The organism is Actinomadura violacea, assembly GCF_017573465.1.
Lineage (GTDB): Bacteria > Actinomycetota > Actinomycetes > Streptosporangiales > Streptosporangiaceae > Spirillospora > Spirillospora violacea.
Map to the genome: position 1 here is coordinate 1 of NZ_JAGEPF010000011.1, position 56634 is coordinate 56634.

At 73.7% G+C, this 56634-nt stretch carries 52 protein-coding genes (1 of these 52 only partly in view); 22 read left to right on the top strand and 30 right to left on the bottom strand.

Annotated elements, in window-relative coordinates; all coding sequences use genetic code 11:
• From sucB to lipB, 4 genes are all read left to right on the top strand, one after another.
• Positions 1-860 (top strand): 2-oxoglutarate dehydrogenase, E2 component, dihydrolipoamide succinyltransferase (gene sucB, locus J4709_RS18190; RefSeq protein WP_208242277.1); only part of this gene is annotated, 860 nt, incomplete at its 5' end.
• A 163-nt stretch (positions 861-1023) separates the two neighbouring features.
• Positions 1024-1911, top strand: coding sequence for a TIGR01777 family oxidoreductase (locus tag J4709_RS18195; protein WP_208242278.1), 888 nt, complete (start codon positions 1024-1026; stop codon positions 1909-1911).
• A gap of 121 nt (positions 1912-2032) precedes the next feature.
• Positions 2033-2770 (top strand): Type 1 glutamine amidotransferase-like domain-containing protein, encoded by a 738-nt coding sequence (locus J4709_RS18200; RefSeq protein ID WP_208242279.1) that lies wholly within the window; start codon positions 2033-2035, stop codon positions 2768-2770.
• A 49-nt stretch (positions 2771-2819) separates the two neighbouring features.
• The gene (gene lipB / locus J4709_RS18205) at positions 2820-3542 is read left to right on the top strand and encodes a lipoyl(octanoyl) transferase LipB (protein ID WP_372442117.1); all 723 of its coding nucleotides are present in this window, start codon (positions 2820-2822) and stop codon (positions 3540-3542) included.
• A gap of 41 nt (positions 3543-3583) precedes the next feature.
• On the opposite strand, the gene J4709_RS18210 is transcribed toward lipB, so the two are convergent.
• Positions 3584-4081 (bottom strand): DUF1877 family protein, encoded by a 498-nt coding sequence (locus tag J4709_RS18210; protein WP_232383702.1) that lies wholly within the window; start codon positions 4079-4081, stop codon positions 3584-3586.
• Between the two features lie 217 nt (positions 4082-4298).
• Here J4709_RS18210 and lipA point away from each other — a divergent pair, with 217 nt between their 5' ends.
• A complete protein-coding gene (gene lipA, locus J4709_RS18215; RefSeq protein WP_208242284.1) occupies positions 4299-5228 on the top strand; it encodes a lipoyl synthase in 930 nt (309 codons plus the stop codon).
• An 87-nt stretch (positions 5229-5315) separates the two neighbouring features.
• The gene (locus J4709_RS18220) at positions 5316-6011 is read left to right on the top strand and encodes a DUF4191 domain-containing protein (RefSeq protein ID WP_208242285.1); all 696 of its coding nucleotides are present in this window, start codon (positions 5316-5318) and stop codon (positions 6009-6011) included.
• 69 nt (positions 6012-6080) lie between these two features.
• Here J4709_RS18220 and J4709_RS18225 read toward each other — a convergent pair whose 3' ends face one another.
• On the bottom strand, positions 6081-6566 hold the full coding sequence (locus J4709_RS18225) for an RDD family protein (protein WP_208242287.1): 486 nt from the start codon (positions 6564-6566) through the stop codon (positions 6081-6083).
• 177 nt (positions 6567-6743) lie between these two features.
• Here J4709_RS18225 and glnA point away from each other — a divergent pair, with 177 nt between their 5' ends.
• On the top strand, positions 6744-8168 hold the full coding sequence (gene glnA / locus J4709_RS18230; protein WP_208242288.1) for a type I glutamate--ammonia ligase: 1425 nt from the start codon (positions 6744-6746) through the stop codon (positions 8166-8168).
• Between the two features lie 55 nt (positions 8169-8223).
• Here the strand turns inward: glnA and J4709_RS18235 are convergent, their stop codons facing one another.
• Positions 8224-9054 (bottom strand): NAD(P)H-binding protein, encoded by an 831-nt coding sequence (locus tag J4709_RS18235; protein ID WP_208242289.1) that lies wholly within the window; start codon positions 9052-9054, stop codon positions 8224-8226.
• Between the two features lie 85 nt (positions 9055-9139).
• On the opposite strand from J4709_RS18235, the gene J4709_RS18240 reads away from it, so the two are divergent.
• Positions 9140-9715 (top strand): TetR/AcrR family transcriptional regulator, encoded by a 576-nt coding sequence (locus J4709_RS18240; RefSeq protein ID WP_208242290.1) that lies wholly within the window; start codon positions 9140-9142, stop codon positions 9713-9715.
• A 12-nt stretch (positions 9716-9727) separates the two neighbouring features.
• Here the strand turns inward: J4709_RS18240 and J4709_RS55615 are convergent, their stop codons facing one another.
• Positions 9728-11086, bottom strand: coding sequence for a carboxypeptidase regulatory-like domain-containing protein (locus tag J4709_RS55615; protein WP_208242291.1), 1359 nt, complete (start codon positions 11084-11086; stop codon positions 9728-9730).
• A 65-nt stretch (positions 11087-11151) separates the two neighbouring features.
• Here J4709_RS55615 and J4709_RS54760 point away from each other — a divergent pair, with 65 nt between their 5' ends.
• Together J4709_RS54760 and J4709_RS18255 are read left to right on the top strand one after the other, a co-directional pair.
• Entirely contained in the window at positions 11152-13326 is a 2175-nt protein-coding gene (locus J4709_RS54760; RefSeq protein ID WP_269757344.1) for a DEAD/DEAH box helicase, read from the top strand.
• A gap of 99 nt (positions 13327-13425) precedes the next feature.
• On the top strand, positions 13426-13818 hold the full coding sequence (locus tag J4709_RS18255) for an OsmC family protein (RefSeq protein WP_208242294.1): 393 nt from the start codon (positions 13426-13428) through the stop codon (positions 13816-13818).
• Between the two features lie 23 nt (positions 13819-13841).
• Here the strand turns inward: J4709_RS18255 and J4709_RS18260 are convergent, their stop codons facing one another.
• Entirely contained in the window at positions 13842-15404 is a 1563-nt protein-coding gene (locus J4709_RS18260; RefSeq protein ID WP_208242296.1) for an alpha/beta hydrolase, read from the bottom strand.
• Between the two features lie 317 nt (positions 15405-15721).
• Between J4709_RS18260 and J4709_RS18265 the strand changes: the two genes are divergently transcribed.
• Positions 15722-16528, top strand: coding sequence for a phosphatase PAP2 family protein (locus J4709_RS18265; RefSeq protein WP_307801334.1), 807 nt, complete (start codon positions 15722-15724; stop codon positions 16526-16528).
• A gap of 73 nt (positions 16529-16601) precedes the next feature.
• Here J4709_RS18265 and J4709_RS18270 read toward each other — a convergent pair whose 3' ends face one another.
• From J4709_RS18270 to J4709_RS18290, 5 genes are all read right to left on the bottom strand, one after another.
• Positions 16602-19661 carry a bifunctional [glutamine synthetase] adenylyltransferase/[glutamine synthetase]-adenylyl-L-tyrosine phosphorylase gene (locus tag J4709_RS18270; protein WP_208242298.1) on the bottom strand — a complete coding sequence of 1020 codons (3060 nt, stop codon included), beginning with the start codon at positions 19659-19661 and terminating at the stop codon, positions 16602-16604.
• A gap of 19 nt (positions 19662-19680) precedes the next feature.
• Positions 19681-21042: a gamma-glutamylpolyamine synthetase GlnA2 gene (gene glnA2 / locus J4709_RS18275; protein ID WP_208242300.1), complete on the bottom strand. Its 1362-nt coding sequence runs from the start codon at positions 21040-21042 to the stop codon at positions 19681-19683.
• Positions 21043-21122: 80 nt separating this feature from the next.
• A complete protein-coding gene (locus tag J4709_RS18280; protein WP_208242745.1) occupies positions 21123-21953 on the bottom strand; it encodes an amino acid ABC transporter ATP-binding protein in 831 nt (276 codons plus the stop codon).
• Positions 21954-21958: 5 nt separating this feature from the next.
• Positions 21959-22792 (bottom strand): amino acid ABC transporter permease, encoded by an 834-nt coding sequence (locus J4709_RS18285; protein WP_307801336.1) that lies wholly within the window; start codon positions 22790-22792, stop codon positions 21959-21961.
• Complete coding sequence (locus J4709_RS18290) at positions 22789-23607, bottom strand: transporter substrate-binding domain-containing protein (RefSeq protein ID WP_307801337.1); 819 nt, start codon at positions 23605-23607, stop codon at positions 22789-22791. The genes J4709_RS18285 and J4709_RS18290 overlap by 4 nt, the downstream gene beginning before the upstream one ends.
• 183 nt (positions 23608-23790) lie before the next feature.
• On the opposite strand from J4709_RS18290, the gene J4709_RS18295 reads away from it, so the two are divergent.
• Complete coding sequence (locus tag J4709_RS18295) at positions 23791-24801, top strand: terpene synthase family protein (protein WP_232383703.1); 1011 nt, start codon at positions 23791-23793, stop codon at positions 24799-24801.
• Between the two features lie 168 nt (positions 24802-24969).
• Here J4709_RS18295 and J4709_RS55620 read toward each other — a convergent pair whose 3' ends face one another.
• Positions 24970-25962, bottom strand: coding sequence for an ArsR/SmtB family transcription factor (locus J4709_RS55620; RefSeq protein ID WP_208242304.1), 993 nt, complete (start codon positions 25960-25962; stop codon positions 24970-24972).
• 72 nt (positions 25963-26034) lie between these two features.
• Here J4709_RS55620 and J4709_RS18305 point away from each other — a divergent pair, with 72 nt between their 5' ends.
• Complete coding sequence (locus J4709_RS18305; RefSeq protein ID WP_307801339.1) at positions 26035-27294, top strand: MDR family MFS transporter; 1260 nt, start codon at positions 26035-26037, stop codon at positions 27292-27294.
• A gap of 36 nt (positions 27295-27330) precedes the next feature.
• Positions 27331-29115 (top strand): NAD+ synthase, encoded by a 1785-nt coding sequence (locus J4709_RS18310; RefSeq protein ID WP_208242306.1) that lies wholly within the window; start codon positions 27331-27333, stop codon positions 29113-29115.
• Positions 29116-29229: 114 nt separating this feature from the next.
• Here J4709_RS18310 and J4709_RS18315 read toward each other — a convergent pair whose 3' ends face one another.
• The 3 genes from J4709_RS18315 to J4709_RS18325 all read right to left on the bottom strand — a co-directional run bounded on the left by J4709_RS18315 (position 29230) and on the right by J4709_RS18325 (position 33712).
• The gene (locus J4709_RS18315) at positions 29230-31335 is read right to left on the bottom strand and encodes a SpoIIE family protein phosphatase (protein ID WP_208242309.1); all 2106 of its coding nucleotides are present in this window, start codon (positions 31333-31335) and stop codon (positions 29230-29232) included.
• 193 nt (positions 31336-31528) lie between these two features.
• Positions 31529-32119 (bottom strand): TetR/AcrR family transcriptional regulator, encoded by a 591-nt coding sequence (locus tag J4709_RS18320; protein WP_208242311.1) that lies wholly within the window; start codon positions 32117-32119, stop codon positions 31529-31531.
• A gap of 15 nt (positions 32120-32134) precedes the next feature.
• Positions 32135-33712 (bottom strand): MFS transporter, encoded by a 1578-nt coding sequence (locus tag J4709_RS18325; protein ID WP_307801340.1) that lies wholly within the window; start codon positions 33710-33712, stop codon positions 32135-32137.
• 226 nt (positions 33713-33938) lie between these two features.
• Between J4709_RS18325 and panB the strand changes: the two genes are divergently transcribed.
• A complete protein-coding gene (gene panB / locus J4709_RS18330) occupies positions 33939-34808 on the top strand; it encodes a 3-methyl-2-oxobutanoate hydroxymethyltransferase (protein WP_208242313.1) in 870 nt (289 codons plus the stop codon).
• 24 nt (positions 34809-34832) lie between these two features.
• Here panB and J4709_RS18335 read toward each other — a convergent pair whose 3' ends face one another.
• The 4 genes from J4709_RS18335 to npdG form a co-directional block, all read right to left on the bottom strand.
• Entirely contained in the window at positions 34833-35564 is a 732-nt protein-coding gene (locus tag J4709_RS18335) for a hypothetical protein (RefSeq protein ID WP_232383704.1), read from the bottom strand.
• 10 nt (positions 35565-35574) lie between these two features.
• The gene (locus J4709_RS18340) at positions 35575-35919 is read right to left on the bottom strand and encodes a hypothetical protein (RefSeq protein ID WP_208242315.1); all 345 of its coding nucleotides are present in this window, start codon (positions 35917-35919) and stop codon (positions 35575-35577) included.
• A 239-nt stretch (positions 35920-36158) separates the two neighbouring features.
• The gene (locus J4709_RS18345) at positions 36159-37172 is read right to left on the bottom strand and encodes an ABC transporter permease (RefSeq protein WP_208242317.1); all 1014 of its coding nucleotides are present in this window, start codon (positions 37170-37172) and stop codon (positions 36159-36161) included.
• A 194-nt stretch (positions 37173-37366) separates the two neighbouring features.
• Positions 37367-38062: an NADPH-dependent F420 reductase gene (npdG, locus tag J4709_RS18350; RefSeq protein WP_208242319.1), complete on the bottom strand. Its 696-nt coding sequence runs from the start codon at positions 38060-38062 to the stop codon at positions 37367-37369.
• 132 nt (positions 38063-38194) lie between these two features.
• Here npdG and J4709_RS18355 point away from each other — a divergent pair, with 132 nt between their 5' ends.
• Complete coding sequence (locus J4709_RS18355) at positions 38195-38761, top strand: hypothetical protein (protein ID WP_232383726.1); 567 nt, start codon at positions 38195-38197, stop codon at positions 38759-38761.
• A gap of 7 nt (positions 38762-38768) precedes the next feature.
• Here the strand turns inward: J4709_RS18355 and J4709_RS18360 are convergent, their stop codons facing one another.
• Positions 38769-38948, bottom strand: coding sequence for a hypothetical protein (locus J4709_RS18360; RefSeq protein WP_173099844.1), 180 nt, complete (start codon positions 38946-38948; stop codon positions 38769-38771).
• A 69-nt stretch (positions 38949-39017) separates the two neighbouring features.
• Here J4709_RS18360 and map point away from each other — a divergent pair, with 69 nt between their 5' ends.
• The 3 genes from map to J4709_RS55625 are packed head-to-tail and all read left to right on the top strand — an operon-like array spanning position 39018 to position 41708.
• A complete protein-coding gene (gene map, locus J4709_RS18365; protein ID WP_208242323.1) occupies positions 39018-39869 on the top strand; it encodes a type I methionyl aminopeptidase in 852 nt (283 codons plus the stop codon).
• A gap of 57 nt (positions 39870-39926) precedes the next feature.
• Positions 39927-40616: a ComEA family DNA-binding protein gene (locus J4709_RS18370; protein WP_307801342.1), complete on the top strand. Its 690-nt coding sequence runs from the start codon at positions 39927-39929 to the stop codon at positions 40614-40616.
• A 54-nt stretch (positions 40617-40670) separates the two neighbouring features.
• Positions 40671-41708: a DNA polymerase ligase N-terminal domain-containing protein gene (locus J4709_RS55625; RefSeq protein ID WP_208242325.1), complete on the top strand. Its 1038-nt coding sequence runs from the start codon at positions 40671-40673 to the stop codon at positions 41706-41708.
• Here the strand turns inward: J4709_RS55625 and J4709_RS18380 are convergent.
• On the bottom strand, positions 41692-42315 hold the full coding sequence (locus tag J4709_RS18380) for an NAD(P)-dependent oxidoreductase (RefSeq protein WP_208242327.1): 624 nt from the start codon (positions 42313-42315) through the stop codon (positions 41692-41694). The two genes, J4709_RS55625 and J4709_RS18380, sit on opposite strands and share 17 nt — an antisense overlap.
• A gap of 220 nt (positions 42316-42535) precedes the next feature.
• On the opposite strand from J4709_RS18380, the gene J4709_RS18385 reads away from it, so the two are divergent.
• Positions 42536-43252, top strand: coding sequence for a metal-dependent hydrolase (locus J4709_RS18385; RefSeq protein ID WP_208242329.1), 717 nt, complete (start codon positions 42536-42538; stop codon positions 43250-43252).
• Between the two features lie 34 nt (positions 43253-43286).
• On the opposite strand, the gene J4709_RS18390 is transcribed toward J4709_RS18385, so the two are convergent.
• From J4709_RS18390 to J4709_RS18400, 3 genes are read right to left on the bottom strand one after another with little or no spacing between them, the layout of a single operon-like run.
• Positions 43287-43826, bottom strand: coding sequence for a hypothetical protein (locus tag J4709_RS18390; protein WP_208242331.1), 540 nt, complete (start codon positions 43824-43826; stop codon positions 43287-43289).
• Positions 43823-45334 (bottom strand): sensor histidine kinase, encoded by a 1512-nt coding sequence (locus J4709_RS18395; protein ID WP_208242333.1) that lies wholly within the window; start codon positions 45332-45334, stop codon positions 43823-43825. Before J4709_RS18395 ends, J4709_RS18390 begins: the two co-directional genes overlap by 4 nt.
• Positions 45331-46002, bottom strand: a complete 672-nt coding sequence (locus tag J4709_RS18400) for a response regulator (RefSeq protein WP_208242334.1) — start codon at positions 46000-46002, stop codon at positions 45331-45333. Before J4709_RS18400 ends, J4709_RS18395 begins: the two co-directional genes overlap by 4 nt.
• A 102-nt stretch (positions 46003-46104) precedes the next feature.
• On the opposite strand from J4709_RS18400, the gene J4709_RS18405 reads away from it, so the two are divergent.
• Positions 46105-47922: a hypothetical protein gene (locus J4709_RS18405; protein WP_208242336.1), complete on the top strand. Its 1818-nt coding sequence runs from the start codon at positions 46105-46107 to the stop codon at positions 47920-47922.
• Here J4709_RS18405 and J4709_RS18410 read toward each other — a convergent pair.
• Together J4709_RS18410 and J4709_RS18415 are read right to left on the bottom strand one after the other, a co-directional pair.
• Complete coding sequence (locus J4709_RS18410; protein ID WP_208242338.1) at positions 47916-49013, bottom strand: baeRF3 domain-containing protein; 1098 nt, start codon at positions 49011-49013, stop codon at positions 47916-47918. The genes J4709_RS18405 and J4709_RS18410 overlap by 7 nt on opposite strands.
• A gap of 98 nt (positions 49014-49111) precedes the next feature.
• On the bottom strand, positions 49112-49639 hold the full coding sequence (locus J4709_RS18415; RefSeq protein ID WP_208242340.1) for a TetR/AcrR family transcriptional regulator: 528 nt from the start codon (positions 49637-49639) through the stop codon (positions 49112-49114).
• 94 nt (positions 49640-49733) lie between these two features.
• On the opposite strand from J4709_RS18415, the gene J4709_RS18420 reads away from it, so the two are divergent.
• Complete coding sequence (locus tag J4709_RS18420) at positions 49734-50624, top strand: TIGR03564 family F420-dependent LLM class oxidoreductase (RefSeq protein WP_208242342.1); 891 nt, start codon at positions 49734-49736, stop codon at positions 50622-50624.
• Between the two features lie 9 nt (positions 50625-50633).
• Here J4709_RS18420 and J4709_RS18425 read toward each other — a convergent pair whose 3' ends face one another.
• The 5 genes from J4709_RS18425 to J4709_RS18445 form a co-directional block, all read right to left on the bottom strand.
• Positions 50634-52397, bottom strand: a complete 1764-nt coding sequence (locus J4709_RS18425) for a class I adenylate-forming enzyme family protein (protein ID WP_208242344.1) — start codon at positions 52395-52397, stop codon at positions 50634-50636.
• 79 nt (positions 52398-52476) lie between these two features.
• Entirely contained in the window at positions 52477-53415 is a 939-nt protein-coding gene (locus tag J4709_RS18430) for a TIGR03621 family F420-dependent LLM class oxidoreductase (protein ID WP_208242346.1), read from the bottom strand.
• A gap of 77 nt (positions 53416-53492) precedes the next feature.
• Entirely contained in the window at positions 53493-54152 is a 660-nt protein-coding gene (locus tag J4709_RS18435) for a response regulator (RefSeq protein ID WP_208242348.1), read from the bottom strand.
• Positions 54153-54254: 102 nt separating this feature from the next.
• Positions 54255-55481, bottom strand: coding sequence for a sensor histidine kinase (locus J4709_RS18440; RefSeq protein ID WP_307801345.1), 1227 nt, complete (start codon positions 55479-55481; stop codon positions 54255-54257).
• 135 nt (positions 55482-55616) lie between these two features.
• Positions 55617-56634 carry the 3' portion of a bifunctional copper resistance protein CopD/cytochrome c oxidase assembly protein gene (locus tag J4709_RS18445; protein ID WP_208242350.1) on the bottom strand. 1049 nt of this gene lie beyond the right edge of the window, so only the last 1018 of its 2067 coding nucleotides appear in the window; its start codon lies off the right edge, out of view — the gene reads right to left on this strand; its stop codon occupies positions 55617-55619.

Sequence of the window (56634 nt, forward strand, 5' to 3'; positions counted from 1 at the left end):
TCCACCACCCTTACCCCTCTTCCCCTCCCCGACGCTTGCCGATCCCCCCGGCCCCCGCGGCCCCCGCCGCGGCGCGTCCGGCCGGCAGGCACGCGGCCCCGGCGCCCGAGGGCGCCCCCGCCGAGCAGCTCGCGCTGCGCGGACGCACCGAGAAGATGTCCAGGATCCGGCAGACCATCGCCCGCCGCATGGTGGAGTCGCTGCAGGTGTCGGCGCAGCTCACCACGGTCGTCGAGGTCGACATCACCAAGATCGCGCGACTGCGGGAGCAGGCCAAGGCCGACTTCCAGTCCCGCGAGGGCGTCAAGCTGTCGTTCCTGCCGTTCTTCGCCCTGGCCACGATCGAGGCGCTCAAGGCGCACCCGAAGGTCAACGCCGTCATCGACAGCGAGACCAACGAGGTCACCTACCACGACGTGGAGAACCTCGGCATCGCCGTCGACGTGCCCGAACGCGGCCTGATGGTCCCGGTCGTGCACAACGCCGGCCAGCTCAACCTCGGCGGCCTCGCCCAGCGCATCGCCGACCTCGCCGACCGGACCCGCACCAACAAGGTGAACCCGGACGAGCTGTCCGGCGGCACGTTCACGCTCACCAACACCGGCAGCCGCGGCGCGCTGTTCGACACCCCGATCCTCAACCAGCCGCAGGTCGGCATGCTCGGCACCGGCGCCGTCGTCAAGCGCCCCGCCGTCATCGACGACCCGGAGCTGGGCGAGGTCATCGCCGTGCGGTCCATGGTCTACCTCGCCCTGACCTACGACCACCGGCTCATCGACGGTGCCGACGCCGCGCGCTTCCTCGGCACCATCAAGCACCGCCTGGAAGAGGGCAACTTCGAGGCCGACCTCGGCCTCTAAGTCACACGGCCTCTGAGCCGCCGTCTCCACCCGGGACCCCGTCGCCCCACGCGGGCGGCGGGGTTCCGCGCGTACCGGGGAAGCCCGGGAACGGCCCGGCGGAAACACGGGACCGCGTTGAGAATCTCAGCATTCGCTGGCGCCGTCCCCGTAGGGTGGGGCCATGAGGGTGACCGTGACGGGCTCGTCGGGCCTGATCGGATCGGCGCTGGTGCGGGCGCTGCGGGAGGACGGGCACGACGTCGTGCGGCTGGTGCGCCGCGAGCCGTCGGCGCCGGACGAGGCGCGCTGGTCCCCGGCCGACGGCTGCGTGGAGGCGGCGGCGCTGGAGGGCGCCGACGCCGTCGTGCACCTGGCGGGCGCCGGCGTCGGCGACCGGCCGTGGACGAAGGCGTACAAGCGCCGGATCAGGGACAGCCGGCTCGACGGCACCCGCACGCTCGCGGAGGCGATCGCCGCGGCGGGCCACCGCCCGCCGGTGCTGGTGTGCGGGTCCGCGATCGGGTTCTACGGCGACACCGGCGACCGGGAGGCCGACGAGAAGACGCCCATGGGCACCGGGTTCCTCGCCGCGCTCGTGCGGGACTGGGAGGCGGCCGCCGCGCCCGCGCGCGAGGCGGGGGTCCGGGTCGTCCATCCGCGCACCGGGGTGGTGCTGGCGCGCGGCGGCGGGATCCTCGGCCGGACGCTGCCGCTGTTCCGGCTCGGGCTCGGCGGACGGCTCGGCGACGGGACGCAGTGGACGAGCTGGATCTCGCTCGCCGACGAGGTCGCGGCGCTGCGGTTCCTGATCGAGCACGAGCTGTCGGGGCCGGTGAACCTGACCGCGCCGGACCCGGTGACCAACGCCGCGTACACCGCGGCGCTCGGCCGGGCGCTGCACCGTCCGGCGCGGCTGGCCGTCCCGAAGGCGGTGCTGCGCGCCGCGCTGCGCGACTTCGCCGACGAGGGACCGCTGGTCAGCCAGCGGGTGCTGCCGCGGCGGCTGGAGCACGCCGGGTTCCGGTTCCGGCACCCGGACGTGGACGCCGCGCTCGCCGCCGTCCTGTAGCGCCCCGGACCCGGCCGGACGCGGGTCGGCCGTACCGAGACCAAGATTCGCTAAAGTCCCGGCCGATTCCGTTCGGTGGCCATACGGTGACATTGAGAGAGCTTGCCGACGAGGAGGGCGAATGAGCACCGACGGACAGCCGCACATCCTCGCCATCGGCGGGGGCACGTTCGTCCCGGACGGCCGGGAGGGCATCGCGCCGAGCCCGCTGATGCGCTACGCGCTGGACCTGACCGGGCAGGACCGCCCCCGGATGTGCTTCCTGACGACGGCGGTCGGCGACGGCGCCGAGTACGTCGCGCGCTTCTACGCCGGGTTCTCCCAGCTGGACGCCGAGGTCAGCCACCTGTCGCTGTTCCCGATGCCGAGCGTCGCCGACATGCGCGCGCACCTGCTCACCCAGGACCTGATCTACGTGTCCGGCGGCAGCGTCGCGAACCTGCTGGCGCTGTGGCGGCTGCACGGCCTCGACGAGATCATGCGGGAGGCGTGGCAGGAGGGCGTGGTGCTGTCCGGGCAGAGCGCGGGCGCGCTGTGCTGGCACGTCGGCGGCAACACCGACTCGTTCGGGCCGCAGCTGCGGCCGCTGACCGACGGGCTGGGCTTCCTGCCGTACTCGTGCGGCGTGCACTACGACAGCGACCCGCAGCGCCGGCCGCTGCTCCAGCAGCTCATCGGCGAGGGCGCCCTGCCCGGCGGGTACGCGGCGGACGAGTCGGTCGGCCTGCACTACGTCGGCACCGAGTTCGTCCAGGCGGTGTCGTACAAGCAGGACGCCGGCGCGTACCGGGTCGAGCCGGACGGCCCCGGCACCGCGAAGGAGACGCGGCTGGAGCCCCGCCGGCTGGCGTCCCTCTGAGGAAGCGGTCGGCGGGCGGCATAGGCTGGCGGGCGTGAGTGATCTGGACGTGCGGGGGGCCGCACCCGAGACGCCCCCCGGGCAGGCGCCGGCGACCGGCCGGCTGGTGATCGTCCACGCGGGCTTCGGGACCGCGGCCGTCCCCTACCTGGACGGCTGGGACCTGCAGAAACGCACGCACGCGCTGCGCGTGGACGACGCCGTCCCCGACACCGTCCTGCTGATGGAGCACCAGCCGGTGTACACGGCGGGCAAGCGCACCGGCGACCTGGACCGGCCGTTCGGCGATCCCGGCGCCCCGGTCGTGGACGTCGACCGCGGCGGCAAGATCACCTGGCATGGCCCGGGGCAGCTCACCGGCTACCCGATCGTGCGGCTGCCCGATCCCTCCGACGTCGTGTCCTACGTGCGGCTTCTCGAGCGGATGATGATGGCGGTGTGCGCCGAGTTCGGCCTGGAGACCACCACCGTGGAGGGCCGCAGCGGGCTGTGGGTGCCCGGCACCCCGGACCGCAAGATCGGCTCGATCGGGATCCGGGTCGCGCGCGGTGTCGCCATGCACGGGTTCATGCTGAACTGCGACAACGACATGGGCTGGTTCGACAAGATCGTGCCGTGCGGCATCCGGGACGCCGCGTCCACCAACCTCAGCCGCGAGGTCGGCCGGGACGTCACCGTGGCCGAGGTCACCCCGCTGGTGGAGCGCCACCTCGCCGCCGAGCTCGGCGCCCGGGAGACCTTCCACCGCACGACGGCGCAACTCGGCGTCTAACCGACACCTGGACGACGCCTGGACGGCGCCTGGAAGGCCGTTCAGGCGTTCGGGAACATCACCTTGTACAGGGCCTGGCCCTCGTCCGCCGCGGCCCGGAAGTAGCCGACCAGCGCCTCGTAGGCCGGCTTCAGGACGCGGTCGCGGGCGGCGGCGTCCATCCGGCCCGCGTCCTGCACCCCGGCCTGCACCATCACCGCCGGGGCGAAGCGGCCCGCGACGCCGCCGAACGGCGTGGCGGCCAGGTGGTCGGCGGCCGGCTTCACCCGGTCCGGCGCCAGGTAGATCACGTCCATGCCGAGCTCGTCGGCGCCGTCCTCGGTGAGCAGCCGCCCGCCGCACACCGCGTCCGCCTCGGGCTGGCGCCCCTCCCACGGGTCGCCGGTCACCAGGTAGTGCAGCGCCTGCCACACGCCGCCGACGTCCAGCGGCGCGACGGGCACCCGGCGCCGCCAGTCCGGGTCGCCGAACACGCGGCGGGCGATCCGGGCGGGGTCGGCCTCCCCCTCCAGTACCGGCGGCACCCTGAGGTACGACATTGCCAGACCCACTGCGGTCCTCCATGCGAACGCTGTTGCGTGACGACAGGGAGTCACCCTAGAGAGAACCGCCGGCGACCTGGGGCCGAAACACGCGAATCAACGGTGTGAGCGGGCTAACGTCACACGTTCGAGATCGGTCCGATACGGGTGCGTTAACCGGGGGGCGGCGCCGGCGCGATGTGCCGGCGCGCTGATCGCGACGTACCCTGAACGGGTGACGACGGTGACACCTGAGGGGCGCAAGCTCCTGCGCGTAGAGGCCCGCAACAGCCAGACCCCCATCGAGCGCAAGCCCGAATGGATCAAGACCCGGCTGAAGATGGGCCCGCAGTACCGGGAGCTCATCGGCCTGGTGAAGTCCGAGGGCCTGCACACGGTGTGCCAGGAGGCGGGCTGCCCCAACATCTTCGAATGCTGGGAGGACCGCGAGGCCACCTTCCTCATCGGCGGCGACCAGTGCACCCGGCGCTGCGACTTCTGCCAGATCGACACCGGCAAGCCCGCCGCGTTCGACCGCGACGAGCCGCGCCGCGTCGCCGAGTCCGTGGCGACGATGGGCCTGAGGTACGCCACCGTCACCGGCGTGGCCCGCGACGACCTGGAGGACGGCGGCGCCTGGCTGTACGCCGAGACCGTCCGGCAGATCCACGCGGCCGTGCCCGGCTGCGGCGTCGAGCTGCTGATCCCCGACTTCAACGCGGTCCCCGAGCAGCTCGCCGAGGTCTTCTCGTCCCGGCCGGAGGTGCTCGCGCACAACGTCGAGACGGTGCCGCGGATCTTCAAGCGGATCCGGCCCGGGTTCCGCTACGAGCGGTCCCTCGAGGTGATCACCAAGGCCCGCGAGGACGGCCTGGTCACCAAGTCGAACCTGATCCTCGGCATGGGCGAGACCCGCGAGGAGGTCTCGGCGGCGCTGCGCGACCTGCACGAGGCCGGCTGCGAGCTGATCACGATCACCCAGTACCTGCGGCCGAGCCCCCGCCACCACCCGGTGGAGCGGTGGGTGAAGCCCGAGGAGTTCGTGGAGCTGAACGCCGAGGCCGAGGAGATCGGCTTCGCGGGCGTCATGTCGGGGCCGCTCGTCCGCTCCAGCTACCGCGCCGGACGCCTCTACAAGCAGGCCGTCGAGGCCCGGCAGAGCTGATTGCGCACCCCCGCGCCGCCCTCGCGTCCGTTTCACCGGGCGAGGACGGTGTCGGGGCGGGGGTCTCGGCCGACTATTCTTGGGTTCATGTCGAAAACGCCCGCGGACGGGAGCCAGGAGCGTCCGGGCCGCCTCAAGCAGATCCGCATGGTCGCCCAGGTGCTCCGCCAGGCCGACCCTAAGGCCCTTCCGATCGTCGCCGCGTCGGCGCTCGGCACCCTGATCGTCGTCATCGTGATCGGGCTGGTGATCGGCCGGCTGTGGTTCTTCGTCCCGCTGGGCATCCTCGCCGGCGCCGCCGTCGGCCTGATCGTCTTCGGCCAGCTGGCGCAGCGCGCGCAGTACAAGGTGATCGAGGGGCAGCCCGGCGCGGCCGCGGCCGTGCTGAAGAACATGCGCGGTGACTGGACGGTCACCGAGGCCGTCAGCGGCAACCGCAACCTCGACATGGTGCACCGGGTCGTCGGCCGCCCCGGCGTCATCCTCGTCTCCGAGGGGCCCCGCAACCGGGTCGGTCAGCTGCTGGGCGCGGAGAAGAAGCGGATCTCCCGCGCCGCGCAGCAGGTGCCGATCTACGACGTGCAGGTCGGCGACGACGAGGAGCAGATCGCCGTCGGCAAGCTGCAGCGGCACCTGATGAAGCTGCCCCGCAACCTCACCAAGGCGCAGGTCGCGGAGCTGAACGACCGGCTCCAGGCGCTGCCCCGCTCCATGCAGATGCCGAAGGGCCCGATCCCCAAGGGCGCGAAGATGCCGAAGGGCCCCAAGCCGAAGATGCGGTGACCGTCCCGCGATGAAGCGCCCCTTCGGGGGCGCTTTCCTTTTCCCCGGCCTTTTCTTTTCCCGGCCCGGTCAGTTGTGCACGACGGCGGTGTTGGACGCGCGGTCGTGCATGCCGCGGTAGTCGCGGTCCCAGATCAGCGCCGGCAGGACGAGCAGCAGCAGGAGCGACCGGGCGAACCCCATGAGGAACCCGACGGGCCGCCCGTCCAGCCGCACGACCCGGATGCCGCACAGCCGCTTGCCGATCGTGGTGCCGAGCGTCGCGGTCAGCAGCCACGCCTGGATCCCGAAGATCACCAGCGTCCACAGGCTGCGCTGCGGCGCCGACCAGTCCAGCGCGCGCGCGAGGCCGCTCGCGACCAGCGTCGACAGCCCCCAGTCGATGAACAGCGCGAGCAGCCGGCGGCCGTAGGAGGCGATGGCGCCGCTCCCGCTCGCCGGCAGGCCCAGCCGCTCACCGGGGCGCCCGAGGTCGGCGCCGGCGGAGCGCGCCCCCGTCAGCCACGTCTGCGTCCATCGCGGCCGTGCGGCCTGCTGCTCTTTACCACCGCTCATGGCCTCTACGCTATCCGCTCCCCCGGCGGGTTCCGACCCGGCTCCCCCTGGGGAGGGAGCACGGTGGAGCAGGACGCGACGGCGCCCGCGTAACACAGCCGAAACATATGGGACACGGCCGGGAAACGGCCCTGCCGTAACCTGCGAGATGCCCGAAAAGCGCACCGAGGAGGCCGGATGTTCAGCAGCGCCGAAGAGGTCCTGAGCTATCTCGAGAACGAGGACGTCAAGTTCGTCGACTGCCGGTTCGTTGACCTGCCGGGCAAGATGCAGCACGTCACGATCCCGACCGGGAACTTCGGGCGGCGCGCCTTCGAAGACGGGATGATGTTCGACGGCTCGTCGGTCCGCGGGTTCCAGGAGATCCACGAGTCCGACATGCTGCTGCTCCCGGACCCGGCCACGGCCGTCCTGGACCCGTTCCGCCAGCACAAGACGCTGATCCTGAACTTCTTCGTGCACGACCCGCTGACCGGCGAGCCCTACAGCCGCGACCCGCGCAACGTCGCCCGGAAGGCGCAGGACTACCTGCGCGGCACCGGCATCGCCGACACCGCCTACTGCGGGCCCGAGGCGGAGTTCTACATCTTCGACGACGTCCGCTTCGAGACCAAGCAGAACGCCGGCTACTACTTCCTCGACTCGGTGGAGGGCGCCTGGAACACCGGCCGGGAGGAGCCCGGCGGCAACCTCGGCGCCAAGCCCCCCTACAAGGGCGGCTACTTCCCCGTCCCGCCGATGGACCACTACACCGACCTGCGCTCGGAGATGGCGACGCAGCTGCTCGCCTCCGGCATCGAGGTCGAGCTGCAGCACCACGAGGTCGGCACCGCGGGCCAGTCGGAGATCGGCGTGCGCTTCGACACGCTGCTGAAGTCCGCCGACAACCTGCTGCTGTACAAGTACATCGTCAAGAACGTGGCGCGGGCGGCCGGCAAGACCGTGACGTTCATGCCGAAGCCGATCTTCGGTGACAACGGGTCGGGCATGCACGTCCACCAGTCGCTGTGGAAGGACGGCGCGCCGCTGTTCTACGACGAGGTCGGCTACGCGGGCCTGTCGGACACCGCGCGGCACTACATCGGCGGCCTGCTCCGGCACGCCCCGTCCCTGCTGGCCTTCACGAACCCGACGGTCAACAGCTACCACCGGCTCGTCCCGGGCTTCGAGGCGCCGGTCAACCTGGTCTACTCGCAGCGCAACCGGTCGGCGTGCATCCGCGTCCCGATCACCGGCTCGAACCCCAAGGCCAAGCGCATCGAGTTCCGCGTCCCGGACCCGTCCTGCAACCCCTACCTCGCCTTCTCGGCGATGCTGATGGCGGGCCTGGACGGCATCAAGAACAAGATCGAGCCGGCCGAGCCGATCGACAAGGACCTCTACGAGCTGCCCCCGGAGGAGGCCCGCTCGATCCCGCAGGTCCCCGGCTCGCTGCCCGCCGTCCTGGCGGCCCTGGAGGCCGACCACGACTACCTGCTCGAGGGCGGCGTGTTCACCCCGGACCTCATCGAGACCTACATCGCGATGAAGAACGAGTTCGAGATCGACCCGATCCGCCTGCGCCCCCACCCCCACGAGTTCGAGCTCTACTACGACGTGTGATCGTCGTTGTGGAAGGCCCGCGAGGACGCCTCGCGGGCCTTCCGCGTTCCCGGGGTCAGGCGAAGGACGCGGCGTGGGCGGCGGCCCACTGCTCGAACGTGCGGGGCGGACGGCCCGTCACGTCGCGGACGGTGGTGGTGACGACCGATTCGTCCAGCGAGCCGGCGACGTAGAAGTCGAAGAAGGCGTCCACGTACGGCTCGGGCATGCGCTGGAGCATCTCCGCGCGGGCCTCGTCGTCGGGCTGGGCGTCCAGCCGCAGGTCGCGGCCCAGCACGCCGCCGAGGATCCGCAGCCGGTCGGCGGGCCGCAGCGGCTCCGGCCCGGTGACGCGGAGGACCCGGCCGTGGTGGCTGCCCCGCAGCAGCGCGGCCGCCGCGACGGCCCCGATGTCGGCCGGGTCGATCACCGCGATCGGCACCCGCGCGAACGGCGCGCGCACCACGTCACCGGCGTTGAGCTGCGGGATCCATTCGAACGTGTTGGACATGAACCCGCTTGGCCGCACGATCGTCCAGGCGGGCTCCGACTCCGTGACGGCCGCCTCCGACTCGATCATGTAGCGGCTGACGGCGTTGGTCAGGTCGCCCGATTCCGCCGAGGACCCCGACAGCAGCACCACGTGCGCGACCCCGGCGCGTCCCGCCTCGGCGAGGAGTTCGGCCATCCCCGCGTAGCCGGGCAGCAGGAACAGCCCGCGCGCGCCCTGCAGGGCCGGTGTGAGGGTCTCGGGCTTGTTCAGGTCGCCGGTGACGTACTCGACGCCGTCCGGCGCGTCCGCCGGAGCCTCGCCCCGCGTCAGCGCCCGCACCGGTTCCCCGCCGGCCGCCAGCGCCGCCGCGACCTCGCGTCCCACGTTGCCCGTCCCGCCCGTGACGAAGAACATCCCCGCACTCCCCTCTTGTTAGGGAACGTTCCCTAACAAGCCGGTACGCTAGGCGCATGCGTCGGATTCGGCAAGGGGTCCGGTGATGCGCCGCAGCGCCGCCGAGACACGGGAGCGCCTCTTGGAGGTCGCCCACGACCTGTTCTACTGGCAGGGCATCAGGGGCGTCGGCGTGGACAGGATCGCGGCCGCGGCGGGCGTCGCTCCCACCACCCTCTACCGGCTGTTCGCGTCCAAGGACGACCTGATCACCGCCTACGTCACCCGCGCGGATGGCCTTTACAAGGAATGGTTCGAGACCACCGCGGGTGACGAGGACCGGCCCGCGCGCGCCCGGATCCTCGCGCTGTTCGACGAGCAGACCGAGCAGATCCGGCCCGACCGGTGCCGCGGCTGCCCGTTCCTCATGGCGCTCGCCGAACTCCCCGACTCCGCCCACCCCGCCCACCAGGCCGCCGCAGGCACGAAGCGGTGGGTCCGCGCCCGCTTCGCCGAACTGGCTGCGTCCGCCGGCGTCGCCGATCCCCAGGCCGTCGCCGACCAGCTGGCGCTGGCCTTCGAGGGCGCCTACGCGTCCGTCCAGGCCCTCGGCGCCGACGGCCCGGCCCGGCGCGCCCGCCGCCTGGCCGAACTCATCCTCGACGCCGCCACCTCGTCTTGAGACCGCCCCGTTTCAGGCGGGGTGGGCGCCGTGGACGGGGGCGTCGATGACGAAGTCCTGGCGGTGGGTGCGGCCGGCGGTCAGCAGCACGCGGGCGACGGCGGGGGTGTGGCCCCGGGCGAGCAGGAGGACGGTGACGAAGTCCTCGGGGAGGCCGGCGGCGGCGTAGCGGCCCTCGTCGTCGGTGCGGGTCCGCATGAGCTGGCGGCCGCCGGTGGCGAGGACGGTGACCAGGGCGTCGGCGACGGGCTCGCCGGAGGTGGTGCGGACGGCCCCGACGAGGCCGGGGATCACGTCGCCGAAGTGCTCGTGGTGGGCGGGGCTGACGGGGTGCGGGAGGGGCGCCTCGAAGGTGGGGTCCTCGACCACCTCCTCCTCGGGGGCCGCGCCGGCCTCGGCCTGGGCGGCCTTGCGGTGCTGGAGGTAGGCGCCGACGCCGACCAGGGCGAAGCCGGCGGCGGCCCAGCCGCACAGGACGAGGGTGGGCCGCAGGAGCCCCTCGTAGTCGAAGTAGAAGATGCCGTGCAGGGCGTCCAGGAGGTTGCCGAGGGGCATGACGGGGTGCAGCGCGCGGAAGAAGCCGGGGACGAGCTGGTACGGGATGGCGCCGCCGCTGGACGGGATGGACAGCAGCACGAACAGGGTGATCGCGACGCCGGGGATGAACTGGCGGACGAACGGGACGAGGCCGTAGGTGAACTGGGCGACGGCCTGGGTGATGAGGAAGCCGTAGGCGATGGCGACGGGGTCGTTGGGGACGACGTCCATGGCGAGGGCGACGTAGAAGCCGACGACGGCCATGAACGCGCCCATGGCGGCGAGGGTGAGCACTTTGACGCGGCGGCTGACGGTGACGGCGCGCATCAGCATCATGACGGCGATGTAGGGGGCGATGTTCCAGGCCATGGCGAGGTAGAACAGGCCGGTGCCGGTGAGGTCGCCCTTGGCGGTGGGGACGAGTTCGACGGTCCGGATGGTCTGCCCGCCCTGTTTCGCGACGGCGGTGAAGGTGCTGGTGGCGGCCTGTTCGAGGAAGGTGCCGTCGGCCTTGGCGATGTAGAGGGTGGCCTGGGCGGGGCCTTCGACGCTGTAGGCGGCAACGGCCTCGCGGCTGAGGATCTTCTTGCGGGCGGCGGACGCGTCCTTGACGGGGATGACCTCGAACGCGCCGGGCGCCTGCTTGCCGAGCGCCGGGCCGAGCCTCTCCGCGACCGCGGGCGGCGACACGGCGACGCGCACGTCGTGGGGCGCCGGGGAGTGGAACGGCAGCATGTAGCAGATCAGGAAGCCGAAGAAGAACAGCAGCGGGAACCACAGGCTGCCGGCCAGCGACATGAGCAGGGTCGGCTCGTCCTCGCGGTCGTCGGTCACGCTCGGGGACCTTTCTGGACGGAACGGGTTCCACCCGGGCGAAGCACGGGCGCGGCGCTGGCATCATGTGCCGGGAGATCGCGGCGGAGGGAACGGCGGGCGGGATGGCGGGCGAGGCCGGGGAGGCCCTGCGGGACGGTCGTGCCCTGCTGGACGCCGCGCTGGCGCTGGCCGCCGACCACCGGCGCGCGGTCGCGGAGGTGCACGAGGCGCTGGCGCCGCTGCGGGCGGAGGCCGGGCGCGCGCAGCTGGCGACGATCCCCGTCGCGCGGCTGAAGGACGTGACGGACGGGCGGCTGCGCCTGACGCCGCTCGAGCAGGCGGGGATGACCACCGTCCTGGACGTCCTGGACGCCACGCAGTACCGGCTCCAGCTGATCCCCGGGGTCGGGCCGCAGACGGCGGCGCAGATCCACGCGGCGGCGCACAGCCTGGCCGAGGCGGCGGAGCGGGCGGCGGGGATCCGGATCGACGCCGGGCGCCGCGATCCGGCGACGACCGCGCTGGTCGTGGCGCTGCACCGGCTGGTGAACGCGGGCCCCGACCTGCCGCGCGCCCGCAAGGCGGCCGACGAGCTGGCGGCGCGGCTGGCCCCGCTGGTGCGCGACGCGCGGCCGGCGGCGTCGTGGTGGCGGCGGGTCTTCGCGGGTCCGGCGCGCCGGGAACGCGCCCGCCGGGCCGTCGCCGAACTGGCGGAGGCGGCCGGACAGGCGCGCGAGGCGCACCTGGTGATCTCGCAGGCGTCGGTGGACCTGCTGCGTCCCGCCGCGTCCGCGGACGAGGCGTGGATCGACTACGAGCTGCGCGGGTCGGACTACCAGACGCTGCTGGCGGAGCTGGCGGCCGTCGAGCCCGAGCGGGCGGCGGCCGAGGGGTTCCTGCCGGACGATCTCGCCGCGCGGGTCAAGGCGCAGCCGCTGGACGAGACGTACCGGCGGGTGTCGCTGCGCGGCTACCAGTCGTTCGGGGCGCGGTTCGCGCTCGTCCAGCGCCGGGTGATCCTCGGCGACGAGATGGGGCTCGGGAAGACGGTCCAGGCGATCGCGGCGATCGCGCACCTGCGCGCGGAGGGGGCGACGCACTTCCTGGTGGCGTGCCCGGCCAGCGTGATGATCAACTGGGTGCGGGAGATCGAGGACCGCAGCCGGCTCGCGGCGCGCCCCGTGCACGGGCCGGGGCGGGCGGCGGCGCTCGCGGAATGGGCGGGCGCGGGCGGCATCGCGGTGACCACCCTCGACACGCTGCACGCGCTGGACGTCCCGGACGAGGTCCCCGTCGCGATGGTCGTGGTGGACGAGGCGCACTACGCCAAGAACCCGGAGACGCGGCGGGCGAAGGCGGTGGCGGCGTGGTGCGCGCGGGTGGAGCGGGTGCTGTTCCTCACCGGCACGCCGATGGAGAACCGCGTCGAGGAGTTCCGCAGCCTGGTCGGGTACCTGCGGCCGGACCTCGCCGCGTCGGTCAGGCCGAGCGACGCGGCGGTGGGCCCGCGCGCGTTCCGGCAGGCGGTCGCGCCCGCGTACCTGCGCCGCAACCAGCAGGACGTGCTGGTCGAGCTGCCCGAGGTGCAGGAGATCGAGGAGTGGGAGGAGTTCAGCGTCGCGGACGAGGCCGCCTACCGGCAGGCCGTCGCGGACGGCAACTTCATGGCGATGCGGCGCGCCGCGTACGCCGACCCGAAGCGGTCGGCGAAGCTGGCGCGGCTCACCGAGCTGGTCGACGAGGCGGCCCGCACCGGCCTGAAGGTCGTGGTGTTCTCCTACTTCCGGGACGTGCTGGCGGCCGTCGAGCTGATGGTGGGTCCCGCCGCGCGCGGGCCGATCTCCGGGTCGATGCCCGCGGCGCACCGCCAGCGGCTGGTGGACGACTTCACCACCGAGCCGGGGCACGCGGTGCTGCTCGCGCAGATCCAGGCGGGCGGCGTCGGGCTGAACCTCCAGGCCGCCTCCATCGTGATCATCTGCGAGCCGCAGGTGAAGCCGACGATGGAGGAGCAGGCGATCGCCCGCGCGCACCGCATGGGGCAGGCCCGCACCGTCCACGTCCACCGGCTGCTCACCCCGCACGGGGTGGACGAGCGGATGCTCCGGATCCTGCGGGGCAAGGCACGGTTGTTCGACGAGTACGCGCGCCGCAGCGACCTCGCGGAGCGCACGCCGGACGCGGTGGACGTGTCCGAGCAGGCCCTCGCGCGGCAGATCGTCCAGGAGGAGCAGGAAAGGCTCGGGACGGCGCCGTGAGAACGGGATCGGGCGCGGCGTCCGCGGGAAGATCCGCGGTGTCCGGCGCGTTCGGGCAGGCGGGCCCGGTCCGGGCCGCCGAGGAGCAAAGGGGATGACATGGCCGAGGTCAGGGTGGAGCGCACCGAGGACGGGTTCCAGGCCGTCAACGGGCGGGGCGCCCGCGTCGCCATCGGGGACGGGGACACCGAGGGCGCGTTCACGCCGGTCGAGCTGCTGCTGGCGGCGCTCGGCGGCTGCGAGCTCGTCACCGTGGAGCCGCTGACGGCGCAGCGCGGGCACCGGATGGCGCGGCTCGCCGCGACCGTCCAGGCGGAGAAGGTGGAGACCAGCAGGCTGGGCACGATCACGGTCACCTACGACGTCGATCTCCCCGAGGGCGACGACAAGGCCGAGGACGTCCTGAAGGCCGTCGCCAAGCGCGTCCACGACCGGTACTGCACGGTCGGGAACGCGCTGAAGGAGCCGATGAAGATCGACCAGATCGTCTGACGGCCTGCCGGCCGGCGCCGGGGTCAGCCGCACGTCGCGCCGGCCGCCGGGAGCAGCCCGTCCAGCAGGTAGGAGTCCACGACGCGGCGGACGCAGGGGTCGCCGGTGTCGTACGCGCCGTGCCCCTCCCCCTTGAGGGTGAGGAGCGCGGCGCTCCCGCCGAGCGACTTCACCAGCGCGGCCGCCCACGCGTACGGGGTGGCGGGGTCGCCGGTGTTGCCGACGACCAGGATCGGCGCGGCGGCCGGCGCGGACACCTCGCGCGCCGCGTCGTCGCCCTTGACGGGCCACCCCGTGCACTGCAGCAGGCCCCACGCCATCGACGGCCCGAAGACCGGGGACGCCTTGCGGAACGCCGGCATCAGCCGCCGGACGTCGGCGGCGGTGTAGCGGTCGGTGCCGTCCGCGCAGGTGATCGCGGTGTTCGCGGCCGTCAGATTGCCGTAGGCGCCACTGGACTCGCGGCCGTTCTGCAGGTCCGCGAGCATCAGCAGCAGCGTCCCGTCGTGCCGCTTGACGGCGTCGACGAGCCCCTGGGCGAGGTAGGGCCACGCCTGCTTGCTGTAGAGGGCGGCGGCGGCGCCGGTGTCGCCGAGGCTCTGGGTGAGCCTGCGGCCTCCGGACGTCTTCAGCGGCTTGCGGTCGAGGCCGGCGAGGATCTTCCCGGTGGCCGCCGCGACGGACTCGCCGTCGCCGCCGAGCGGGCACGACTTCGCGCCGAGCTTCGCGCAGGCCGCGCCGAAGTCGACCAGGGCGCGCTGGAACCCGGCGGCCTGCTGGAGTCCCAGGTCGGCGGTGTTCAGCCGGGTGTCGACGGCCCCGTCCAGGACGGCGCGCCCGACGTCACCGGGGAACTGGTGGGCGTAGTTCCCGCCGAGCCAGGTGCCGTAGGAGATCCCGAAGTAGTTCAACTTGGCGTCGCCGACGGCTTCGCGGATCGCGTCCAGGTCGCGGGCGGCGCTGAGCGTCCCGACGTAGGGCAGCAGCCTGCCCGACCTCGCCTCGCACGCCTTGGCGTAGGACGCGCGCCGCGCGAGGTAGGCGGTCTCCTCGGCGGGCGTGTCGGGCGTGTCGTCCTCGGCGGTGATCTGGTCCATGGTCCGGTCGTCCACGCAGGTGACCGGGGCGCTGCGGCCGACGCCGCGCGGGTCGAAGCCGACCAGGTCGTAGCGGGCGTTGAGGGTCGCGTACTGCGGCGCGGCCTGGGCGAGGGTGTCGACGCCGTCGCCGCCCGGCCCGCCGAAGTTGAACAGCAGCGACCCGATCCGGCGGCCGGGGCCCTTCGCCGGGATCTTCATCAGCGCGATGCCGATCGTCCCGGAGGACGGGTGCGCGTAGTCCAGGGGGACGTCCAGGGTCGCGCACCGGTACCGGGCCTGCGAGACGCCCGGGTCGGGGGCCGGGAGGCCGGTGCAGGGCCTCCACGCCGGCTTCGGGACGGTCCCGCCGGTCACGGCGGCGGCCGCGCGGACGGCCGCCGATCCGTCCGGGCCGTCCGCCCATCCGGAGCACGAGATCAGTCCGAAAGCGGCCAGCGTCGCCGTGCTTGCCGTCGTAATGCCGGGTATGGACCCGATCAACGCCATTCGTCCCCCCGCTCGTTCGTGGGGGGCCGATCGTGATCTACCCAACGCCTCCTATGCTGATTCCTGATCAAGTTCACAGGCTCCATACGGAGGCAGGACCCCGGCACCTCAGGGGCCCCTCCCCCGAAAGTCCGGATGCCGCGTCGGGGTCGTACTACTCAGGTCTGAGACGAAGACCATTCGCGGCGGTGATCTCAACTGGGGGCCGCGAGGCAAAGATAGGTAGCATGGCTCATTCCGCCCCCCCAGCAGAGCGCCGAGGCCGGTCCGACACCGGCCGCGGTGAGCGACGCAGTGCCGCGACGAGGCGGCCCCGGGTGCTCACGGCGCCGCCGGTGTGGCGCGAGCTGCTCCTGCTCGTGCTCTTCTACACGGGCTATACGCTGACGCGCATCGTCCTCGTCCAGGACGGCACCGGCCCCGCCTTCACGCACGCCTACCAGATCCTGCACGCGGAGAAGCTGCTGGGCCTGGACGTGGAACTGGGCCTGAACAAGACGCTGATCAACGTGCCGTGGCTCGCCCGCACCGCCAACATGTTCTACGCCACCATGCACTTCATCCTGACGGCGCTGGTCGTCGTCTGGCTGTACCGGTACCGGCCGCGGGAGTACCGCTGGCTGCGCACCGGGATCATGGCGGCGACCGCGCTCGCGCTGATCGGCTTCTGGCTGTACCCGCTCGCGCCGCCGCGGTTCCTGCACAGCGCCGGGTTCGTCGACCCGGTGACCTACCTGCACTCCTTCGGGCTGTACTCCAGCGACGCGTCCGGCAGCCTCACCAACCAGTACGCGGCGATGCCGTCGATGCACGCCGGCTGGGCGCTGTGGTGCGGGTTCGTGCTGGTCAAGTTCGTCTCGCAGCGGTGGGCGAAGGTGCTCGGCGTGATCTACCCCGCCACCACGGTGTTCGTGATCCTGTCGACAGCCAACCACTACGTGCTGGACGCGGTGATCGGGATGGCGCTGATCGGCGGATCGCTCGGTGTCGCCTGGCTGCTCTACACCCGCTGCCCGCAGCCGGTCATCGACCTGCGGGACAAGGCCGTCCAGCGGATCCGGCACCCGCACGGCGCCCGCCGCGCCGACTCGGCCGCCGGAGCCGCGTCGGGATCACGCTGCTGATCCGGGCCCGGCCGGCCGCCGGGCCCGGATCACCCGCGCCCGGAACGGCATGGCCGGCAGGACGGCCCCGCGGTCAGTCCTCGGCGCCGTAGAACACGCGCTCCACGACCGCGCGGGCGCGGCGGGCGTGCCGCTGGTAGTCCTCCAGCAGGTCGCCGGCCCCCGGATAGCCGAGGACGCTGCTGACGGCGGTGCGCTCGCGGTGGTGGTCGGTCGGCAGCAGGTCCGACGCGCGGCCCCGCACCAGCATGAGCGAGCCGCGGATCCGGGTCGCCAGGCACCACGCGTCCGCCAGCACCTGCGCGTCGTCGCGGTCCAGCAGCCCCGCGTCCGCCGCCGCCTCCAGGGCCGCGAGGGTCCGGGTGGTGCGCAGCGCCGGGACCGCGTGCGCGTGCCGCAGCTGCAGCAGCTGCGCGACCCACTCCACGTCCGACAGGCCGCCCGGGCCGAGCTTGATGTGCAGCCTGCGGTCCACGCCGCGCGGCAGCCGCTCCGACTCCATCCGCGCCTTCAGCGTCCTGATCTGGCGCAGCGCGTCCTCGCCGACGCCGTCCTCCGGCCAGCGGATCGGGTCGATCAGCGCGCGGAACCGCTCGCACAGCCCCGGGTCGCCGATCACGGGGTCGGCGCGCAGCAGCGCCTGCGCCTCCCACGGCTGCGACCAGCGCCGGTAGTACGCCGCGTACGAGGCGAGGGTGCGCACGAGCGGCCCCTGGCGCCCTTCCGGGCGCAAGTTCGGGTCGATGTCCAGCGGCGGGTCCGGCGCGGGCAGCGCGAGCAGCCGGCGCAACTCCTCGGCGACGGCGTGCGCGGCGCGGCCCGCGGCCCGCTCCTCGGCGCCGGGGCAGGGGTCGTGCACGAACATCACGTCGGCGTCGCTGCCGTAGCCGAGCTCGTGGCCGCCGAACCGGCCCATCGCGACCACCGCGACCCGGGTCGGCAGCGGCGCCCGCGCCTCCATCTCGATCTTGCTGACGGCGGCGCGCAGCGCGGCCTCGACCGTGACGGCGGCGATGTCGGTGAGCGCCGTCCCGACCGTCTCCACGTCGGCGAGGCCGAGCAGGTCGGCGGCCGACACGCGGAACAGCTCGCGGCGGCGCAGCCCGCGCACGACCGCGACCGCCTCCTCCGCCGGGCCGCCGCCCTCGGCGTGCCGGCGGACCGCGGCGAGCATCTCGGCCCGCAGCGCCTCGTGCGGGCGCGGCCGGAGCCCGTCGGTGCTGCCGAGCAGCGCGACCGCCTCCGGCGCGCGCAGCAGCAGGTCCGTGGCGTACCGGCTGGACCCGAGCAGGCAGGCCATCCGCTCGGCGACGCTCACCTCGTCGCGCAGCAGCCGCAGGTACCACGGCGTGGTGCCGAGCGCGTCGCTGACCTTCCGGAACCCCAGCAGCCCGGCGTCGGGGTCGGGCGCGTCGGCGAACCAGCCGAGCATCACCGGCAGCAGCGTCCGCTGGATCGCGGCGCGCCGCGACACCCCCGAGGTGAGCGCCTCGATGTGCCGCAGGGCGCCCGCCGGGTCGGCGTAGCCGAGGGCCTCCAGCCGGGTGCGGGCGGCCTCCGGGGTGAGCCGGGCCTCCTCCCCGGGGAGCCGCGCCACGGCGCGCAGCAGCGGCCGGTAGAACAGCTTCTCGTGGATGCGGCGGACCTCCCGGGCGTGCCGCCGCCACAGCGCGGTGAACTCCCCGACCGGGTCGGTGCGCAGCCCGAGGGCGCGGCCGAGGCGCCGCAGGTCCGCCTCGTCGTCGGGGACGAGGTGGGTGCGGCGCAGGTGGTGCAGCTGGATCAGGTGCTCGACGCGCCGCAGGAACCGGTACGCCGAGGTCAGCGCGGCCGCGTCGTCGCGCCCGACGTAGCCGCCCTGGGACAGCTCGGCGAGCGCGTCCAGGGTGCCCGGGCTGCGCAGCGTCGCGTCGGCGCGGCCGTGCACGAGCTGCAGCAGCTGCACGGCGAACTCGACGTCGCGCAGGCCGCCGGGGCCGAGCTTGAGCTGCCGCTCGGAGTCGCCGGTGCGGCGGTCCAGGTCCTTCTCGACGCGGCGCCGCATGTCCTGGACGTCCTGGACGAAGCCCTCCCCCTCGGCGGCCTTCCAGACGATCGGGGTGATCGCGTCCATGTACCGGGCGCCGAGCCCCGGGTCCCCGGCGATGGGGCGGGCCTTCAGCAGCGCCTGGAACTCCCAGGTCTTGGCCCACCGCTCGTAGTAGGCGCGGTGGCTGGCGAGGGTCCGCACGAGGGGGCCGGCCTTGCCCTCGGGACGCAGCGCCGCGTCCACCTCCCAAAGCGCGCCCTCCTCCGTCGAGGCGGAGCAGGCCCGCATCATCGCCGAGGCCAGCCGGGTCGCGGTGCGCAGGGCGGCGTCCTCGTCCGCACCTTCGCGCGCCTCCGCCACGAAGATCACGTCGACGTCGCTGACGTAGTTCAGCTCGCGGCCGCCGCACTTGCCCATCCCGATCACCGCGAGCCGGCAGGCGGCGTGCCCCTCGACCTCCGCGCGGGCGATCGCGAGGCCCGCCTCCAGCGCGGCGGCGGCGAGGTCGGCCAGCTCCACGGCGACCTCCGCCACGTCCGCGGCGCCGATCAGGTCGCGGCCCGCCAGCGACAGCACCCGCGCCCGGTACGCGGCGCGCAGCGCGACGAGCGCCTCGGGGCCCGCGCCGGACGCCACCGGGTCCTCGGCGGACGGGTCGGCGCCGACCGCCTCCAGCAGCCCGGCGTGCAGGACGGCCGCCGACGGGCGTCCCGGCCGGCCCGGCTCGCCCGGCGCCCCGTCGTCGCGCAGGACCCGCCAGTGCTCGGGATGCCGGACGAGGTGGTCGGCGAGCGCGTCGCTCACCCCGAGGACGGCGGCGATCCGCTCCCGGGTGCCCGGCTCCCCGTGCAGCGCCGCCCGCAGCTCTTCGGCGACGCCCCGCTCCGCGGCGGACGCGAGCACCCGCAGCAGGCCGTTCAGCGCGAGGTCGGGGTCGGCGGTGCCGCCCAGCGCGTCGAGGAGGTCGTCACCGACCGCCGCGCCGGCGTCCCGCTCGGCCTCCGCCAGCAGCCGCTCGGCGCGTCCCGCGTCGGTGAACCCGAGCCGCGCCAGCCGGCCGGCGAGGGACGGACGGCGGCGGTCGGAGGTCCACGGCTCGCTCACGGTCCCCACCGTATTCCGGTCAGAGGACCGCCAGCAGCCTCTTGCGCTCGAACTCGGTGACCTGCCGGCGGTAGTCCTCCCACTCCTGGCGCTTGTTGCGCAGGAAGAAGTCGAACACGTGCTCGCCGAGGACGTCCGCCATCAGCTCGCTGCGCTCCATCGCGTGGACGGCCTCGTCGAGGTTCTGCGGCAGCGGCTCGATGCCGAGGGCGCGCCGCTCGGCGGGGGTGAGCGCCCACACGTCGTCCTCGGCGCCCTGCGGCAGCTCGTAGCCCTCCTCGATGCCCTTGAGGCCGGCGCCGAGGATCGCCGCGAACGCCAGGTAGGGGTTGGCGGCGGTGTCCAGCGACCGGAACTCGATGCGGGTCGAGTGGCCCTTCTGCGGCTTGTACATCGGCACCCGGATGAGCGCCGACCGGTTGTTGTGGCCCCAGCAGATGTAGGACGGGGCCTCTCCCCCGGCGCCCGCCGCGGAGCCGACGTTGCCCCACAGCCGCTTGTAGGAGTTGACCCACTGGTTGCACACCGCGGTGATCTCGGCGGAGTGCCGCAGCAGGCCCGCGATGAACGCGCGGCCGACCTTGGAGAGCTTGTACTCCGCGCCCGGCTCGAAGAAGGCGTTGCGGTCGCCCTCGAACAGCGACATGTGGGTGTGCATGCCGGAGCCGGGGTGCTCGGTGAACGGCTTCGGCATGAACGTGGCGTGCACGCCCTGGTCGAGCGCGACCTCCTTCATCACCAGCCGGAACGTCATGATGTTGTCGGCGGTGGTGAGGGCGTCGGCGTACCGCAGGTCGATCTCCTGCTGGCCGGGGGCGCCCTCGTGGTGGCTGAACTCCACCGAGATGCCCATCGCCTCCAGCATCATGATCGCGTTGCGCCGGAAGTCGTGCGCGGCGCTGTGCGGGGTGTGGTCGAAGTAGCCGCCCGCGTCCGCCGGCTCGGGCTCGCTGCCGTCCTCCGGCTTGTCGTTGAGCAGGAAGAACTCGATCTCGGGATGGGTGTAGAAGGTGAACCCGAGGTCGGCGGCGCGGGCCAGTGCGCGCTTCAGCACGTACCGCGGGTCGGCGAAGCTCGGCGTGCCGTCCGGCATCAGGATGTCGCAGAACATCCGGCCGACGCCGGGCGACTCCGAGCGCCACGGCAGCACCTGGAAGGTGGACGGGTCGGGCTTGGCGATCATGTCGGCCTCGTACACCCGCGCGAAGCCCTCGATCGCCGAGCCGTCGAAGCCGATGCCCTCGCCGAAGGCGCCCTCCAGCTCGGCGGGCGCCACGGCCACCGACTTCAGGAACCCGAGCACGTCGGTGAACCACAGCCGGATGAACCGGATGTCGCGCTCCTCCAGCGTGCGGAGCACGAACTCCTGCTGACGGTCCAAAGCCCTCTCCCTCGGTGAAGCGGTGCCGGCCGCACTGTCCGGCCCAGCTTGCAGTATGCCCGGACGCTGTTACCGCGACGTTACGCGTTCGCCTCGTCAGAACCGAACTTATCCGACGGACCGGAACCTTCCACGCGGGCGGCCGCCGGATCGAGCACCCGGGACAGGAACGCCCGGGTCCGCTCGTGCTCCGGATCGGAGATCACCCGCGCCGGCGGGCCCTCCTCGACGACCACGCCGCCGTCCATGAACACGACCCGGTCGGCGACCTCGCGCGCGAACGACATCTCGTGCGTGACGACCAGCATGGTCATCCCCGCCTCGGCGAGGCCGCGCATGACGCCGAGGACGTCGCCGACGAGCTCGGGGTCCAGCGCCGACGTCGGCTCGTCGAACAGCATCACCTCGGGGCCCATCGCCAGCGCGCGGGCGATCGCCACGCGCTGCTGCTGCCCGCCGGACAGCTTGCCCGGATAGGCGTCCACCTTGTCGGCGAGCCCGACCCGCTCCAGGTTCTCGCGGGCGATCCGCTCGGCCTCGGCCTTGCCCCGCTTCAGCACCTTGCGCTGCGCGATCGTCACGTTCCCGAGCGCGGTGAGGTGCGGGAACAGGTTGAACGACTGGAACACCATGCCGATCCGGCGGCGCACCGCGTCGATGTCGACGTCGCGGTCGGTGATCTCGGCGCCGACGACCCGGACGGTGCCCGCGGTCGGCTCCTCCAGCAGGTTCACGCAGCGCAGCAGCGTCGACTTGCCCGACCCGGACGGGCCGATGACGCACACCACCTCGCCGCGCTCGACGTGGAAGTCGATGCCGCGCAGCACCTCGTTGGAGCCGAACGACTTGCGCAGCCCGCTGATCTCGACGGCCCGGCCGGCGCCGGCCGCCCAGCCGGTGTCCTTGTCCATGATCGTCATCGCTGCTCCCTGCGCTGCCGCGCCTCCAGCCGCCTGGCCAGCAGGCTCAGCGGGATCGTGATGATCAGGTAGCAGATGCCCGCCACGATGATCGGCGTGGTGTTGCCCTGCTGGCCGGCGAGGTCCCGGCCGAACTTGGTGAGCTCGCGCTGCTCCAGCGTGATGCCGAGGAACAGCACCAGCGAGGAGTCCTTGCACAGCAGCACCAGCTCGTTGGTGAGCGGCGGGATGATGATCCGGAACGCCTGCGGCAGGATGATCGACCGCATCGCGCGGCCCTGCGACATGCCGAGCGAGCGCGCCGCCTCCAGCTGCCCCCTCGGGACGGCCTCGATGCCGGCCCGGATCGTCTCCGCCATGTACGCGGCGGCGGCCAGCCCGAGCGCCAGGCCCGCCTGCCCGACCGCGCCGCCCGGGATGTTCGTGCCGGGGAACGCCAGCGGCACGCCGACGCCGACGAAGATGAAGATCAGCAGCAGCGGCAGGCCGCGGAACGTCTCGATGTAGGCCGTGGCGAACCAGCGGTACGGCAGCACGGGCGACAGCCGCATCAGCGCGATGACGAGGCCCAGCACCAGCCCGATGCCGAACCCGACCGCGGTGTAGGTCGCGGTGTTGCGCAGCCCGACGGTGATGATCTCCGGGAAGAGCCCCTTGGCGACCTGCCAGTTGGCGAAGTTCGTGTGCAGCTGCTGCCAGTTCGCCACCGACGCGACCAGCACCACGATGACGATGAACAGGCCGTACTGGCCGCCCAGCGACAGCCGCCGGCGGGCCCGGCGGGACATCCCGCCGGGCGCCGCGACGGGCGTCACCTGGTCCGCGGTCACGACGGCTTACCGGCCGCGGCGGGCATCGGACCGATCCACTTCTCGTAGATCTTCTTGTAGGTGCCGTCCTGCTTCGCCTGCTGGATCGCCTGGTTGGTCAGCTCTACCAGCTTCTTGTTGTAGTTCTTGCGGATCCAGAACCCGTACTGCTCGCCGGTGTTGAGGTTCGCGACGATCTCGTACTTGGAGTTCGCCGGGTCCTTCAGCCAGCCCTTGACGACCGGGTCGTCCTGCACGATCACGTCCACCTGGCCGGTGCGCAGGCCGTCCAGCTCGGCGTTGGAGTTGTCGAACGAGGACGGGTCGTAGCCCTTGCCCTTGACGAAGTCCTCACCGGTCGTGCTCGCCTGCGAGCCGAGCTTCAGCTTCTTGGCCTTCACGTCCTCCAGGCTCGTGATGCCGCTGCCCTTCTTCGCCATGAGCGACTGCGTGGCGTCGAAGTACGGCTCGCTGACGTCCATGAACTTCACCCGGTCCGGCTTGATCGTCATGCCGCCCATGACGATGTCGCACTTGCCGGCGTTCAGCGCCGCACCCGTCTTCATCGTCTCGAACGGGGTGTCGACGACCTTCTGCGTCACGCCCAGCTTCTTGGCGACGAGGTCGATCATGTCGACGTCGAAGCCGACCACCTTGCCGCCCTGCTCCACCTGGAACGGGGGGTAGGGCAGATGGGTGCACGAGGTCAGCGCGCCCTTCTTGATCAGCTTCACGCCCTGCACGGTCGCGCCGTCGCTGCCGCCGCACGCCGAAGCGGTCAGCGCAAGGGCGGCGACACCCGCGCCCAGTGCCCAACGCATGGTCCGTCTGGACACGTTTCCTCCTGAGTCGAGCTCTTCGCGATCCCCGAACTATGCCATGCCGACCTGGGCGCACGGCATACCCCGCCCTGACCCGGCGCGCACGGTGTTGCCCGAGAATTGACGTTGCGATCATGGTCCCGCCGGACGTTGATCATTAGCGTGGGCCGTGTCGTGGACATCTCTCTTCTACTCTCGATGACCGACCGGGCGGCCGCGCTGGCCTCCCCGTCGGCCATGCACCCGGAGTCCTGGCAGCTGGGCGCGCAGGTGGAGGCCTGGGCGCGCGGCCGCGGCCTGGTGCTCGGAGATCCGGACACCTCGCCGCTCGGCCGCGCCCGCTGCGAGCGACTGGCCGCCCGCGTCTTCCCGGACGCGGAACTGGCCTCCGTCGACCTGTTCGCGCGCTGGCTCACCTGGGCGCTCGCACTGGACGACACCCTCGACCATCCGCCGCTCGCCGACAGCGGCAGCGCCGTGCACGCCCTCTACGACGACCTGCTGCGCGCGATGCGGCGCGGCCACGCCCGGCCCGGCGCCCGCCCGCTGGAGTCCGCGCTGGTCGAACTGTGGCAGGCCACGTCCAAGGGGATGAGCCGGGACTGGCGAAGGCGGTTCATCCTGCAACTGGAGGCGCACCGCGACGGCTGCGCCGAAGAGGCCGTGAACCGCCGCATCCGGCACGTCCCGACGCCGCCGGAGTACCCGGCGCTGCGCCGCCGGGCGTGCGGGCCCTTCCTCTACGACCTCGTCGAGCCCGTGCTCGGCGTCGAACTGCCCGCGCGGCTGCTGCGCACGCCCCGCTGGCTGACGGTCGCCGAGAGCGTCGCGGACGTCGTCGCCTGGTCCAACGACCTCGCCTCGCACGAGATGGAGAGCGCACGCGGCGACGTGCACGGCCTCCCGGCCGTCCTCGCCGCGGCACACCACCTCGCGCCCGAGCAGGCCGCCGAACTGGTCGCCGACCGCATCGCCGCACGGCTCGAACAGGCATGGAAGGCGGCCCGCCGGCTACCGGAGATGCTCGACCGGCTGCAGCTGACCGTCGCGCAACGCGCCGCCGCCGCGCAGGTCGTCAAAGTCCTGCTGGACACCCCGCGCGCCCACATGGACTGGCTCGCCGAATCCGGCCGCTACGAATCCGCCGCACCCGCCCAGCTCCGCCTGAACGCTCTTTCTGATTGCAGAATCCTTGGCGTCGGGCGCTAGGGCGCCCTCCTTCGGCGGATTCCGCGGCGATCGCTGCATCGCTCCGGCTCGGCCCTGGGGGCCTCGCTGCGCGATCAAGTTCTCGCAGGCTCGAACTTGGCTTCGCTCGCGATCGCAACGCGAAGGTCCGCGCGGGCCGGTCTTACGGACGATCGGCTGACGATCGTCCTACGGGCGGGGGTTGGTTTCCTGGGCGGCGGTGGCCAGGGTGTCGCCGGACGGGGTGCGGGCGTAGAGGACTCGGCGGCCCAGGCGGTGGCCGGTGACCAGGCCGCAGGCGCGCAGGACGCCGAGGTGCTGGCTGACCGCGCCGGGCGTCACGCCCATCCGGGCGGCCAGCTCCGTCGTGGACGCGGGCGTGGCGAGGGCGGTGAGCAGCTCGGCGCGGCGGCGCCCGATCAGCGCGGCGAGCGCGCCCGGGCCCGCGTCGCGGTCACGGCCGGTCTCCCAGAGCGTCCCGACGCCGTTCGGCGGATAGCTGAGCATGGGCTGATACGGCGGCGCCATCACCGAGACGTTCGGCCACACGAACGCGCTCGGCACCAGGAGCAGCCCGCGGCCCAGCAGCTCGCCGCGGAACTCCCACCACCGGTCGATCACCAGGGTCCCCGAGCGCCACGAGACGTCGTCGTGCAGGTCGCCGAACACGCCGGCGGTGCCGTGCGCCGCGAGCGCCCGGGCGCGGCGCAGGATGTCCCCTTCAAGGAGGTCGCGCAGGCGCGGCCAGTACGGTTCCACGGCGGCGGACCAGTACCGCTCCAGCAGGCCGGCGAGGGTCTCCAGGGTCCGTTCGGGCTCGGCCGCCATCGCCAGGCGCTCGGGCCCGGCCCGGCCGCCGCGCTCGGTCCACAGCAGCTCGGCGGCGACGACCTCCGGCGGCGTGCTCCGGACGATCTCCAGCTCGGCGTCCAGGTCGGGCAGCGGCGTGCCGGGCGGCGGCGTGAGGAAGTCGGGGATGTACCCCCACGAGGGGACGGCCGCCATCAGCGGCGCCATGTCGATGCCGCGCAGCCGCGGCCGGACGCCGTGCACCCACGGCAGGTGCAGGGCGTGCCCGGACGGGTCGGCGAGGACCCGCAGGCTGCGGACCAGCTCCAGCAGCGGCGAGAACGCGAACCGGACGCGGGCGGCGTCGTCCGGCGCGAACACGAACTCGATCACTGCGCGACCTCGGTCATTTAGCCCACACTAAATCAATGCCGATGTCCGTCGCGTTCCCGGACCATCGGGCAAGTGACCACATTGGACGACACTCCTGTCGGTCCCCCGGCGGGCCGGATCGCGACGTTCCTGCGGCCGCGGGTCGGCGGCCTGCCCCGGACGTTCTGGGTGCTGTGGGCGGGCACTCTGCTCAACCGGCTCGGCACGATGGTCGAGCCGTTCCTCGGCCTGTACCTGACCACGGCGCGGGGCCTGTCGCTCGGGCAGGCGGGCGCCGTGATGGCCGTGCTGGGCGCGGGCTCGTTCGCCGGGCAGATCGCGGGCGGCGCGCTCGCCGACCGGATCGGCCGGCGCGCGACGCTGACCATCGCGACCGTCGGGACGGGCGCGGCGATGCTCGCGCTCGGCTACGCGCACGGGATCGCGATGATCACGGTCGCGGCGCTCGTCCTCGGGCTGCTGCTGGACATGTACCGGCCCGCGTCGCAGGCGATGGTCGCCGACATCATCTCGCCCGCGGAGCGGCCGCGGGCGTTCGGGCTGCTGTTCTGGGCGATCAACCTCGGCTGGGCGTTCTCGATGGTGCTCGGCGGCACCCTGGCCCGCGAGGGCTTCCAGCTGCTGTTCTGGATCGACGCGCTGACCTGCGCGGCGTTCGGGGTGCTGGTGTGGCGCGCCGTCCCGGAGACCCGGGTGCGCGGCGCCGGCCCGGAGGACGGGCCGGGCGGGTTCGTCCAGGTGCTGCGCGACCGCGTCATGGTCGGCTACGCGGCGGTGTTGCTGTGCTACACGTTCGTGCTGATGCAGGGCATGACCACGATGCCGCTCGCGATGAAGGAGGCGGGGCTCGGGCCGCAGGACTACGGCCTCGCGATCGCCGCCAACGGCGTGCTGATCATCATCGTGCAGCCGCTGGTCAACGCGTGGCTGAGCCGGCGCGACCACAGCCTGGTGCTGGTGGCCGGGTTCGTGCTGGTGGGCGCCGGCTACGGGCTGACCGCGCTGGTGTCCTCGCTGCCCGGCTTCACCGCGACGATCCTGGTCTGGACGCTCGGCGAGATCATCGCCGCGTCCGTGCTGCAGGCCGTCGTCGCGGACCTCGCGCCGTCGCACCTGCGGGGCCGCTACAGCGGCCTGTACGGGATGGCGTGGTCGGGCGGGTTCCTGCTGGCGCCGCTCGGGGGCACGCAGCTGCTCGGCGCCGGCGGGCCGGCGCTGCTCTGGCTGAGCTGCACCGGCCTGGCGTTCGGCGCCGCCGCCGGGCAGCTCGTGCTCGCCCCGGCCGTCCGGCGGCGCCGCGCCGCCGTGATCGAGGACTCCTTTTCGTCATAGTGACGAAACCGCCGCGGCGGAACTAGGCTTGGCCCCGTGGCACAGCTGAGGATCGCGCTCGCGCAGGTGAACCCGACCGTCGGCGACCTCGACGGCAACGCCGACCTGATCGTGGAGTGGGCCGCCCGCGCCGCCGCCGCGGGCGCGCACCTGGCCGCCTTCCCGGAGATGATGCTGACCGGCTACCCCGTCGAGGACCTCGCCCTGCGCGGCTCCTTCGTCGAGGCGTCCCGGCTCGCCCTCGAACGCCTCGCCGCGCGGCTCGCCGGCGAGGGCCTCGGCGACCTGCCCGTCGTCACCGGCCATCTCAACCGGCCGCCCGTCGGGCTCGTCCGCGCCGGGCAGCCGTCCGGCCTGCCGCTGAACGCCGCCGCCTGGCTGCACCGCGGCGAGGTCCTCGTCCGGTCCGCCAAGCACCACCTGCCCAACTACGGCGTTTTCGACGAGTACCGGGTCTTCGTGCGCGGCGACCGGCTCCCCGTCGTCCGCGTCCACGGCGTCGACGTCGCCACCGCGATCTGCGAGGACCTCTGGCAGGACGGCGGCCCCGTCAGCGTCGCCGGCGAGGCCGGCGCCGGGCTGCTGCTCGTCCTCAACGCCTCCCCCTACGAGCGCGACAAGGACGACGTCCGCCTCGACCTGTGCGCCGCGCGCGCCCGCGAGGCCGGCTGCGCGCTCGCCTACGTCAACATGGTCGGCGGCCAGGACGAGCTGGTCTTCGACGGCGACTCGATCATCGTCGGCGCGGACGGCTCCCTGCTCGCCCGCGCGCCCCAGTTCGTCGAGCACCTGCTCGTCGCCGACCTCGCGCTGCCCGCCGCCGGCCCCGCCGAGCCCGGCCGCACCCCGGTCGACGCCCACGACGGCACCACCATCACCGTCGACCGGGTCGAGCTGTCCGCCCGCCCGGTGCCCGCCTACCCCGTCGCACCGCAGACCGTCGCCGGCCCGCTGGACGACCTGGCCGAGATCTACGCCGCGCTCGTCCTCGGCACCCGCGACTACGTCCGCAAGAACGGCTTCCGCTCCGTCATCCTCGGGCTGTCCGGCGGCATCGACTCCGCGCTCGTCGCCACCATCGCCTCCGACGCCCTCGGCCCCGAGAACGTGCACGCCGTCCTGCTGCCGAGCCGCTACTCCTCCGAGGGCTCGGTCACCGACGCCGAGGAGCTCGTCAAACGCCAGGGGATCAACGCCCGGATCGTCCCGATCGCCGGCATGGTCGACGCGTTCGAGGACGAACTGGACCTGCACGGCCTCGCCGCCGAGAACCTGCAGGCCCGCATCCGCGCGAACGTCTGGATGGGCCTGTCCAACGAGCACGGCCACCTCGTCCTCACCGGCGGCAACAAGAGCGAGCTGGCCACCGGCTACTCCACCCTCTACGGCGACTCCGCGGGCGGGTTCGCCCCCATCAAGGACGTCTTCAAGTCCACCGTGTGGGACCTCGCCCGCTGGCGCGACACCCAGGCCGGCGTCGACCTGCCGTTCCTGCACCCGTTCGCGCAGGAGCCGATCCCGCAGGCGATCATCGGCAAGGAGCCGTCCGCCGAGCTGCGCCCCGGGCAGCGCGACATCGACAGCCTCCCCGACTACGCCGTCCTCGACCCGCTCCTCGCCGACTACGTCGAGCGCGACCTCGGCCGCGACGCCCTCGTCGCCGCCGGCCACGACCCCGCCCTGGCCGACCGCGTCATCCGCCTCGTCGACCTCGCCGAGTACAAGCGCCGCCAGTACCCGCCCGGCCCCAAGATCACCCCGAAGAACTTCGGCCGCGACCGCCGCCTCCCCATCACCACCCGCTGGCGCGAGGGCGGCTGACCGCCGGCCCCGGAGCGCGCGCCGGGCGCGCTCGCCGGCGCGTCCTCAGCACACCCGCACGTTGTGCGTCGGCATGACGAAGACGAACGCGTCCGGCGCTGAGCCGGCCCCCGGTCACTCGCGGTGGTGGCTCTCGCCGGGCCAGGCCGAGTCCAGGTCGACCGGGTCGGGGTCGATGCCGGGGACGATCTGCTCGCACCAGACGACCTTGCCCGCGGCGGTGCGGCGGGTGCCCCAGCGGTGCGCGAGCTGGCTGACCACGAGGAGGCCGCGGCCGTTCTCGTCGTCGTCCTCGGCGCGGCGCAGCCGCGGCAGCGCGGCGGACCGGTCCAGCACCTCGCAGACGAGGGTGCGCTCGAACAGCAGCCGCAGCTCGATCGGGCCGGGCGCGTAGCGCAGCGCGTTGGTGATGAGCTCGGACGCGAGGAGCTCGGTGGTGTAGTCCAGCTCGTCCAGGCCCCATTCCTCCAGGCGGGTGCGGACGAGGCCGCGGGCGCGGCGGACGGCGGCGGGGTCGGCGGGCAGCGTCCAGGAGACGAACCGGTCCTCGGGGATGCGGCGCAGCCGGGCGATGAGGACGGCGATGTCGTCGCGGTGCTGGTCGGCGTAGACGCCGGCGAGGGTGGCCTTGGCGAGGTCCTCCATCGGGCGGTCGACGGCGCCGGGGCCGAAGATGCCCTTGAGGCGGGCGAGGCCGTCGTCGATGTCGCGGCCGCGGTTCTCGACGAGGCCGTCGGTGTAGATGACGAACAGGCTGCCGTCCTCGACGGTGAACTCGCGGCTCTCGATCGCGGCGCCGCCGGCGACGCCGAGCGGCGGCGCGGGCGGGACGGTCAGGTACTCGTTGTCGCCGGTGGGGGCGGCCAGCAGCGGCGGCAGGTGCCCGGCGGAGGCGATCTCGATGGTGCCGGTGGTGGCGTCGTAGACCGCGTACACGCAGGTGGCGAAGTGCGGCTCCTGCTCGCCGAGCTCGATCATCAGCTCGTGCATGACGTGCAGCGCGTCGGCGGGCGGCAGTTCCAGGTTGGCGAGGGTGTGCAGCGCGGTGCGCAGCCGGCCCATGGTGACGGCGGCGCGGACGCCGTGCCCGGCGACGTCGCCGACGATGAGCGCGACGCGGGCGCCGGGCAGCGCGATCGACTCGTACCAGTCGCCGCCGACCTCGACGAGCTTGCTGCCGGGCAGGTAGCGGTGCCGGACCTCGACCGAGGACGGCGCGGACAGCCGCAGCGGCAGCAGGCTGCGCTGCAGCGCGAGCGCGGTGGAGCGCTCGCGGCTGAACTGCCGGGCGTTGTCGATGACGATGGCGGCGCGGGCGGCGAACTCCATGCCGATCTCGACGTCGTAGGCGTCGAACTTGCGGAAGCCGGGGATGCGGGTGCAGGCGATGAAGCCGAGCAGGGTGTCGCGGGCGATCATCGGCAGCAGCACCATGGACACGCCGCTGAGCAGGTCGCCGGCGGGGTTGCGGCGCCACTTGGCGCCGATGTCGCCGGCGGCGGCGGCGTCGATGTGCGGCAGGTGGACGGGCTGGGCGGTCTCCATCACCTGGCGGTAGGGGGTGCCCTCGGGGAACACCAGGACCTCGCCGACGGGGAAGGTGGCGCCCCAGGCGGGGTTGCCGTCGTCGGAGGTGACGGCGATGCGGCGCAGCACGGCCGAGCCGGACTCGCTGTGCACCTCGTCGGCGGCGACGAGGCTCTCCAGCACCAGCACGGACGCGGCGTTGCAGTAGTGCGGGACGACGACGTCGACGAGGCCGCGGGCGGACTGGTCGAGGTCGAGGGACGCGCCGAACCGGGTGAGCTGGTCGTCCATCAGGGCGCGGCGCATGAGCGCCGGGTCCTGGTAGCGCTCGCTGGGCGGCAGCGGGACCCGGACGTACAGCAGCCCGGCGGGGCCGGTGCCGGCGTCGCCGCCGAGCATCGGCTGGGCGGTGACGACGGCGTCCGGGGACGGTCCGCCGTCGCCGCGCGGGACGGCGAGCACGGCGGTGCGCTCCTGCCCGGCGGCCAGGGCCTCCAGCAGGGTCTCCAGCTCGGCCTTGGCCTCGTCGGCGACGAGGTCGGCGGCCGGGCGGCCGATCAGCTCCTGCGGGGCGCGGCCGATGACGGCCGCGCTGTTGGGTCCGCACTGGACGACCCGCCGGGCCCCGTCCACGCCCAGGACCAGGGTCCGGGACGCCGAATCGGTGGCGGGCGCATCGCCTCGCGGCGCCATGACGGATCTCACCTGACGCGCTCCAGACAGCCGGTCGTCTTAGCACTACCCAGCGACAGTATGGGGCATGACACGTGATCGGCGGGAGAAGATCACGGTTACCGCGACGAAAACCGTGCGGTATGCGGGTTCCCGGGCGATATCTCCCGAGGACAAGGGCCTCCGCGGCCCCGCCCCGCCCCGCCGGATCCGGTCAGGACGGGGCGCCGATCCCGGTCAGGAGGAGGTCCACGACGGTCTCCGCGTAGCCCTCCGGGAGGGTCTCCTGCGGGGTCTTGGTGGACAGCGACCCGGTCAGCATCGAGATGCCGGCCTCGATGTCGAGGTCGGCGCGCAGCTCCCCGGTCTCGACGCCGCGCTGCAGCACCTCGCGGATGACGGCGCGGCGCGGCTCGATGACGTCCTGCTTGTAGCGGGCGTACAGCTCGGGGTGCTTCTCCGCGCCGCCCACCACGTTCCAGAAGCAGCGGGAGTAGCGCTTCTTGCGCTCGGCGGCGAAGGTCCGCGCGATCTCCAGGAGGTCCTCGCGGACGGACGCGCCGGACGGCCGGGGCAGCTCGCCCTTGGCCGCGCCGAGCGCGCCCACGATCAGCGCCTCCTTGCTGGGCCAGCGCCGGTAGATCGTCGTCTTGCCGACGCCGGCCCGGGCCGCCACCGCCTCGATGGAGACGGCGGCGACCCCGGACTCCGCGGCGAGCAGGTCGAGGGTGGCCTCGATGATGGCCTTCTCGGCCCGCTCGCTGCGCGGGCGTCCCGGTGCGCGGTTGGTCGTCGTGTCGTTCATCGCATGCTCACGTTCTCACACGCGGGCCTTCTCCGGTTCCGCCGGTTGCGGAGCCGCCTGGTCCGCCGCCGCGGCGGGAACGGCTGCGGCGCGTCCGGGCATCCACTTCAGCACGACCATGGCGCCGAGGAAGGACACGACGGCCGCGGCGATCGACGCGGTGTGCATGGCGTGCACGAACGCGGTGTCGGCGGGGCCGATGAGGCCGTGCCCGGCGGCGCCCATCCGGGCGGCGACGGCGTGCGCGCCCTCGATGGACTCGCCGGCGGCCTCGCGGGCGCCGGCGGGCAGCGCGGCGAGCCGGTCGTGCAGGTCGCCGCGGTAGACCGACGCGACGACGGAGCCGAGGACGGCGACGCCCATCGCGACGGCGACCTGGCGGGCGACGTTGTTGACGGCCGATCCGGCGCCGGCCTTCTCGCGCGGCAGCGCGGACATGACCGACTCGGTGGCGGGCGGCATCACGTTGGCCATGCCGGCGCCCTGCACGAAGAACACGGCGCCGAGCACCCACAGCGGGGTGGTGGTGCCGACGAACTGGTAGCCGACGAGCGCGACGGTGACCGCCAGCAGCCCGGACGTGCAGACGGCCTTGGCGCCGAACCGGCGGACCAGCGACGCGCTGCGCGGGGAGAAGATCAGCTGGGCGGCGGCGAACGGCAGCACCATCAGGCCGGACTGCAGCGGGCTCAGCCCGCGCACCGACTGCATGTAGAAGTTGGCGAAGAAGAACACGCCGGTCGCGGCGAAGAAGCACAGCGCGATGGACGCGACGGCGGCCGACATGCGCGCGTCCTTGAACAGCCGGACGTCGAAGGCGGGCGAGGCGGTGCGGGCCTCGTGCCAGACGAACAGGGCGAGGACGGCGAGGCCGGCGAGGATCGGGCCGAGGGTGCTCAGGGTCAGCCATTCGCCCTTGTCGCCGCCCTGGATGATGCCGTACGACACCACGACGAGGCCGACGACCGACAGCACGACGCCGAGCGGGTCGAGGCGGCCGGGGTTCGGGTTGCGCGACTCGGGCACGAGGAACGCCATCAGCGTGACGCCGGCGACGATGACCGGCACGTTGATCAGGAAGACCGAGCCCCACCAGAAGTGGGCGAGCAGCAGGCCGCCGGTGAGGGGGCCGATGGCGACGCCGAGGCCGACGGCGCCGGCCCAGATGCCGATGGCGCGGGCGCGCTCGTGCGGCTCGAACACGTTGGTGATGATCGACAGCGTCTGCGGCATGACCGCGGCGCCGCCGAGGCCCATCAGGGCGCGGGCGTAGATGAGCTGCTCGGGCGACTGGGCGTACGCCGACACCAGCGAGGCGAGGGCGAACACGGCCATGCCGCCCATCAGCACGCGCTTGCGGCCGAGGCGGTCGCCGAGGACGCCGAAGGTGAACAGCAGCCCGGCGAAGACCAGCGTGTAGGAGTTGATCGCCCATTCGAGCTGGCTCTGGGTGGCGCCGAGGCCCTTGTCGGGGTCGGCGATGGTCTTGAGCGCGACGTTGAGGATGGTGTTGTCGAGCACCACCACCAGCAGGCTCACGGTCAGCACGCCGAGGATGTACCACCGGCGCCGCTGGACGGTCTGGGAGTCCACAGCGCTCCTTGGATCGTGGACGGGGGGAATGCGATACGGGTACGTGTCGTTTCGTAGGGAGCGTACGCCGCCCTGCTTCGATACGCAACCGTAGCGTTTCGTAATTTGTTCCGGCCGGCGCCCGGCGGATCGGGGAATCCCGGGGGGTACCCGAATCGTTTTCGAAGTGGCACCATCGGATCCGTCTGGGTACGCCACCGTGGCGCCTCAAGACCGGAGGTTCTCCATGTCTTCTTCTGCAGCGCCGTCCTCCCCCGCAACGCCCCCCGCGCAGCCGGCCGCGCTCTACGGCGGCACCGGCGGGCGAAGGGTCACCGTCCGCGACATCGCGGCCGCCAAGGAGCGGCACGAGAAGTGGCCGATGCTCACCGCCTACGACGCCCTCACCGCGCGGATCTTCGACGAGGCCGGCATCCCCGTGCTGCTCGTCGGCGACTCCGCCGCGATGGTCGTGTACGGCTACGACTCGACCATCCCCGTCACGGTCGACGACCTCATCCCGCTCGCCGCCGCGGTCGTGCGCGGCTCCAAGCGCGCGATGGTCGTCGCCGACCTGCCGTTCGGCTCCTACCAGACCGGCGTCCCCGAGGCGCTCGCCGCCGCCACCCGGTTCCTCAAGGAGACCGGCGCGCACGCGATCAAGGTCGAGGGCGGCCGCCGGATCCTGCCGCAGGTCGAGGCGATGGTCTCCGCCGGCATCCCCGTGATGGGCCACCTCGGCCTCACCCCGCAGTCCGTCAACGTCTTCGGCGGCTACCGGGTGCAGGGCCGCGGCCAGGCCGGCGAGGAGCTGATGGCCGACGCCAAGGCCCTGGAGGCGTCGGGCGCGTTCTCCGTCGTGCTCGAATGCGTCCCCGAGGACCTCGCCGCCCGCGTCACCGCGTCGCTGTCCATCCCCACCATCGGCATCGGCGGCGGCAACCAGACCGACGCGCAGGTGCTGGTCTGGCAGGACATGGCCGGCCTCACCCCGCACACCGCGAAGTTCGTCAAGAAGTTCGCCGACATCGGCACCGTGCTCGGCGACGCCGCGCGCACCTACGCCGAAGAGGTCGTCACCGGCGTCTACCCCGCCCCCGAGCACTCCTACCACTGAGTTCGGGGGACGTGAGGGCGGCGGCTACTGGTCCGGGTTCGAGCGGATCAGCTCGCCGTCGCCCGTCCGGCCCTCGTGGGCCTGGCCGTTGCGCGCGGGCGAGACGTGCGGCGGGGCATCGGCCCTGATCTCCTCGCGCAGCGTCTCGACGGCCGAGCGCAGCACGTCCGGGCCCGCCACGTTCATCAGCAGCAGCCCCAGGTTGAGGGCCATCTGCCCGTCGGTCATCTCGCTGCCGGCGAGCGCGTCCACCGCGGTGCGCAGGTCCGCCTGGTCGTCGGCGGGGACGTTCTGCAGCAGGGCCAGGCAGTAGGTCGGCAGCGCCAGCTTCGACTTGGCGAACGACACCCCGCGCATGATCTCCCCCGCCTCCTGCGCGCGGGTCTTGGCCTGCATCCGGTCGACGCCCCGGTCCGCGGCGGCCAGCAGCGAGGTCAGCAGCGTGCTCGGCCCGACCGCGACGTCCTCGTCGCCGACCCGGACGGTGAACACCGCGCTGCGGAACACCATCATCGAGCCTAGGCTCGCGACCAGCACCTGCGTCGCATCGGCCACGTCCGGCGAGCGCACCCCGAACCGCCAGCCGAAGGTGTGCAGGAGCAGCAGCGACCCGGCGCCCGCTCCCCCGTTGATCAGCACGTACGCCCAGGTGCTCGGCACCCGGACGAGCGTCGTGGGGCGGTCCCGGTACCGGCTGACCAGCTCGGCGACGCCGACCAGGCAGCTCAGCGCGACCGCGACGAGGTATCCGGCCATGCGGGTCAGATCACCGCCCGGTCAGCCGGACGACCTCGTCGATCTCCCGCTCGATCGAGACCAGCCCCCGGTCGCGCAGCCGCTCCACCGCGTCGGCCACCTCGCGCAGCCCGAGCCCGGTCGCGTGCCGGATCTCCGCCAGCGACAGCGGCCCGTCCGCGGACCGCAGCCGGTCGAGCACCCGGCCGTAGGCGTCGTCGCCGCCCGCCTCGGCCGTCTCGGCCGTCTCGCCGCGCGGCCGCGGCGCTCCCGGGGCGTCCGGCGCGGCCGGCGCGCTCGGCGCCCCCGCTCCGCCGGCGCGGCCCGGAGGGGCCAGGAACGCGCTCCACGGGTCCGCGGACCGGATCTGCCTCATCTTCACCTGCCCTGTCGCATGCCGATCATAGGCGGCGCCGGAGCCGGCGCGGCGGAACCGCCGCAGCAGTCCCCACGGCGTGCGCCGCCGCGGGGCGCGCCCGCCCGTCCCATCCATGCCCCAACGTCAGCACTTGGACGCGCCGCGGTCGGCTACCGCTCCCGCCATTGTCGCCTTCCTGGCCGGAACGCGCCACGCCCGCGGCCGGATCGCGCGGCGGCACGGCGGCTCCGTCCCCGTCAGCCGATCCGCACCCGCGGGTCGATGACGGCGTACAGGAGGTCGACGACCAGGTTGAACACCACGACCGACATCGCGGTGAGCAGGGTGACGCCGAGGACCATGGGCAGGTCGCCGCTCTGGATCGAGGTGATCGCGAGCTCGCCGAGGCCGGGGATGCTGAAGGTGTTCTCGGTCAGCACCGCGCCGCCGAGCAGCAGCCCGAGGTCGAGGCCGAAGACGGTCACGATCGGTGTCATGCAGGCCCGCAGCGCGTGCTTGGTCACGACGACCGCCTCCGGCAGCCCCTTGACGCGGGCGGTGCGGATGAAGTCCTCGTTCATCGTCTCGAGCATGCCCGCCCTGGTCAGCCGCGCGTACATGGCCGCGTAGAGGAACGCGAGCGTCACCCACGGCAGCACCAGCGCCCGGAACCACATCCCCGGGTCGGCGGTGAGGGGCCGGTAGCTGCCGCCGCCGGGCAGGATCCGCCAGGTGTAGGAGAACAGCGCGAGCGAGACCAGGCCGGTGAAGTAGATCGGCAGCGACACCCCGCTCAGCGCGATGATCATGGTGGTGCGGTCCCACAGCGATCCCTTGCGCAGCGCCGACACGACGCCGGTCCCGACGCCGGTCGCGAGCCAGATCACCGCGGCGCCCGCCGCCAGCGACGCGGTCGCGGGCGCCCGGTCGACCAGCGTCCCGAGCACCGGCCGGCTGCTGCGGAACGAGTAGCCGAGGCACGGCGCCGGGCAGTGGTCGGTGACCGGGCCCGCGTCGTAGTCCCGGCCGACGGCGATCGCCTTCAGGTAGTGCCAGTACTGCACCAGGACCGGCTGGTCGAGGCCGAGCCGCTGCTTGGTCGCCTCGATCGCCTGGACGGTCGAGGCCCGTCCCGCGTAGGACGCGGCGATCTGGTCGGTGGTCTGCCCCGCGAGCTTGGGCAGCCAGAAGAACGTGCCGAACGTCACCAGGGTGACCAGCAGCAGCATGACCGCGGCGCTCAGGAAGCGCCGCGTGATGTAGGCGAGCACAGCCGTTCACCCCGTCCGCCCGCCGGACTTGAAGCGTTCCCTCACCCGCACGCTAACGGGGCGAGCGCGCGGGCGGCATGGTCGGATGTCCCCAAGATTCCGCCGCGGCGTTGGCCGGAAATGTCGAGACGGGTGCTCAACGCGACGGGCCCGCCCCCCGGAAGGGAACGGGCCCAGGCGGACGGCGGCGGCCGTCAGACGTCGGTGATGCGCAGGCCCGCGTGGGCCTTGTAGCGGCGGTTCATCGAGATGAGGTTCGCGGTGAACGCCTCGACCTGCCCGGCGTTGTGCAGCCGTCCGCCGTAGACGCCGCGCATGCCGGGGATGCGGCCCGCGAGCGCCTGCACCAGGTCGGTCGCCTCCCGGTCGTTGCCGAGGACGAGGACGTCCAGCTCCATCTCCGCCACCTCGGGGTCCAGCAGCAGCTTGGCGGACACGTGGTGGAACGCGGCGACGACGCGGCTGCCGGTCAGCACGGACGCGGCCTGCTCGGCGGCGCTGCCCTCCTCCACCGGCAGCGCGAACGCGCCCTTGCCCTTCTCGAAGCCCAGCGGGTTCACGCAGTCCACGACGATCTTGCCGGCGAGCTCCTCGCGCAGCGACTCCAGCAGCGCCTTGTGCCCGTCCCACGGCACCGCGACGACCACCACGTCCGCGCCGCTCGCGGCGGCCGCGTTCTCCGCGCCCGAGACGGGCAGGTCCGCGCCGAGGTCGTCGGCGGCCTGCTGCGCCCGCTTCGCCTTGCGCGACCCGATGACCACCCGGTGGCCGGCCAGCGCGAACCGGCGCGCCAGGCCCTTGCCCTGGTCCCCGGTGCCGCCGAGGATGCCGATCGTGAGGCCGCCGACGTCGGGGAGGTCGTAGGGCGTCTTCTGCTGCTGCTCAGTCATGCCGCCGAGTCTGCCAGGCGCGCTCCGGGCCGCCTCCCCTCGCCCTCCCCCGTCCTCCCGGGTCGCGCGAAAGCGGCGTGCCGCCCGCGTCCCGTGCGGCACCATGGACCGGTGGACGCCGAGCAGATCGTGATGTTGCGCGAGGTGCTGTCCGCCACCGGCTGGCTGGAGCGCACCCGGGACTTCGGGCGCGCCCTGCGGGTCACCTCCCGCACCCCCGGCGGGCTGCTGCTGGTCGGCACGCCCGGCGGCGACCCCTGGCACCTGGCCGCCCACCTGGACGACGAGTCGCGGCTCGGCGACGCGCCGGGCCTCGCGCCGACCCTGGTGCGCTGGTCGCCGCCGCAGGACGCGCCGCCGCACCTGAGCATCGGGCTGTCCCGGCTGGAGGAGGCGCGCCGCGGCGAGACGCTGTTCGTCGTCGCCGAGGACGAGGCGCCCGTCCCGCTGCTGGAGCGGGTCGACGACGCGCGCCGCGTCGGCGCCACGGTCCTCGCGCTGGACGGCGGCGACCGCGAGCTGGAGGGGCTGGCGCACGAGGCGCTGACCGTCCCGGCCGGCGAGGCGCTGCTGTCGTTCGACGGCGCGCAGCACCTGGTGAGCGCCGCGGCGGGCGAGGAGCCCGCGCGCGGCGCCCGCGGCCTGCGGCACCGCCTCGCGCGGCTGCTCGAGGCGGTGACCGGGCCGACCGTCGACTAGCGCCCGGCTAGTCCTCGCCCTCGCCCTTGCGCCACGCCTCGTTGCGCTCGCGCGCCAGCGCCAGCGCGCCGGCCGCGGCGCTCTCGGTCGGGTACGGGCCCATCCGATCCTTGTTCGGGCACCCGGACCCGTGCTCGACCTTCATGTGCTTCAGGCAGAACCACCAGTCACCCTCGTCACCGGCCATCGGCGCTCCTTCCGATCACGCGTCGCGCGGGATTCGTTGCCGCGATCCCGCTGACTACACTCCATCACTATGACGACCCAGCTTCTCCGGCCCGGCAACATCTCTCCCATGCGCAAGGTCCCGGCGCAGATCCCGCGCCCGGAGTACGTGGGGAAGAAGCGGCCGAAGACCGGCGAGCCGGACGTCAAGACACCCGAGATCATCGAGCGGATGCGGGTCGCCGGCAAGATCGCGGCGCAGGCGCTGGAGGAGGTCGGCAAGCACGTCCGGCCCGGGGTCACCACCGACGAGCTGGACGGCATCGGCCACGAGTTCATGCTCGACCACGGCGCCTACCCGTCCACCCTCGGCTACCGCGGGTTCCCCAAGTCGCTGTGCACCTCGATCAACGAGGTGATCTGCCACGGCATCCCCGACGACACCGTGCTGCGCGACGGCGACATCATCAACGTCGACATCACCGCGTTCATCGACGGCGTGCACGGCGACACCGACGCGACGTTCCTGTGCGGCGAGGTGGACGAGGAGTCGCGGCTGCTGGTGGAGCGCACCCACGAGGCGACGATGCGCGGCATCCGCGCGGTCAAGCCGGGGCGCGCGCTGAACGTGATCGGGCGGGTCATCGAGTCCTACGCCAAGCGGTTCGGGTACGGGGTCGTCCGCGACTTCACCGGGCACGGGATCGGCACCACGTTCCACTCGGGCCTGGTCGTCCCGCACTACGACGACCCGAACGCCACGACGATCATCGAGCCGGGCATGACGTTCACCATCGAGCCGATGCTGACCCTCGGCAGCTTCGACTACGACATCTGGGACGACGGCTGGACGGTCGTCACCAAGGACCGCAAGCGGACGGCGCAGTTCGAGCACACGCTGCTGGTGACCGGGGACGGCCACGAGATCCTCACCCTCCCGTGACCCCTTCATCGCCCTAGCGTCCCGTTCAGCCAGCGACCCGGCCGGGAGAATCCGCCTGTGAACGAGCCAGCGCCGTACGAGCCGAGGGTTCCGTCCGACAGCATGCCGCCGGGGCGGGCCGCGCTGAGCGTGACGTGGGCGGCGCTGCCGTTCCTGACGCTGGGGTACGCGACGCCGTTCACGTTCGCGGCGGCGGCGCTGTGGCGGCGCAGCGCGCATCTGCTGGTGTCGTCGGCGGTCTACATCGGCGTGTTCTCGCTGATGCTGTACCTGCTGCCGGACATCGGCAAGCAGGACGGCGCGCAGCAGGCGGTGGGCGTGCTGCTGTTCCTGCTGGCGGTGGTGGGGTGCGGGCACGCGTTCCTGATCCGGCGCCGCGTGTTCGACCCGCACGGGCTGGCGGGCATCGACAACGAGGCCGTCGTGGAGCGGGTGCGGCGGCAGCGGCTGCTGCGGGTGAAGGCGCGGGAGCTGGCGGCGAGCGACCCGGGCCTGGCCAAGGAGCTGCGGATCGGCCGTCCGGACCTGCCGCGCCAGTACAAGGACGGCGGCCTGATCGACGTGAACCACGCGCCGGTGGAGGCGCTGGCGCTGCTGCCCGGCATCACCGCGGAGCTGGCGGCGCGGATCGAGCGGGTGCGGGCGGAGACCGGCGGGTTCGTGTCCGCCGAGGAGATGTCGGCGGTGGCGGGCCTGCCGCCGCAGCTGACCGGCGACGTCGCCGACTACGCCGTCTTCATCCGCTGAGCCGCCTGCCCGGTCCGGCCGTCTTCATCCGCTGATCGCGGGTATGTGGCGGGCGTGACGGAGAAGAAGGGCAAGAAGGACGCGCGCAGGGGCGGCGACCGGCTCGCCGAGTACCGCGGGAAGCGCGACCCCCACCGGACCCCAGAGCCCGTCCCCGAGGAGAAGGCGCTGCCGCACGGCGACGACGACACGTTCGTCGTCCAGGAGCACCACGCCTCCAGCCTGCACTGGGACCTGCGTTTCGAGCGGGACGGCGTGCTGGTGTCCTGGGCGGTGCCGAAGGGGCTGCCGTGGAGCCCGAAGACGAACCATCTGGCCGTCCACACCGAGGACCATCCGCTGGAGTACGCGACGTTCGAGGGCGACATCCCGCAGGACGAGTACGGCGGCGGCACGGTGACGATCTGGGACCGCGGGACGTACGAGACGGAGAAGTGGTCCGAGCGCGAGGTGAAGGTCGTCGTGCACGGCTCGCGGGTGTCGGGCCGGTACGTGCTGTTCAGGACGCGCGGCAAGAACTGGATGATCCACCGGATGGACCCGCCGGCCGACCCGGACGCCGAGCCGCTGCCGGAGACGCTGCGGCCGATGCGCCCGGTCCGCGGGGCGCGGATGCCGCGGAACCAGGACGCGTGGGGCTTCGAGTTCGCGTGGGGCGGCCGGCGGCTGCTGGCGTACGTGGAGGGCGGCCGGACGCGGTTCACCGACGGCCGGGGCCGCGAGGCCGGCGGCCCCGCCGGGCTCGGCTCGCGGCTCGGCGGTCAGCTCGGCGCCCGTCCGGCGGTGCTGGACGGGGAGCTGGCCGTGCTGGACGGCCGCGAGACCTACATGGTGTTCGACGTGCCGCATCTGGACGGCCGGCCGCTGCTGGACGTCCCGTACCGGGAGCGCCGCGCCCTGCTGGACGGGCTGGAGCTGTCGGGGCCGTCCTGGCAGACGGCGCCGTGGTATCCGGCCGACGGCGACGCGGTGCGGGAGACCGCCGCCGGGCAGGGGCTGCCGGGCGTGGTCGCCAAGCGGCTGGACTCCCCGTACGAGCCGGGCGAGGAGTCCAGTGCCTGGCGGCTGATCCCGGTCAGTACGCGACGGTGATGCGGCGGCCGATCGCGTCGCCGTTCTCCAGCTCGTCGACGAGCGCGGCGGCGTAGTCCTCGGCGCTGATGCGGCTGTCGCCGTCGGCGTCGCGGAGCAGCCGGTCGCCGCCGAGGCGGAAGACGCCGGTGCGCTCGCCGGGCTCGATGACCTGCGCGGGCGAGATGTAGGTCCAGTCGAGGCCGCCGGCCTCGGCGCGGACGACGTCGAGCAGCGCCGCCTGCGCGAGGGACTCCGCCTTGTACATGTCCGGGAAGCCGGGCTCGTCCACGTGCCGGAGGCCGGGCGCGGCCTCCAGGCTGCCGGCGCCGCCGACCACGACGAGGCGCCGCACGCCCGCCTTGCGCGTCCCCTCCATGACGCCGCGCCCGGCGGCGAGCAGCGGGCCCTCCGGCTCGGAGCCGTCGCGGGGCGGCGAGACGGCCATCACCACCGCGTCGTGGCCCTTCGCCAGCGCGGCGACGGCGTCGGCGTCGTGCGCCTCCGCCTTCGCGGTGCCCTCGCCGCCGCTGCGGGTCACGCCGGTGACCTCGTGGCCGCGGCGGCGCGCCTCGTCGGCGACCCGCCGGCCGATCATTCCGGTCGCGCCTATCAGCAGGATCCTCATGTCGTCGTCCTCCGTGTCAGTGCAGCAGGCGATGCTGTCCGTTCGGTGTCGGGTCCCTTACCCACCCGTGCCTGGCAACGGGGAACCGGGGCGCCGCATTCCGCATCAAAGGGACGTGGCATCCGCTTCGGCGCGCCGCCGCTGAAAACGATCAGTAGCGGGCTAGAGTCCCGCCCTGAACCGGGCGGCGGACGGTGTGCGGAAAGCGGGGGAACTGCCCATGATGGGGAAGACGCACGCGCTGAGCGGCGCGCTGGCGTGGCTGGCCGCGGTGCCGGTGCTCGGCCAGGAGAGGCTGCTCGGGGACTTCGCGGTGTCGCTGTCGCCCGAGCAGGTCGCGGCGGGCGCGGTGGTGTGCGCGGGCGCGGCGATCCTGCCCGACATCGACCACCACAACGGGCGCATCGCCAACACCTACGGGCCCATCACCCACCACATGTGCAAGTGGATCGGGAAGATCTCGGGCGGGCACCGGCACGCCACCCACTCGATCCTGTTCGCGGTCGGCATCGGCTGGGCGATGGACACCCTGGCCACCCACTACGTGTACGCGTGGTGGGCCTGCCTGTTCATGATCGTCGGGCTCGGGCTGCGCGGCGTCGGCCTCGACTTCGAGGGCCGCGAGCCGCAGTCCGCGCTGGCCGACTGCGCGCTGGCGCTGATCGCCGTCTGGCTGATGCACAAGATCGACATGAGCTTCGTCGGGTTCGCGGTCACCCTCGGCTGCCTCGCGCACGTGGCCGGGGACTGCCTGACACCGCGCGGCTGCCCGGTGTTCTGGCCGCTGCCCTGGCGGATCGAGGTACCGGTGGTGCCGCGGACGAACGGCAAGGTCGAGCACTGGGTCGTCGGGCCGGTGCTGATGCTCGGCATCGCCATCCTGGCGATCCGGTCGGCGCTCGGCGACGTCGCCACCAACTGGCTCACCAAGGGCTGACCGACGGCCGGCCGGGCCCGGGGTGGCCGGGCCATCAGCGCAGGTCGGCGAAGTCCTCGCAGGCCAACTGGACCCGGGCGCGCCCCGGCCGGCCGGCGGAGGTCTCGAGCAGCACGCCCTTCACGACCCCGGGGATGGCCTCCGCGGTGCACGCGACCTGGGCGAGCGCGAGGCGCGGCCAGTGCGAGCCGCGCGCCGGTCTCAGCCCCTCCGGGCCGGCGTCGTCCACCCACACGGTGATCATGCCGGGCGGCTGGTCCTGCGTCACCCTGATCTGCTGCGGCCGGACGGAATTGGACAGGCCCGCGAGCCGCTCCTGCGCGGTGACCGGCACGCCGAGCTGCTCGAGCGCGAGGTAGGGGCGGCCGGGCAGCCCGGGGCGGACGGTGGGGAACAGGGCGCCGTCCTTCACCAGGTAGATCTTGATGGTCGCGGCCCTGCCGCCGGCGACCGGCAAGCTGCCCGCGCTGAGCACCCCCGTCGGCCGCACGCCGCAGCCCGCCGACGCCGCGGCCCCCGCGACGGCCGCCGCCGCCGCGAGCGCCCGGACACTCCGCGTCCACCGCGTCCTCATGCGCGCTCCCCGTCCCCGTCCTCGTCCTCGCCGCCGTCATCACCGTCGCCGATATCGCCGCCGTCCGAGCGGGCGGGCAGCCACAGCGTGAACACCGCTCCCCCGTCCGGCCCGTTGGCGGCCTCCAGCGTCCCGTCGTGCAGGACGGCGTTCTCCTTCGCGATCGACAGCCCGAGCCCGCTGCCCTCGCTGCGGGACCGGGCCGCCTCCGCCTTCACGAACCGGTCGAAGACCACGCCGAGCAGATCGTCCGGTATCCCGGGACCGCCGTCGGTGACGGTGACCACCACGCCCGGTTCGCCGCGCGCCTCCGCGCCGAAGCGCAGCACCACCGGCGGGGCGCCGTGCTTGAGCGCGTTGCCGGCCAGGTTCGCCACGATCACGTCGAGGCGGCGCGGGTCCGCCCGGACGAACAGGTCGCCCGGCCCCTGCACCGCCACCCGGTCCGTCCAGCCGCGCGCCGACAGCGTGCCGGCGACCGCCTCCGCCAGCTTCACGTCGTCCAGGACGAGCGCGGCGGCGCCCGCGTCGAACCGGCTGATCTCGATCAGGTGCTCGACCAGCAGGCCGAGCCTGCGGGTCTCCTCCGCCACCAGCCGCGCCGCGCCCCCGTCGCCGTCGGCCTCCTCCGCCAGCACGCCGGTCATCGCGATCATCGAGGTCAGCGGCGTGCGCAGCTCGTGCGAGACGTCCGCGACGAACCGGCGGGACGCCGCCTCCATCGCGCGCAGCTCCGCCACCGTCCGCTCGAGCGCGGCGGCGGAGTGGTTGTAGGTGCGGGCGAGGTCGGCGAGCTCGTCGTGGCCGCGCACCCGGACCCGCGTCGCCAGCTGGCCGGCGCCGAGGGCGCGGGCGGCCGCGCCGAGCCGCCGCACCGGGCGCAGCACCCCGCGGGTCGCGAGCAGCGCGAGCAGCAGCGCCGCCAGCAGCGCGGCCGCGTCGGCGATGACGAGCGCCCGGGTGAACGCGCGCAGGTCGGCCGCCTCGCGGCCGAGGTCCACCGAGACGAACACCATCGGCGGCGTGGTCCGCCGCGGCTCGTCCGACGTCGTGGTGTAGCCGGTGACCCGGGCGCCGACCAGCAGGTAGGGGTGGCCCTCCAGCTCGGGACGGGACTTGACCACGATCCGCTGGAACACCATCTCGCGCATCGCCCGCCGCGCGAACTCGGCGCTGACGGGCACGTCCAGGCCGACCTTCGGCGGCGTCGGCGCGCTTCCGTCGAGCGGCACGGGCACCGCGACCGCCGAACGGCCCGGACCGGACAGCGCGTGCTCCAGCTGGGAGGCGAGGAGGGGCTCGGTGTCGGGCGGCATCTGCTGCGGGATCTGCTGGGCCAGCGTGTCGCGGACCTGGGTCAGCACCGAGTCCTGCGTGCGCTGCAGCATCACCCGCCGCAGCAGGACGTACGAGAGGCCGGACGCGAGCACCGAGGCCAGCAGCGCCACCCCCGTGAAAGCGGCGACGAGCCGGACCCGCAGCCCGGTGAACCGGCGCGGCCACGTCACGGCGCGACGAACCGGTAGCCGAAACCGCGCACGGTCTCGATCAGCCGCGGCTCGGCCGGCTCGTCCTCGATCTTGGCGCGGACCCGCTGCACGCAGGCGTCGACGAGCCGCGAGTCGCCCGGGTAGGTGTGCTCCCACACCTCCGCCAGCAGATGCTGGCGGGTCAGCGCCTGGCCGGGCCGCCGGGCCAGCTCCAGCAGCAGCCGCAGCTCGGTCGGGGTGAGCCGGACGTCGGTCCCGGCCCTGGTCACCTTCAGCGACCCCCGGTCGATGACGAGGTCGCCGTAGGCGGCGATGTCGGCGCGGGTCTCGGCGCGGCGCAGCACCGCGCGGATCCGCGCGTCCAGCACCCGCGGCTCGACGGGCTTGACGACGTAGTCGTCGGCGCCCGCCTCCAGGCCGAGGACGACGTCCAGGTCGTCGCCGCGGGCGGTCAGCAGGATCACCGGGAGCGGGTCGCCGCGGCGGATCCGCCGGCACACCTCGATGCCGTCGATGCCGGGCAGCATCACGTCCAGGATCGCGATCTCCGGGCGGCGCGCGCGGAGCGCCTCGAGCCCGTCCTCCCCGGTGGAGCGGGAGGTCACGCTGTGCCCCTGGCGGGTGAGCGCCAGCTCGAGCGCGGTGCGCGCGGACGGATCGTCCTCGACGAAGAGAATGCTCGCCACCCGGACATTATTGGGGCCTACCGGCCGAAGATCACCCTCATGTCACAGGATCCGGACATTCCATCGACAAGATCATGACGTTCGGGCCGGACGGTGGGGCCCATGACGCTCCAGATCGTTCCGGCCCGGCGGCCCGCCCCGGCGGCTCCCCCGCGCGCCCGGTTCCGCCGCGCGCTGCCGTGGCTGCTGGTCGCCGGCTTCGCCGCCCAGGTCTGCGTCCGGCTGTGGTTCGCCCGCGCCCGGACCGGCCCGGTCGCCAATCCCGACGAGACGGGCTACCTGCTCGCCGCGCGCCTGCTGACCGGCGGGCCCGGCGGCGACCTGTCCGGGCACACCTTCTACCAGGGCGGCTACCCGCTGCTGCTCGCCCCCGCGTACTGGTTCTCGCACGACCCGATGACGGTCTACACGACCGCCCTGGCGATCAACGCGGTGGTCGGCGCGGCGCTGTTCCCGCTCGGGTACGTCGCCGCGCGCCGCTTCGGGCTGCCGCGGCGCACCGCGCTGCCGCTCGCCTGGGGCGCCGCGCTGCTGCCCGCCACGTCGTTCTTCGGCGAGTACGTCCTCACCGACGCCGTCCTGCCCACGATCCTCCTGACCTGGCTGTGCCTGCTGCACAGCCCCTGGCGCCAGGCGCTGAGTGACCTGCCTTCGGACGCGAGCGCGGCGGACAGGTCGTGGCGGGGCAGGGTCGCGGCGCTTCGGCGGGCCGTGGGGGTCCGGGACGCGGGGGCGGCGAGCGCGGTCGCGGCCGTCGCGGCGGCCGTGCACAGCCGCGGCAACGTCGTGCTGGCCGTCCATGTCGTGACGCTGGTGGCGCTCACGGTCGCCGGGGTCGTCCGCAAGCGCGGTGCGGTGATCGCGTCGGGGGCCGCGGGTCTCGCGGTGACCGCAGGCGGATTCGCGGCGGCCGCGGCGCTCAACGGGCACGTCCGAGCCGCGCTGTATCCGGCCGGCGCCCGCGACCTCGCGGGAATGATCGAAGAGCGGCTCACGACGGGCGCGGGGCAGGGATGGGCGCTGTCAGGGGCGGCCGGGCAGCTCTGGTGCCTGCCCGTCTGCACGTGGGGGCTGGGCGGCGTCGGGCTGGTCGCCGTCGCCGCCGTGCTGGTGCGCCGCCGCTCGGCTCCGGCGGACCGCGTCATGGCGGGCGTGCTGCTCGCGGTGACGTTCGGGATCGCGTACGCCTCGTCCGCCGCGCTCGCCGACGAGCACCGCGTGGGCAACTACGCGTACGCGCGGTACCTGTCCTGCGTCGCGCTGGTGTACACGCTGGCGGGTGCGGCGGCGCTGCTGCGGGCCGGGTTGCGCCGCGCGCTGATGCTCGTCGCGGCCGCCGCCGCGGTCACCGGCGCGACGGGGCTTTGGGTGCACCTGTACGCGGGCGGACGGCTGCGCACCTACACGTTCATCGGGTTCGACTTCCCCGAGACGTCGTTCCTGACGGGCGACCGCGGCGCGCTGCACCTGACGGCCGCGTCCCTCGCCGCGCTCGGGCTGCTGGCCGGATTCCTCGTGCTGAGCCGGGTCCCCAGGGCGGGGACGGCCGCGGCGGTGTGCGGCCTCGCGGCGACGAACCTGGCCGCGCTCGTCTTCCTGTTCGGGACGCATCCGGACCGGGCCCGGCCCGCGGCGCCGCTGCCGGGCGCGCAGGCCGGCGGCGTCGTCGCGGACACCTCGGTCGGCTGGCAGGTCCGGGCCATGCTCGCCCACCCGGTGTGGTGGACGCGCATCGGCCGCATCGACCTCCGCCGCGAGACGCCCGCGCCCGGCGTCTGCACGGTCGTGGTGCAGACGCGGGGCGGCGGGTCCCCGGACGCGTCGTGGCGCGCGCACCCGGCGGGCTGGGTGCCGCACGCGACCACGTCGTGGTCGTCGGTCCACTGGGTCGCCTGGCACGACCCGTCCTGCGATCAGTAGCGGGTGACCAGGGCGATGCGGTCATGATCGACGAGGAAGCCGTCGGAGACGAACGTCACCTCGCCGCCGTACTCCAGCGCCGTCTCGATGACGTCGTCCACCACGTCGTCGACGACGTCGGCGCCCTTGAGGACGCCCGGCATGCCGTCGACCGGGACGAGCTCGCCGTCGGTGCGGACGGCGGGCGCGTAGTAGCCGCGCTCGACGACCAGGTGCTCGCCGCGGCCCTCCTCGACCAGCCGGGCGACCTCGGGGAGCCCGCCGGCGTAGCGCTGGATGCTGCGCGCCGCCTCCAGCTCGGCGAGGACGCCGACCTCGCGCAGGTCCTCGTAGGCATGGAGGGCGGGGCGGGCCGCCTCGATGAGGGTGCTCGGCGCGGCGCCCTCGTAGCTGCCGTCGACGCGCCCGGCGACGTGCACGTGGGAGCCGGCGGCCTCGTCGAAGAAGGCCTGGTGGCGGGTGACGCCGGCGACGATGACGGGCCGGCGGTCGCGGGCGAGGACGTGCTCGAGCGCGGCGACGACGTCGCGGGCGGCGCGGCGGTGCGGTTCGTCCTCGCTGTCGCGGGCGCTGCGCCGCGCCATCCGGCCCGCGTCGATCTCGTCGGCGGGTTCGGGGACGATGGGGAACCCGTCGCGGGCGTGCTCGGTCAGCTCCTCGCCCTGCCCTCCCCAGAGCCGGGTGCCCTGGTCCGACAGCGACAGCAGCCAGTAGCGGGGCGAGCGGGTGTAGGCGGCGACGAGGTCGCGGGTGGCGAACCCGGTGTCGACGACGACCCGCTCGTCCACCGGCTGGCTGATGGCGAACGCGTGGTGCTCGCCGTCGGGCGCCGCGAACAGCACCAGGCCGTCGGAGGCGTGCCGCAGGTCGATCTCGGCGGCGGCCCGCTCCAGGGCGTGCACGACGTGGTCGGCGGTGCCGCCGGTCACCCGGACGTCCTCGTGCAGCCGGCGGCGCGCCTCGGCGAGCAGGTTGCGGAGCCGGATCGGGTCCTGGCGGTTGCCGGGCGCGGCCCGGTGGGTCGGCATCAGCACCGAGACGGCCGGGTAGGGCCGGGGTTTGCGCAGTTCGGACAGGGTCGAGGCGTCCATGATCCCCCGATCGTCGCCTTTTGTATCTCTTGTCTCTTTTGTAGCTACTCGCAGGTAAACGAGGCGTAAGCGGCGATCAAGGATCCGGCGCCGGCCGGTCAGGGGCGTGCGCGCAGGCCGTCCAGCACCACGCGGGTGACGGGGTCGCCCGCGCGGGCGCCGGGACGGCAGACGGCCATGCTGACGATCTCGATCACCTCCGCCGGGCCGATGTCGCGCCGGACCGAGCCCTCACCCTGCGCGTCCGCGGCGACCTCCTCCAGCAGGGCGTCGACCTCCGCCTGGAGCGCCAGCCGCTCCGGCGGCGCCGGCCCGTCCCCGGCGAGGGACTTGATCAGCGCGAACGGCTCGCCGGCGCAGTGCTCCACGGCCAGCGCCAGGACGTCCCAGCGCGGCACGTCCCGCTCCCGGACCTCCGCGATGCGGTCGCGGAACCGGGCCAGCGCGGACACGGCGATCTCCTCGACGAGGGCCCGCCGGTCCGGGAAGTGCCGGTACAGCGTGCCCACGCCGAGGCCGGCGTCGCGGGCGATGTCGTCCATGCCGACCGCGCATCCCCGCGCGGCGAACAGGTCCAGCGCGGACGCGACGATGCGCTCGCGGTTGCGGCGGGCGTCGGCTCGCACCCGTCCCCTCCTCGGTTCAAGCGGAACTTCGGATTCAGGTTACTCTGTTCCCGCAAGCGGAAGCGGAACATCAGGTTCATGTTAGGAGCGGTCCATGCGCATCGGAATGTTCGCCCTCGCCGCGGGCGCACCGCTGGACGACGTCGTCGCCCAGGCCCGGCGGGCACGCGACGCCGGGCTCGACAGCGTCTTCTTCGGCCACGTCCCGTCCTGGGACGCCCTCATGGTCGCGGCGCTCGCCGGCCGGGAGGCGCCCGGGCTGGAGGTCGGCACCGCGATCGTCCCGACCTGGCCGCGGCACCCCCTCGCCCTGGCCGGCCAGGCCCTCACCGCGCAGGCGACGGCCGGCGGGCGCTTCACGCTCGGGATCGGGCCGAGCCACCCGCCGGTCATCGAAGGCGGGCACGGCATCGCCTACGAGCGGCCCGCGCGGCACGTCCGCGAGTACCTGTCGGCGCTGCGGCCGCTGCTGCGCGGCGAGGACGTCGAGTACCGCGGCGAGACGCTGACCGCGGTGGGCACGGTGGACGCGCCCGGCGCCACCCCGCCGCCGGTGATCGTCTCCGCGCTCGGCCCGGCGATGCTCCGGGTCGCCGGCGAGCTCGCCGACGGGACCGTGACGACCTGGACCGGCGCCGACGCGATCGCCGGCCACATCGTGCCGTCGATCACCCGGGCCGCCGAGGCCGCGGGGCGCCCCGCGCCGCGCGTGCTGGCCGGCGTCGTCGTCGCGCTCACCACCGACCCGGACGGCGCCCGCGCGGAGATGGCCGAGCAGTACGCCGCCGCGTCGGCGTTCCCCGGCTACCGGGCGATCCTCGACCGGCAGGGGCTGTCCGGCGTGCACGAGACGGTCGTCGCGGGCGACGAGGCGGCGGTGGCGCGGGAGCTGCGCCGCTTCGCCGACGCCGGGGCGACCGACCTGCTGATCAGCCCGCGCGGCGACACGGCGCGGGTGCTGGAGTTCGCCGCGTCGCTGCGCTGACCGCCCCCGTCACAGCGCGGCGCGCAGCTCCCTCTTGAGGACCTTGCCGGCCGCGGACACCGGGATCTCGTCGACGAACCGCACCTCGCGGAGCCTCTTGTAGTGCACGACCGCGGCGTTGACGTGCTCCAGCAGCTCGTCCGCGGTCACCTCGCCGGAGCGGACGACGAACGCGGTCGGCAGCTCCCCCGCCTTCGGGTCGGGCCGCCCGACCACGGCCGCGCCCGCGACGGCGGGGTGAGCGAGCAGCTTCTCCTCCAGCTCGCGCGGGTACACGTTGTAGCCGTTGTAGAGCAGCATGTCCTTCTTGCGGTCGACGATGGACAGGTAGCCGTCCTCGTCGAGCACGCCGACGTCGCCGGTGCGCAGCCAGCCGTCCGCGCTCAGCACCGCGGCCGTCTCCTCCGGGCGGTTCAGGTACCCGGTCATCACCTGCGGGCCGTGCACGCACACCTCGCCCTCCGCGCCGGGCGGCAGCGCCGGGGTCGACTCGTCCACGGACGCGGCGTCCGCCTCGACGATCTTCAGCCGGACGTCCGGGACCGCGACCCCGACCGTGCCCGTCCTGCGCACGCCCGACCGCTGCGTCGGGTTCGCCGTCGCGCCCATCGTCACCTCGCTGAGCCCGTACGCCTCGACGACCACCGCGTCCGGGAACGCGGCGCGGAGCCGGGCGATCATCTCGTGCGACAGCGGCGCCGCGCCCGACCGGACGCCCCGCACCGACGACAGGTCGCGCCCGGCGAACGACGGGTCGGCCAGCAGCGCGGCGAACATCGCGGGCGCGCCGCCGAGCGCGGTGGCGCCGAACCTCTCCATGTCGGCCAGGAACGCGGGGACGTCGAGGCGCGGATGGCTCACGATCGTCGTCCCGGTCATGAGCTGGGAGTTGAGGTAGCCGACCGTGCCCATCGCGTGGAACCAGGGCGCGACGCTGACGATGACGCCCTCACCGAGCGGCGTCGGGTACTCGCCGTCCGGGGCGACCGGCCTGATCGTCAGCCCGCCGTGGCCGTCGGGCTCCGGCACCGACCCGGTCCCCGAGCAGGCGAACTGGAGGGTGTTCACCACGACGTTGCGGTGCGGGAGCATGACGCCCTTCGACCGGCCGGTCGTCCCGCCGGTGTAGGCGATGTGCGCCAGGTCGCGGCGGACGTCGATCTCGACCTCGGGGAACTCCTCCGGACGTCCCGCGCCGACCTCCTCGAACGCGATCCCGCACTCCGCGAACGCGCCGTCGCACAGCCCGGACACGTCCGCCGGGCCGCCTCCGGAGCCCGCGACGACCACCGTGCGGACCTTCGTCCGGCCGAGGGCCTGCGCGACGGGCCCGGCGAGCAGGTCGAGGGTGACGACGGCGGCCGCGCCGCAGTCGGAGAGCTGGAATGCCAGCTCGTCCGGTGGGAGCAGCGGGTTGCACGGGGAGAACGTCGCGCCCGCCAGCAGCGTCCCGTAGTAGGCGATCGCGAACTGCGGGACGTTCGGCAGGTGCAGCGCGACGACGTCGCCGCGGCCGACTCCCCGCGCGATCAGGCCGTGCGCGAACCGCGCCGACGCGCGCGCCAGGTCGGTGAACGACAGGTCGCGCCCGGCATGGTGCAGGGCCGTCCGGTCGCCCCAGCGCCGCGCGGCGCCGGCGAGGATCGCACCGACGGGGAGATCCGGGTAGCCGAGCGAGTGCGGCACACCGGCGAACCAGTGCCCCGTGGTTGCTGGACCCGTGGCTGGAGCCGTGCTCGCGGAACCGGTGATCTCGGAAGACGTCGCGCCCATCGCCGTCCCTTTCCAGAGGCTCGTTCTAGAATCTCGTTCGCCACTCTAGGAGACGGACGGGACGCCCCGGTCCGGCGGGTCAGCGCAGCCGCTCGACCACCGGGCCGAAGTCGTCCATGAACGGCCCGTGCACCGTCACGTAGGAGAAGCCGAACCGCTCGCGCCGCTCCCGCAGCTGCTCGGCGATCTGCTCGTGCGTGCCGATCAGCGCGAACGGCGTGTCCAGCACCTCCTCGACGGTCATGTGCGGGGCGCGCGCCGCCCGGAGCCGCTCGGCCGCGGCCCGCCGGTCCGCGGTGACCTCGACGATCTGGACGAGCACGTTCCACTCGATCGCGTCCGCCCGGTCCCCGGCGTGCGCGCGGGCGAACCCGACCCGCTCGGCCGCCTGCCCGGCGGTCCCCAGCCGGAACGTCCCCGGCGGCTTCCCCTTGATCTGGTACAGCCCGGCGATGCCGACGATGTCGGCGTGCTCGGCGGCGGCCCGCAGCACCGTGTCGCCGGTCCCGCCGACCAGCAGCGGCGGGCCCGAGCCGCCGAACCCGGACCGCTGCACCGGCGCGAGGTCGGCGAGCCCGTAGTGCTCGGCGACCGGCCTGCGCTCGGCGTAGTCCGGCCCGCCGAACAGCCGCCCGAGCTCCTCGACCAGCGCGGTCATCCGCTCGACGCGGGCGGCGAACGGCTCCCACCCGATCCCCGCCGCGTCGAACTCCCACTTCATGTGCCCCGCGCCGACGCCGATCTCGACCCGTCCGCCGGTGAGCCGGTCGGCGGTGGCGATCTCGCGGGCCAGCAGGTGCGCGTTCCAGAACCCGGCGTTCAGCACCAGCGTGCCGACCCGCAGCCGCTCGGTCGCGTCCGCCGCCGCGACCATCGTCGGGAACGGCGCGGGCGACCCCAGATGGTCGGGGACCTGCGCCACGTCGTAGCCGTACCGCTCGCCCCGCCGGCAGCGCTCGACGAAGTCCCCGGGGGAGGCGATGTCGAAGAAGTTGAATCCGAACCGGAAGTCCCTCATGCGAAGGATCATGCCCGCCGCGAACGCCGTCGCGAACCCCCTCAGGTCACCGGAACGCGGGCGGACGGCGGGTCCGGTCAGCCGGGGGTGATGAAGCCGGTCTCGTAGGCGAGGATGACCGCCTGCGTCCGGTCGCGGGCCTGGAGCTTGGCGAGGATGTTCCCGACGTGCGTCTTCACCGTCTGCGGGCTCACGAACAGCTCCCCGGCGATCTCGGCGTTGGAGTGCCCCTTGGCCACCAGGCGCAGCACGTCCGCCTCCCGCTCGGTGAGCTCGCCGTGCCAGCGCGCCGCCCGGCCGCCGCTCCCGGACGGCCCGCCGTGCGCGGCGGCCAGCTCCCGGATCGCGGCGGGGAACAGCAGGGTGTCGCCGTGCGCGACCATCCGGACCGCCTGCAGGATCTCCTCCGGCCGCGTCCGCTTCAGCAGGAACCCGTTCGCGCCCGCCTTGAGCGCGTCGTAGACGTACTCGTCGTTCTCGAACGTCGTCACCACGATGATCTTCGGCGGCTCGCGGACGGTGTCCAGGATGTGGCGGGTCGCCTGGATCCCGTCGAGCCGCGGCATCCGCACGTCCATCAGGACGACGTCCGGGCGCAGCCGCGCCACCGCGTCCGGCACCTCCGACCCGTCGGACGCCTCGCCGGCCACGGCCAGGTCGTCCTCGGCGTTGATGATCGCCGCCAGCCCCGCCCGGATCAGCCGCTCGTCGTCGACCAGCAGCACCTTGATCGTCATGTCCCGGACCCTCTCACGAAGCACCGCCCTTTCACGAAGCACCGCCCTTTCACAAAATCGAGCCCGGAGCCGTGCGGGCTCCCGGATCGGGACCGCCGCCGCTCAGGAGGCGCGGCCGAGCGGCAGCGACACGTGCATCCGCCAGCGGTCGCCGTCCGGCCCGGCGGTCATCTCGCCGCGCAGGACGGTGACGCGCTCGCGGATGCCGCCGAGCCCGCGGCCTCCGCCGTGCCGCGCCCCGGCCCCGCGCGCCCCCAGCGGATTGCTCATCTCCATCTCCAGCCGCTCCCCCGCGACCCCGAGGCGCAGCCGCACCGGCACCTTGCCCGCGTGCCGCAGCGCGTTCGTCAGCCCCTCCTGGACGATCCGGTACGCCTCCCGGGACACCGCCGCGGGCACGTGCTCGACCTGCGGGTCGACCTCCGAGTCGAGCCGCACGCCGGCGAGCCTCGTCTGCTCCAGCACGCGGCCGAGGTCCTTCAGCGTGGGCTGCGGCGCAGGCCGCGACCGGTCCTCGCGCAGCAGCCCGAGCACGTGGTCCAGGTCCTCCAGCGCGGCGCGCGCCGACTCCTCGATCGCGCCGAGCGCCTCGCGGGCGAACTCCGGGTCGGTGTCGAGGACGCGTCCGGCCGCGCCCGCCTGCAGCGTCACCACGCTGAGCGCGTGCCCGACCGAGTCGTGCAGCTCGCGCGCGAGCCGGTTGCGCTCGGCGAGCCGGACCGCGCGCGCCTCCAGGTCCGCGAGCCGCTCGGCGGCGGTCGGGCCGAGGAACCGCGGCGCGAGCCGCGCCAGCAGCACGCCCCCCGCGACGATCAGCGCGAGCAGCACCGCGACGCCGGCGAGCCCGGCCGGCGGCGCCGCCCACTCCGCCCACGTGCCGGGCCGGGCCCAGCCGCCGAGAAAGCGCCTGTCCCAGTCCACCAGCGGCGCCATGACCAGCACGAACGCGATCGGCGGCACGGCCAGGCTCAGCCCGCTGACGATCACCCCGGCGAACAGGTGCAGGGTGAACCACGCGGCGGCCCGCCCCCGGCTCTCCCAGGTGCCCGCGGGCCCCGGCGCGAGCTCCGCCGACGGCCCCTTCAGCAGCTCCTTCGCCAGCGAGCTCTCCAGCAGCCGCACCGACGGGACGAGCCCCGTGACGAACGCGGCGGCGGCCGGGAACACCACCAGCGCGAGCACCCCGGCGCCGACCCCGTCGAAGGGCAGCAGCGCGGCGAGGGTCATGCCGAGGAACCAGTACGGCATGAGCAGGGCGCCGCCCACCACGAGGTGGGCCCAGCGCCGCCAGGTCGTCCGCTCGATCAGCGGGCGCAGGACTGCGGACACGCCCCGATCCTGGCAGAAACCCACCGCCGCCCCCTCCCCCGCGCGACCGGCCCGGCTCCCCCGCACGGGGGACCCGGCGCCCGCGTCACGCCCCGGACCGCCGCCGCCCCCGGACCACCGTCCCGGGGCGCCGCGTCACGCCTCGGGCTGCCGGGCGGCCTTGCGGCCCTGCTCGCCCGCGAGCCGGTCGCGCTCGGCGAGCTTGGCCAGGCGCGCGTTGTAGACGGCGAGCTCGTCCTCCTCGGCGCCCGCCTCGCCGCGCGCCGTGCGCTCGGCGGCGCGGTCGGCCTTGCGGTCCAGCCGGCGGGCCTGCCGCTGGTCGTCGGCGTACCACTGGAACGCCATCACCAGCAGGACGACGAACGTCGGCACCTCGCCGAACGCCCACGCGATCGACCCGCCGGTGTGCTGGTCGTGCAGGACCGTGGTACCCCACGGCGGGTTGACGGCGTTGTACCAGCCGGCCGCGAGCGCCTGGTTGAGGTTCATCAGCGCGATGCCGAAGAACGCGTGGAACGGCATGGTGACGAACAGCAGCAGCAGCCGCAGCGGGTGCGGCAGCTGCCGGGGCGCGGGGTCGATGCCGAGCAGCACCCAGAAGAACAGGCAGCCGGACGCCAGGAAGTGCACCATCATCGCGATGTGCCCGAGGTGGTCCCGCATGAGGTCCTCGAACAGCGGCGTGAAGTACAGCGCGAACGTGCTGCCCATGAACAGGATCGTGGCGAACGCCGGGTGCGCGACGAACCTGACGAACCGGCTGTGCAGGACCGCGGTCAGCCACTCGCGCGGCCCGCGGTCGCCGCGGACCTTGGCGGGCTTGAGCGCGCGCAGCGCCAGCGTCGTCGGCGCGCCGACGACCAGGAAGATCGGCGTCAGCATGTTCAGCACCATGTGCTGCGCCATGTGCACGCTGAACAGGATCGGCGCGTACCGGGAGACGCCGGTCTGGGTCACGATGACGATCGTCAGCAGCCCGAAGAACCAGGAGGCGGTGCGTCCGATCGGCCAGGAGTCGCCGCGCCGCCGCAGCCGCAGCACGCCGCCCAGGTACAGCCCGCCGAGCACGACCACGAGGACGCCGAAGAACAGGTCGAAGTGCCACAGCGTCGCGAGCCGCTCGAGGTTGATGTGCGGCGGCATGTCGAAGCCG

Excerpts from the sequence above, each read along its gene's own strand:
- J4709_RS18195 (WP_208242278.1), top strand. The coding sequence starts at position 1,024 with ATGAGGGTGACCGTGACGGGCTCGTCGGGCCTGATCGGATCGGCGCTG.
- J4709_RS18200 (WP_208242279.1), top strand. The coding sequence starts at position 2,033 with ATGAGCACCGACGGACAGCCGCACATCCTCGCCATCGGCGGGGGCACG.
- J4709_RS18210 (WP_232383702.1), bottom strand. The coding sequence starts at position 4,081 with ATGTCGTACCTCAGGGTGCCGCCGGTACTGGAGGGGGAGGCCGACCCC.
- J4709_RS18220 (WP_208242285.1), top strand. The coding sequence starts at position 5,316 with ATGTCGAAAACGCCCGCGGACGGGAGCCAGGAGCGTCCGGGCCGCCTC.
- J4709_RS18225 (WP_208242287.1), bottom strand. The coding sequence starts at position 6,566 with ATGAGCGGTGGTAAAGAGCAGCAGGCCGCACGGCCGCGATGGACGCAG.
- glnA (WP_208242288.1), top strand. The coding sequence starts at position 6,744 with ATGTTCAGCAGCGCCGAAGAGGTCCTGAGCTATCTCGAGAACGAGGAC.
- J4709_RS18235 (WP_208242289.1), bottom strand. The coding sequence starts at position 9,054 with ATGTTCTTCGTCACGGGCGGGACGGGCAACGTGGGACGCGAGGTCGCG.
- J4709_RS18240 (WP_208242290.1), top strand. The coding sequence starts at position 9,140 with ATGCGCCGCAGCGCCGCCGAGACACGGGAGCGCCTCTTGGAGGTCGCC.
- J4709_RS54760 (WP_269757344.1), top strand. The coding sequence starts at position 11,152 with ATGTGCCGGGAGATCGCGGCGGAGGGAACGGCGGGCGGGATGGCGGGC.
- J4709_RS18255 (WP_208242294.1), top strand. The coding sequence starts at position 13,426 with ATGGCCGAGGTCAGGGTGGAGCGCACCGAGGACGGGTTCCAGGCCGTC.
- J4709_RS18260 (WP_208242296.1), bottom strand. The coding sequence starts at position 15,404 with ATGGCGTTGATCGGGTCCATACCCGGCATTACGACGGCAAGCACGGCG.
- J4709_RS18280 (WP_208242745.1), bottom strand. The coding sequence starts at position 21,953 with ATGGACAAGGACACCGGCTGGGCGGCCGGCGCCGGCCGGGCCGTCGAG.
- J4709_RS18295 (WP_232383703.1), top strand. The coding sequence starts at position 23,791 with ATGACCGACCGGGCGGCCGCGCTGGCCTCCCCGTCGGCCATGCACCCG.
- J4709_RS18315 (WP_208242309.1), bottom strand. The coding sequence starts at position 31,335 with ATGGCGCCGCGAGGCGATGCGCCCGCCACCGATTCGGCGTCCCGGACC.
- J4709_RS18320 (WP_208242311.1), bottom strand. The coding sequence starts at position 32,119 with ATGAACGACACGACGACCAACCGCGCACCGGGACGCCCGCGCAGCGAG.
- panB (WP_208242313.1), top strand. The coding sequence starts at position 33,939 with ATGTCTTCTTCTGCAGCGCCGTCCTCCCCCGCAACGCCCCCCGCGCAG.
- J4709_RS18335 (WP_232383704.1), bottom strand. The coding sequence starts at position 35,564 with ATGGCCGGATACCTCGTCGCGGTCGCGCTGAGCTGCCTGGTCGGCGTC.
- J4709_RS18340 (WP_208242315.1), bottom strand. The coding sequence starts at position 35,919 with ATGAGGCAGATCCGGTCCGCGGACCCGTGGAGCGCGTTCCTGGCCCCT.
- npdG (WP_208242319.1), bottom strand. The coding sequence starts at position 38,062 with ATGACTGAGCAGCAGCAGAAGACGCCCTACGACCTCCCCGACGTCGGC.
- J4709_RS18355 (WP_232383726.1), top strand. The coding sequence starts at position 38,195 with ATGTTGCGCGAGGTGCTGTCCGCCACCGGCTGGCTGGAGCGCACCCGG.
- J4709_RS18360 (WP_173099844.1), bottom strand. The coding sequence starts at position 38,948 with ATGGCCGGTGACGAGGGTGACTGGTGGTTCTGCCTGAAGCACATGAAG.
- map (WP_208242323.1), top strand. The coding sequence starts at position 39,018 with ATGACGACCCAGCTTCTCCGGCCCGGCAACATCTCTCCCATGCGCAAG.
- J4709_RS18380 (WP_208242327.1), bottom strand. The coding sequence starts at position 42,315 with ATGAGGATCCTGCTGATAGGCGCGACCGGAATGATCGGCCGGCGGGTC.
- J4709_RS18385 (WP_208242329.1), top strand. The coding sequence starts at position 42,536 with ATGATGGGGAAGACGCACGCGCTGAGCGGCGCGCTGGCGTGGCTGGCC.
- J4709_RS18390 (WP_208242331.1), bottom strand. The coding sequence starts at position 43,826 with ATGAGGACGCGGTGGACGCGGAGTGTCCGGGCGCTCGCGGCGGCGGCG.
- J4709_RS18405 (WP_208242336.1), top strand. The coding sequence starts at position 46,105 with ATGACGCTCCAGATCGTTCCGGCCCGGCGGCCCGCCCCGGCGGCTCCC.
- J4709_RS18410 (WP_208242338.1), bottom strand. The coding sequence starts at position 49,013 with ATGGACGCCTCGACCCTGTCCGAACTGCGCAAACCCCGGCCCTACCCG.
- J4709_RS18420 (WP_208242342.1), top strand. The coding sequence starts at position 49,734 with ATGCGCATCGGAATGTTCGCCCTCGCCGCGGGCGCACCGCTGGACGAC.
- J4709_RS18425 (WP_208242344.1), bottom strand. The coding sequence starts at position 52,397 with ATGGGCGCGACGTCTTCCGAGATCACCGGTTCCGCGAGCACGGCTCCA.
- J4709_RS18430 (WP_208242346.1), bottom strand. The coding sequence starts at position 53,415 with ATGAGGGACTTCCGGTTCGGATTCAACTTCTTCGACATCGCCTCCCCC.
- J4709_RS18435 (WP_208242348.1), bottom strand. The coding sequence starts at position 54,152 with ATGACGATCAAGGTGCTGCTGGTCGACGACGAGCGGCTGATCCGGGCG.